The 56,493-nt window shown below is 62.6% G+C and carries 52 protein-coding genes and 1 pseudogene (2 of these 53 running past the window's edge); 25 read left to right on the top strand and 28 right to left on the bottom strand.

The window, feature by feature from the left end; all coding sequences use genetic code 11:
• Positions 1 to 363: the 3' end of an O-antigen ligase family protein gene (locus AC1D0N_RS02800; protein WP_477241156.1), read on the top strand. 915 nt of this gene lie to the left of the window's left edge; only the last 363 of its 1,278 coding nucleotides appear in the window; the start codon falls outside the window, past its left edge; its stop codon occupies positions 361 to 363.
• Between the two features lie 19 nt (positions 364 to 382).
• Here AC1D0N_RS02800 and AC1D0N_RS02805 read toward each other — a convergent pair whose 3' ends face one another.
• From AC1D0N_RS02805 to AC1D0N_RS02815, 3 genes are all read right to left on the bottom strand, one after another.
• Positions 383 to 1,471: an acyltransferase family protein gene (locus AC1D0N_RS02805; protein WP_477241158.1), complete on the bottom strand. Its 1,089-nt coding sequence runs from the start codon at positions 1,469 to 1,471 to the stop codon at positions 383 to 385.
• A 124-nt stretch (positions 1,472 to 1,595) separates the two neighbouring features.
• Positions 1,596 to 2,873 (bottom strand): polysaccharide biosynthesis/export family protein, encoded by a 1,278-nt coding sequence (locus tag AC1D0N_RS02810; protein WP_477241160.1) that lies wholly within the window; start codon positions 2,871 to 2,873, stop codon positions 1,596 to 1,598.
• Between the two features lie 86 nt (positions 2,874 to 2,959).
• On the bottom strand, positions 2,960 to 3,637 hold the full coding sequence (locus AC1D0N_RS02815) for a sugar transferase (RefSeq protein WP_477241162.1): 678 nt from the start codon (positions 3,635 to 3,637) through the stop codon (positions 2,960 to 2,962).
• 534 nt (positions 3,638 to 4,171) lie between these two features.
• Here AC1D0N_RS02815 and AC1D0N_RS02820 point away from each other — a divergent pair.
• Complete coding sequence (locus tag AC1D0N_RS02820) at positions 4,172 to 4,519, top strand: exopolysaccharide production repressor protein (protein ID WP_477241164.1); 348 nt, start codon at positions 4,172 to 4,174, stop codon at positions 4,517 to 4,519.
• Between the two features lie 26 nt (positions 4,520 to 4,545).
• Here AC1D0N_RS02820 and AC1D0N_RS02825 read toward each other — a convergent pair whose 3' ends face one another.
• From AC1D0N_RS02825 to AC1D0N_RS02850, 6 genes are all read right to left on the bottom strand, one after another.
• The gene (locus AC1D0N_RS02825) at positions 4,546 to 6,390 is read right to left on the bottom strand and encodes an ABC transporter ATP-binding protein (RefSeq protein ID WP_477241166.1); all 1,845 of its coding nucleotides are present in this window, start codon (positions 6,388 to 6,390) and stop codon (positions 4,546 to 4,548) included.
• 7 nt (positions 6,391 to 6,397) lie between these two features.
• Positions 6,398 to 7,381, bottom strand: a complete 984-nt coding sequence (locus AC1D0N_RS02830) for a phosphoenolpyruvate carboxykinase (ATP) (protein WP_477241168.1) — start codon at positions 7,379 to 7,381, stop codon at positions 6,398 to 6,400.
• Entirely contained in the window at positions 7,378 to 9,294 is a 1,917-nt protein-coding gene (locus tag AC1D0N_RS02835) for a lasso peptide isopeptide bond-forming cyclase (protein WP_477241170.1), read from the bottom strand. Before AC1D0N_RS02835 ends, AC1D0N_RS02830 begins: the two co-directional genes overlap by 4 nt.
• Before the next feature lie 3 nt (positions 9,295 to 9,297).
• Positions 9,298 to 9,714, bottom strand: a complete 417-nt coding sequence (locus tag AC1D0N_RS02840) for a lasso peptide biosynthesis B2 protein (RefSeq protein ID WP_477241172.1) — start codon at positions 9,712 to 9,714, stop codon at positions 9,298 to 9,300.
• Positions 9,698 to 9,997 (bottom strand): PqqD family protein, encoded by a 300-nt coding sequence (locus AC1D0N_RS02845; RefSeq protein ID WP_477241174.1) that lies wholly within the window; start codon positions 9,995 to 9,997, stop codon positions 9,698 to 9,700. Before AC1D0N_RS02845 ends, AC1D0N_RS02840 begins: the two co-directional genes overlap by 17 nt.
• A 131-nt stretch (positions 9,998 to 10,128) precedes the next feature.
• A complete protein-coding gene (locus tag AC1D0N_RS02850; RefSeq protein WP_477241176.1) occupies positions 10,129 to 10,281 on the bottom strand; it encodes a lasso peptide in 153 nt (50 codons plus the stop codon).
• A 533-nt stretch (positions 10,282 to 10,814) separates the two neighbouring features.
• Here AC1D0N_RS02850 and AC1D0N_RS02855 point away from each other — a divergent pair.
• The 9 genes from AC1D0N_RS02855 (at position 10,815) to AC1D0N_RS02895 (ending at position 21,379) form a co-directional block, all read left to right on the top strand.
• Positions 10,815 to 11,942, top strand: coding sequence for a nucleotidyltransferase family protein (locus tag AC1D0N_RS02855; RefSeq protein ID WP_477241178.1), 1,128 nt, complete (start codon positions 10,815 to 10,817; stop codon positions 11,940 to 11,942).
• A 41-nt stretch (positions 11,943 to 11,983) separates the two neighbouring features.
• A complete protein-coding gene (locus AC1D0N_RS02860) occupies positions 11,984 to 13,006 on the top strand; it encodes a glycosyltransferase family 2 protein (protein WP_477241180.1) in 1,023 nt (340 codons plus the stop codon).
• A 127-nt stretch (positions 13,007 to 13,133) separates the two neighbouring features.
• On the top strand, positions 13,134 to 13,535 hold the full coding sequence (locus AC1D0N_RS02865) for a hypothetical protein (RefSeq protein ID WP_477241182.1): 402 nt from the start codon (positions 13,134 to 13,136) through the stop codon (positions 13,533 to 13,535).
• A gap of 156 nt (positions 13,536 to 13,691) precedes the next feature.
• Positions 13,692 to 14,561, top strand: coding sequence for an endo-1,3-1,4-beta-glycanase ExoK (gene exoK, locus AC1D0N_RS02870; RefSeq protein ID WP_477241184.1), 870 nt, complete (start codon positions 13,692 to 13,694; stop codon positions 14,559 to 14,561).
• 60 nt (positions 14,562 to 14,621) lie between these two features.
• On the top strand, positions 14,622 to 15,953 hold the full coding sequence (locus AC1D0N_RS02875; RefSeq protein WP_477241186.1) for a UDP-glucose dehydrogenase family protein: 1,332 nt from the start codon (positions 14,622 to 14,624) through the stop codon (positions 15,951 to 15,953).
• Between the two features lie 30 nt (positions 15,954 to 15,983).
• The gene (locus tag AC1D0N_RS02880) at positions 15,984 to 17,063 is read left to right on the top strand and encodes a glycosyltransferase (protein WP_477241188.1); all 1,080 of its coding nucleotides are present in this window, start codon (positions 15,984 to 15,986) and stop codon (positions 17,061 to 17,063) included.
• Positions 17,064 to 17,287: 224 nt separating this feature from the next.
• Positions 17,288 to 18,529 carry a glycosyltransferase gene (locus tag AC1D0N_RS02885; RefSeq protein ID WP_477241190.1) on the top strand — a complete coding sequence of 414 codons (1,242 nt, stop codon included), beginning with the start codon at positions 17,288 to 17,290 and terminating at the stop codon, positions 18,527 to 18,529.
• Positions 18,530 to 18,749: 220 nt separating this feature from the next.
• Complete coding sequence (locus tag AC1D0N_RS02890; protein WP_477241866.1) at positions 18,750 to 19,919, top strand: glycosyltransferase; 1,170 nt, start codon at positions 18,750 to 18,752, stop codon at positions 19,917 to 19,919.
• Positions 19,916 to 21,379 (top strand): lipopolysaccharide biosynthesis protein, encoded by a 1,464-nt coding sequence (locus AC1D0N_RS02895; protein WP_477241192.1) that lies wholly within the window; start codon positions 19,916 to 19,918, stop codon positions 21,377 to 21,379. Before AC1D0N_RS02890 ends, AC1D0N_RS02895 begins: the two co-directional genes overlap by 4 nt.
• A gap of 225 nt (positions 21,380 to 21,604) precedes the next feature.
• Here the strand turns inward: AC1D0N_RS02895 and AC1D0N_RS02900 are convergent.
• A pseudogene (locus tag AC1D0N_RS02900) lies at positions 21,605 to 22,654 on the bottom strand (polysaccharide pyruvyl transferase family protein); the annotation flags it as partial.
• A 304-nt stretch (positions 22,655 to 22,958) separates the two neighbouring features.
• Between AC1D0N_RS02900 and AC1D0N_RS02905 the strand changes: the two are divergent.
• From AC1D0N_RS02905 to AC1D0N_RS02930, 6 genes are all read left to right on the top strand, one after another.
• Positions 22,959 to 24,131 (top strand): glycosyltransferase family protein, encoded by a 1,173-nt coding sequence (locus tag AC1D0N_RS02905; RefSeq protein ID WP_477241868.1) that lies wholly within the window; start codon positions 22,959 to 22,961, stop codon positions 24,129 to 24,131.
• 13 nt (positions 24,132 to 24,144) lie between these two features.
• Positions 24,145 to 25,125 carry a glycosyltransferase family 2 protein gene (locus tag AC1D0N_RS02910; RefSeq protein WP_477241194.1) on the top strand — a complete coding sequence of 327 codons (981 nt, stop codon included), beginning with the start codon at positions 24,145 to 24,147 and terminating at the stop codon, positions 25,123 to 25,125.
• On the top strand, positions 25,125 to 26,069 hold the full coding sequence (locus AC1D0N_RS02915) for a glycosyltransferase family 2 protein (protein WP_477241196.1): 945 nt from the start codon (positions 25,125 to 25,127) through the stop codon (positions 26,067 to 26,069). Before AC1D0N_RS02910 ends, AC1D0N_RS02915 begins: the two co-directional genes overlap by 1 nt.
• Positions 26,059 to 27,009, top strand: coding sequence for a glycosyltransferase family 2 protein (locus tag AC1D0N_RS02920; protein ID WP_477241198.1), 951 nt, complete (start codon positions 26,059 to 26,061; stop codon positions 27,007 to 27,009). The genes AC1D0N_RS02915 and AC1D0N_RS02920 overlap by 11 nt, the downstream gene beginning before the upstream one ends.
• 76 nt (positions 27,010 to 27,085) lie before the next feature.
• Positions 27,086 to 27,982 (top strand): UTP--glucose-1-phosphate uridylyltransferase, encoded by an 897-nt coding sequence (locus tag AC1D0N_RS02925; protein WP_477241200.1) that lies wholly within the window; start codon positions 27,086 to 27,088, stop codon positions 27,980 to 27,982.
• A 176-nt stretch (positions 27,983 to 28,158) separates the two neighbouring features.
• Positions 28,159 to 30,537, top strand: coding sequence for a polysaccharide biosynthesis tyrosine autokinase (locus tag AC1D0N_RS02930; RefSeq protein WP_477241202.1), 2,379 nt, complete (start codon positions 28,159 to 28,161; stop codon positions 30,535 to 30,537).
• Positions 30,538 to 30,590: 53 nt separating this feature from the next.
• Here AC1D0N_RS02930 and AC1D0N_RS02935 read toward each other — a convergent pair whose 3' ends face one another.
• A complete protein-coding gene (locus tag AC1D0N_RS02935; RefSeq protein ID WP_477241204.1) occupies positions 30,591 to 31,292 on the bottom strand; it encodes a metallophosphoesterase family protein in 702 nt (233 codons plus the stop codon).
• Between the two features lie 225 nt (positions 31,293 to 31,517).
• Positions 31,518 to 33,425, bottom strand: coding sequence for a propionyl-CoA synthetase (locus AC1D0N_RS02940; protein WP_477241206.1), 1,908 nt, complete (start codon positions 33,423 to 33,425; stop codon positions 31,518 to 31,520).
• A gap of 146 nt (positions 33,426 to 33,571) precedes the next feature.
• Between AC1D0N_RS02940 and AC1D0N_RS02945 the strand changes: the two genes are divergently transcribed.
• The 5 genes from AC1D0N_RS02945 to AC1D0N_RS02965 all read left to right on the top strand — a co-directional run bounded on the left by AC1D0N_RS02945 (position 33,572) and on the right by AC1D0N_RS02965 (position 37,555).
• Positions 33,572 to 34,387, top strand: a complete 816-nt coding sequence (locus tag AC1D0N_RS02945) for a DUF2259 domain-containing protein (protein WP_477241208.1) — start codon at positions 33,572 to 33,574, stop codon at positions 34,385 to 34,387.
• A gap of 14 nt (positions 34,388 to 34,401) precedes the next feature.
• Entirely contained in the window at positions 34,402 to 35,229 is an 828-nt protein-coding gene (locus AC1D0N_RS02950) for a DUF2259 domain-containing protein (RefSeq protein ID WP_477241210.1), read from the top strand.
• A 615-nt stretch (positions 35,230 to 35,844) separates the two neighbouring features.
• The gene (locus AC1D0N_RS02955; RefSeq protein ID WP_477241212.1) at positions 35,845 to 36,132 is read left to right on the top strand and encodes a PqqD family protein; all 288 of its coding nucleotides are present in this window, start codon (positions 35,845 to 35,847) and stop codon (positions 36,130 to 36,132) included.
• A complete protein-coding gene (locus AC1D0N_RS02960; protein ID WP_477241870.1) occupies positions 36,132 to 36,566 on the top strand; it encodes a lasso peptide biosynthesis B2 protein in 435 nt (144 codons plus the stop codon). Before AC1D0N_RS02955 ends, AC1D0N_RS02960 begins: the two co-directional genes overlap by 1 nt.
• On the top strand, positions 36,563 to 37,555 hold the full coding sequence (locus tag AC1D0N_RS02965; protein WP_477241214.1) for a serine kinase: 993 nt from the start codon (positions 36,563 to 36,565) through the stop codon (positions 37,553 to 37,555). The genes AC1D0N_RS02960 and AC1D0N_RS02965 overlap by 4 nt, the downstream gene beginning before the upstream one ends.
• 36 nt (positions 37,556 to 37,591) lie before the next feature.
• Here the strand turns inward: AC1D0N_RS02965 and AC1D0N_RS02970 are convergent, their stop codons facing one another.
• The 16 genes from AC1D0N_RS02970 to AC1D0N_RS03045 all read right to left on the bottom strand — a co-directional run bounded on the left by AC1D0N_RS02970 (position 37,592) and on the right by AC1D0N_RS03045 (position 52,573).
• The gene (locus AC1D0N_RS02970; RefSeq protein ID WP_477241216.1) at positions 37,592 to 38,539 is read right to left on the bottom strand and encodes a formyltransferase family protein; all 948 of its coding nucleotides are present in this window, start codon (positions 38,537 to 38,539) and stop codon (positions 37,592 to 37,594) included.
• Positions 38,536 to 39,558: a nucleotidyltransferase family protein gene (locus AC1D0N_RS02975; RefSeq protein WP_477241218.1), complete on the bottom strand. Its 1,023-nt coding sequence runs from the start codon at positions 39,556 to 39,558 to the stop codon at positions 38,536 to 38,538. The genes AC1D0N_RS02970 and AC1D0N_RS02975 overlap by 4 nt, the downstream gene beginning before the upstream one ends.
• A 263-nt stretch (positions 39,559 to 39,821) precedes the next feature.
• Positions 39,822 to 40,808 carry a dihydroxyacetone kinase subunit DhaK gene (dhaK, locus tag AC1D0N_RS02980; RefSeq protein WP_477241220.1) on the bottom strand — a complete coding sequence of 329 codons (987 nt, stop codon included), beginning with the start codon at positions 40,806 to 40,808 and terminating at the stop codon, positions 39,822 to 39,824.
• 33 nt (positions 40,809 to 40,841) lie between these two features.
• Positions 40,842 to 41,267 carry a hypothetical protein gene (locus AC1D0N_RS02985; RefSeq protein ID WP_477241222.1) on the bottom strand — a complete coding sequence of 142 codons (426 nt, stop codon included), beginning with the start codon at positions 41,265 to 41,267 and terminating at the stop codon, positions 40,842 to 40,844.
• A gap of 8 nt (positions 41,268 to 41,275) precedes the next feature.
• Positions 41,276 to 42,862 carry a phosphoenolpyruvate--protein phosphotransferase gene (gene ptsP / locus AC1D0N_RS02990; protein ID WP_477241224.1) on the bottom strand — a complete coding sequence of 529 codons (1,587 nt, stop codon included), beginning with the start codon at positions 42,860 to 42,862 and terminating at the stop codon, positions 41,276 to 41,278.
• On the bottom strand, positions 42,846 to 43,148 hold the full coding sequence (locus AC1D0N_RS02995) for an HPr family phosphocarrier protein (protein ID WP_477241225.1): 303 nt from the start codon (positions 43,146 to 43,148) through the stop codon (positions 42,846 to 42,848). The genes ptsP and AC1D0N_RS02995 overlap by 17 nt, the downstream gene beginning before the upstream one ends.
• Positions 43,149 to 43,169: 21 nt before the next feature.
• Positions 43,170 to 43,559: a dihydroxyacetone kinase phosphoryl donor subunit DhaM gene (gene dhaM / locus AC1D0N_RS03000; protein ID WP_477241227.1), complete on the bottom strand. Its 390-nt coding sequence runs from the start codon at positions 43,557 to 43,559 to the stop codon at positions 43,170 to 43,172.
• Positions 43,556 to 44,155, bottom strand: a complete 600-nt coding sequence (gene dhaL / locus AC1D0N_RS03005; protein ID WP_477241229.1) for a dihydroxyacetone kinase subunit DhaL — start codon at positions 44,153 to 44,155, stop codon at positions 43,556 to 43,558. The genes dhaM and dhaL overlap by 4 nt, the downstream gene beginning before the upstream one ends.
• Before the next feature lie 78 nt (positions 44,156 to 44,233).
• On the bottom strand, positions 44,234 to 45,877 hold the full coding sequence (locus tag AC1D0N_RS03010) for a dihydroxyacetone kinase subunit DhaK (protein WP_477241231.1): 1,644 nt from the start codon (positions 45,875 to 45,877) through the stop codon (positions 44,234 to 44,236).
• Positions 45,878 to 45,947: 70 nt separating this feature from the next.
• Positions 45,948 to 46,961, bottom strand: a complete 1,014-nt coding sequence (locus AC1D0N_RS03015; RefSeq protein WP_477241233.1) for an ABC transporter ATP-binding protein — start codon at positions 46,959 to 46,961, stop codon at positions 45,948 to 45,950.
• Positions 46,954 to 48,066 carry an ABC transporter ATP-binding protein gene (locus AC1D0N_RS03020; RefSeq protein WP_477241235.1) on the bottom strand — a complete coding sequence of 371 codons (1,113 nt, stop codon included), beginning with the start codon at positions 48,064 to 48,066 and terminating at the stop codon, positions 46,954 to 46,956. Before AC1D0N_RS03020 ends, AC1D0N_RS03015 begins: the two co-directional genes overlap by 8 nt.
• A 3-nt stretch (positions 48,067 to 48,069) precedes the next feature.
• A complete protein-coding gene (locus tag AC1D0N_RS03025; RefSeq protein ID WP_477241236.1) occupies positions 48,070 to 48,276 on the bottom strand; it encodes a hypothetical protein in 207 nt (68 codons plus the stop codon).
• Positions 48,273 to 49,223: a carbohydrate ABC transporter permease gene (locus tag AC1D0N_RS03030; protein WP_477241238.1), complete on the bottom strand. Its 951-nt coding sequence runs from the start codon at positions 49,221 to 49,223 to the stop codon at positions 48,273 to 48,275. The genes AC1D0N_RS03025 and AC1D0N_RS03030 overlap by 4 nt, the downstream gene beginning before the upstream one ends.
• Entirely contained in the window at positions 49,220 to 50,167 is a 948-nt protein-coding gene (locus tag AC1D0N_RS03035) for a carbohydrate ABC transporter permease (protein ID WP_477241872.1), read from the bottom strand. Before AC1D0N_RS03035 ends, AC1D0N_RS03030 begins: the two co-directional genes overlap by 4 nt.
• Positions 50,168 to 50,274: 107 nt before the next feature.
• Complete coding sequence (locus AC1D0N_RS03040) at positions 50,275 to 51,606, bottom strand: ABC transporter substrate-binding protein (protein ID WP_477241240.1); 1,332 nt, start codon at positions 51,604 to 51,606, stop codon at positions 50,275 to 50,277.
• A gap of 277 nt (positions 51,607 to 51,883) precedes the next feature.
• Positions 51,884 to 52,573, bottom strand: coding sequence for a PIG-L deacetylase family protein (locus AC1D0N_RS03045; protein ID WP_477241242.1), 690 nt, complete (start codon positions 52,571 to 52,573; stop codon positions 51,884 to 51,886).
• A 26-nt stretch (positions 52,574 to 52,599) separates the two neighbouring features.
• Here AC1D0N_RS03045 and AC1D0N_RS03050 point away from each other — a divergent pair, with 26 nt between their 5' ends.
• The 3 genes from AC1D0N_RS03050 to AC1D0N_RS03060 all read left to right on the top strand — a co-directional run.
• Positions 52,600 to 53,454 carry a DMT family transporter gene (locus AC1D0N_RS03050; protein ID WP_477241244.1) on the top strand — a complete coding sequence of 285 codons (855 nt, stop codon included), beginning with the start codon at positions 52,600 to 52,602 and terminating at the stop codon, positions 53,452 to 53,454.
• A gap of 93 nt (positions 53,455 to 53,547) precedes the next feature.
• Positions 53,548 to 56,115, top strand: a complete 2,568-nt coding sequence (gene hrpB / locus AC1D0N_RS03055) for an ATP-dependent helicase HrpB (protein ID WP_477241246.1) — start codon at positions 53,548 to 53,550, stop codon at positions 56,113 to 56,115.
• Positions 56,116 to 56,147: 32 nt separating this feature from the next.
• A protein-coding gene (locus tag AC1D0N_RS03060) for an ActS/PrrB/RegB family redox-sensitive histidine kinase (protein ID WP_477241248.1) crosses the window boundary here: on the top strand, positions 56,148 to 56,493 show its 5' portion. 980 nt of this gene lie beyond the right edge of the window; 346 of the gene's 1,326 nt are visible here — the first part of the coding sequence; it begins with the start codon at positions 56,148 to 56,150; its stop codon lies beyond the right edge, outside the window.

Below are 56,493 nucleotides of genomic sequence, written 5' to 3' on the forward strand. Positions count from 1 at the left end.
GAGTTCTACATCTCGACCCGCACCGGCTTCCACTTCCACAACACCTATATCGAGACGCTGGTCGAACTCGGTTTTGTCGGCGTGACGCTGATCGCTCTGGTCATCCTGCGGTCCTTCTATGGACACGTGTCGTCCGTAATCTTTCGCGACTGGCGGGCTGATTCAGTGGTCCTTGCCGGAGCGGCGGGCTTGATGCTGCTCCGCTCCTTCTTCGAGGTCGAAATCCTCGGCCCCTATTTCACCGCGTCATTCGTCGTCTACTACAGCCTGTTCAAGTTGCGCGAAGTGCCGGCGGTGCTGCCGCAACGGTCCTGGATTGCCATCCAGGAAGCGAAACCGAAAATGGCTGAACGCACGCAATGAGATAGGGACGGGGCAGCGCTCAGGCGATGGCGCGCGAGCGCAGCATCTGCCGCTGCAGGAACCGCCGCACCGGTTCGTCATAGAGGCGCGTAGCGATGTCGCCGATGGCGATCACGGCCAGGGCCATGACGATGCCGAACCACGGGTGGTTCGCGAACGGATCGATGGACACGGCCTTGCCGGCGCCCGCGATGATCATCAGCAGCGGCGTGTGAATGATATAGATCGGATAGGAGATCCGCCCGAGCCAGCTGTAGAGCTTTGCGGCGCGCGGATGGGTTGGTGCCAGCGCTCCAACCACGACCATGATCGGAAACAAGATCACCACGCAGGCCAGATCATAGACCGGGCGCAAGGCGCCATGCGGCGCGATGGCAAAGATCACCAGCGTCAGCGCAAGCGCGATCTCGGCGAAGTAGCCGGTTTGCAGGAAGCCCAGCCTGCCCTGATAGCGTCCGATCGATCGGCACAAAAGCACGCCGAGAAAGAACGAGAAACACACGCGCGGCAGGCCGCTGATGATGGTCTGTCCGGTCATGCCGAAGTCGAGCGTGCCGGCCACGGCCGCCGCCACGACCAGCAATGCGAGGCTGCCGGCGATGAGCGCTGTCAGCAGCCTTTTCGGCAGCACGAAGAACAGCAGGAAATAGGCGATGTTGACGATGAACTCGAAGAACAGCGACCAGGAGGCGGGGTTGAGCGGGAAGATCGTGTGATAGGCGCTGCCGACAAGCGGAATGAAAAACATGCCCGTCGTCAGCATGACGGCGATGTCCGAAAGCGGCAGGTACTCAGCAGGGATCAGCCGGTTCTTGATCAGCAGATAGAAAAAGCCCAGCAGCGTACCAGCAAGGTAAAGCGGATAGAGACGGATCAGCCGGATCAGCAGGAAAGTGCCGAACCCCATCCCGGTTTCGATCTTCCGGTCATAGGCGTGAGCGATGACAAACCCGCTCAGCAGAAAGAACAGATCGACCGCGAGATAGCTCGAGGGCAGCACCTTGCCGTCGGTGATGAACGGCGAGAAATGATAGAGCATCACGCTGATCGCCGCCACGCCGCGCAGCGCGTCGAGATTGAGGTACACGTGGCGGGGTGCCGGCTGCATTCTATGCCTTCATCAGCGGATCGCTGCGCGAGGACTACAGCTGGTCTCCTGCGCCCGGGCTGGGCGGCACTCGATGCTGCCTTCTCAATTCCTGCCGGCCGGCGTCGATGACGCCGGGCGTTGCCTACTGGCTGGCCGTCGGCGCCAGCTTGACCTTGATCACGTCGCCCGGCAGCACTGGCGTGTCCTCCTTGGCGGCGATCTCGCTCGTCTTGCCGTCGACAACGCGTACTAGCGAATAGAGGAAGGCCGGTTCTGCGCCGCTCGTGATGGCAGCCGTCGTTGCCGGATCCGATGCCGCCGCCATCAGGCTTTTTTGCATGCCCACCCTCAACGTGGCTTCGTTCAGATCCGTCTCGGTCTGCTGGCGGTCGGCGGCGAGGCTCGAACTCTGGGTGTTCTGCGCATCGATGGCATCCTGCGTCGCCTTGCTGATCGACTGCTTGGCGGTAAGGATGGCCGTTTCATAGTCCAGGACCTGGCCCTGAAGATTGGCGATCGATTGCTCCGAAGTCAGCACGCGCGTGTTGACGATCAAGCCCTTCTGCGCCAGCGGGCCGATGCTGTCGAGTTGCTGCTTGGCCAGGTCGACCTGTCGCTGCTGATTGACGATCTTCTTTTGCAGCGATTCGATTTCGGCCTGCAAAACGCCCTTCAGCTCATCGAGCGCCTGCAACTTCAGCTTCAGCTTGTTCTGGTCGGACTTCAGAATCGCCATTTCATCGGCGACGATAGCCGGCAGTCGCGGATCGTCTGCGACCTCCTTCGGCGGATCGAAGCTCAATTTGCCAGCAATGTCGGCATCGATACGCGCCCGCCTGACAAGCAGGCGAACCTGCTGGTCCTCGTAAATGTCGTAATTGCCCTTGGCGGTGACCAGGTCTTTGCCGATCTGGGGGCCGTAATCTGCATTGCGCCTTATGCCGCCGGCAACGCTGATCGCCTTGAGCACGGTCAGCTCGGGCACGTAGGGAAACTGGCCGGGTGACTGCACCTCGCCTGAAATGTAGAACGGCCGGAACTGCACCATTTCCACCGACGCTTCGGGCTTGTCCGAAAGCGCCAGCTTACGTTGCAATGCCTGGCTGATCGCGGCGGCGATCTCCGAAGTGGTCTTGCCGGCTGCCGGCAGCTCGCCCACGAACGGCACCGACAAGGTTCCGGCGGGGCCGACCGAATATTCACCGTTTACGGCCGCCCAATCGCGGAACGTGCCCTCGACCGTCTGCCATTCGGCGACACGGATATTGAGCTTGTCCTGCGAGCCGAGACGATACTCATCTGCTGCGGCCATCTGCGGGAAGGCGAGGGACAAAGCGAGGCAGGCGGCCGTGAGGCGGGCCGGCACCAAACGACCGGCAGAACTGCCGGTGCGAAAGAGGTCAAGAATATCTGTTTTCAACTGAACGTTTCCGATCCGCTTTGGCCCCATCGCCCGATGAGCTTGCTGTCGGCATCGCCACGCCGGAATGGGCGACTGCCGCCCGGTCAGTAGGATCCGCGCGACATCCACACGGCAGGCACGGTCTTGATGATGATGCGAACATCCTCGAACAACGACCAGTTCTCGACATAGTGGCGGTCGAACGCGACGCGGCTGTCATAGGAAACGTCGTTGCGTCCGCTGACCTGCCAAAGCCCGGTCAGGCCGGGGCGCGACTTCAAATAGTAGACCGCGGCACTGCCATAGATCTCAAGCTCGTCGCGCACCACGGGACGAGGTCCGACAAGGCTCATATCGCCCTGCAGGATGTTGATGATCTGCGGCAGTTCATCGAGGCTGAGCTTGCGCAGAACGGCTCCGACACGGGTGACGCGCGGGTCGTTCTTCAGCTTGCGGGTCGCCGTCCATTCCGCATTGGCGTCGGGATTGGCCGCAAGATAGGCGGCCAGCACCCTTTCGCCGTCCGGAACCATGGTGCGGAACTTGAGGCACGGGAAGATACGTCCTCCCCTGCCGATCCGCTTATGACCGTAGAAAATCGAGCCGCCGTCGGACAGCTTGACCAGAAGCGCAACCATCACAAACAGCGGGCTGAGCGCTACCAGGCCGACCAGTGAACCAACAATATCAAAACTGCGCTTGAGCAGACCGCCGATTGGTGGCGGAAAATCAATGCCGACCTGCGAAAAGCCCGCATTGGCCGACTTAGCGATATCCCTCATGCCGTAAACTCCATACGTTCAACGAATGGTTTACGGCAAGATATCAAAAAAATGCTGCAGCGCAACACACAATTTCCCATGCTGTTGAAATAGTCGCGTCATGAATTGACCAAATAATAAACTCGCTCTGCACAAAATTTCGCCTTTGTGGCACGTTTGTGACAAACCGTGAGCAAAATCAGGAAATCTAGTGTCTTTTTAAGGCCATCTTTGGGCAAATCGTTCTTTGGCATCGGCCAGGAAACATACATGTGCTCTATTTGAATGCGGAAAATAGGGATATTCGCATAAAATACTAATTAATATTGTGGCTTTTACTGGCGTTGGATTCATCTCCAGAGGTTGGCCATGATGCCTGCGTGTGCGCCGCAGCATGGCAGAGTCGATCTCTGAAGCCCATTCAAAATTAATTGCGTCTGGCCTTGCCGTCAGTTTCCCGCCTTAATAGAGTCGCAAATTATTTCTGTTAGAGTCTCGATAGGTTGGGAAAGGCCGGAAGCAACCGGCCGACAGCGGGCAAACTGATAAGCCCGCATGGCGAATGGGGAGATACTCGGGTGGGTAAGTCGTCGTTTTTGCATGCTCGGGCTGGTTGACGGGCCGCCGGTCATGTCACTGCCAAAATTCATCGTCGGAATGCTTTTCGCCCTCGCGATCGTGGTGGCATGGTCCTATGCCGACGGCGCGTCGCTTGCCACAACATTGATTCGCGTTGTCATCTGCGCGGTCATCATTCAGGTCGGCTACTTCCTGATGGTCTACGTCATGGTTGCCAGGAGCGCGCCGACGTCGGCCGACAAGGCCCGTGAAGCCGAAAGAAACCTGAGCGCGGACAAAGCCACCGAAGGCGAGAAATTCACCGCAAGGCGAAGCCTTCACTGATATTGCTCGAAGCCTGCGCAGCAACCTCAGGTCGCGTCGGCCGGCTCCCGCTCGGATTGCTCGCCTGAAAGCATCTGGGACAATCGGCTTCCGGCTTTTTCCTTCAGCCGCTGATACTGCCCGACCTCGACGATCCGGCCGTTTTCCATGGCCACGACCCAGTCGGCGAAGGCGATCATCGATGGCCGGTGCGCAATGGTCAGGATCGTCATCGAACCGCGCAGCCCATCGATCGACTTGGCGATCAACGACTGGTTCTGCCAGTCGAGTGCGCTGGTCGCTTCATCCAGGATGAGCAGAGACGGCTTGCGAAGCAGCGCCCGCGCCAGCGCTATACGCTGGCGTTCACCGCCCGAGAGCCGGACGCCACGGTCGCCGACCACCGTGTCCAGTTGGTGTTCGAGCCGTTCGATAAACTCCGCGGCATGCGCCGATCGAAGTGCTTTCCAAAGATCGTCATTGCTGGCTTGTGGCGCGGCAAGGCGCAGATTGGCGGCGATCGTTTCGTGCAGCAGGAACACATCCTGCGGCACATACGCCACCTGATCGCGCCAGCGCCGGCGATTGGCGGCACTGATCTCGATGCCGTCGGCAAGAATTCTGCCTTGCGTCGGCTCGAGCAGGCCAAGCAGCATGTCGGCGATCGTACTCTTGCCCGATCCCGAAGGGCCGATAAGCGCCGTCACCTTGCCGGCGGGAAGACCGAAGGTGATGTCGCTCACCACCGGCTTGCCGGTGCCGTCGCCATAGGCGAAGGAGACGTTGCGTATGTTCAAACCCTTGTCGAGCGACAGCTTTCCATTCGCCTGCGGCTCGGCATTCGCCGGCTCGCGCTCGGCGTCGAAACGCGTCTGCAAGTCGCGCATCGAGGTGTAGGCCGGCAAATTGATCAAAACTTGCTGGGCCTGCGTCTGCATGTCCATGAAACGCGGCGCAATGCGCATGAAAACCAGTAGCAGGACGACGATCTCGGCAAGCGAAAGGTGGAAGCGAACCAGCGCGATGTAGACGAACAGGCTCAGGCCCACAACGCTGGCCACCTGGAACAGGGCGGTGCCGATCGAGCTGTTGCGCACATAGTTGATATTGTCGGTCTTCATCCGTTCCAGCGTCGACTGGAGCTGCGCGAAATAGGTCGCCTCGACGTTCAGGCTCTTGGCCACCTTGATGCCGCCGATAAACTCCGAGACCGTGCGGTATTGCTCCTGGCGATTGGTCGTCAGGACCCGGCCGAATGCCGTGGCCCGGGCTCGAAACGGCCGTAGCGCAACAAACGTCAGCACGCCGATCACGATGGCGACCGATGTCATTATCGGCGAAATGAACAGCGAGACCATGAGGTAGCCGGCCAGAAGCACGGCGATCTGCACCAGCATCATCAGCGAGAAGGCCGCCGCCTGCACGCGGTCGATGTCGCCGGTCAGCGCATGGTCGAGGTCGGAACTTCGCATGCGCGCGAATATCCCCCAGCGCGCCTTGCCGATGCTCTCGAACAGGTTCATGCGCAGGCGGTTGATGAAATCGAGCAGAAGGCCGGCCATGTAAACGGATCTGAAGCGGTTGAAAGCCGCTTGCAGCGTGACCAGCCCGACGAGCATGCAAAGCACCGTCGTCAATTGCAGCGTCCCATCCGGCACCAGCCAGCGCACCATGTCGTTGTCAGGCAGCTTGATCGCGAAATTCTGATCGGGCCGCCCCACCAGATGCAGCAGAGGAACAAGAAGCAGGATCGAGATGCCTTCGGTCAGGCTTCCCAGGATCAGGAAGATCAATGCCGTCCAGGCCCTCCGCCCGCCGATCCGAGCGACTACGGAGCCGAACCCGGCGACTTCCCGCAACAGCGACAGGCGAAAGGGTGAGGATCCAGCCATGCTTGGCTCACCGCCGCCGATTGTCGGCCGCCAGATCCTTCTCGATCAGATCGACGGCTTCGCCGATGCGATCGAGGCCGGTCGGCACTTCAAGGCGACACACGCCGACATGGTCGGCCAACTGGGCGCATTGACGAAGATGCGTTGCGGCGAAGTCGCCGACCAGGGCCGGGCGGCCGAAGCGTGTCACGTAGGAAAACTTGATGATTGCCGGCAAGGCACCGAGGCCCGGCAGTGGCGATATCGCGGCCTTCTCGCCGCGCTCAAGGATATAGATCCGCGTCACCGGTATCGTGTCGCTCGAAAATCCGCCATGCAGCCGATGCTGGGTCTTGTCGATGGCAGGATGCACTTGCGGGCGCACTTCCGCCTGCCGGATCTGGATGGCGGCGGCGGCATCGGCGGCCAGTTTGAGCTGCGGAAAGCCCGGAACGATCATCGGCTCGGCGGCCAGATCGAGCGCCACGACATCGTCGGTGAGCAATCCATGCCCGGCACGGATCATCGCGCTCGCTGTCGTTGATTTGCCGGCGCCCTTGTCGCCCATGAAGATCGCGCTTTTGCCGCCGACGGCAATGGCGCTGGCGTGAAGGACGAGCAGGCCGCGCTGATGCAGCAGCAGCGCCAGCACCGGCCCCAGCAGCGGAAACGCGATCAATTGGTCGTCGATCCCCGGCGCCGGATCCACGTCGATCCGGCAGGCATCGCTGATCAGAAATGCGCCGACCGCCGGCCATGCCAGATATTGCCAGTCTGGCTCGAACCGAAAAGCGGTCCCGGCCTTGAGCGAAGGCGCTGGCAAGTCGATCGGACCCACCGCGATCACGATGTCGGCCGCAGCCGGCTCGGCCGGCTCCAGCTCGGGCAACGCCACGTCCGAACTGATCGTCAGGCCGTAGGCCTTGTAGAAGCGACGTTGTCTCACTGCTTGGCCTTGCGGATGGACCTGGTCATGTAGGTCAGCGGCGAGCAATGTGTTGCGAGGCATCATGCGGGACTCCCACCGTGCTGGAGTTGACGCAGCCAGAGCGACAGCGACGCCGAGCGCCAGACATATTGGACATCCAGCGGCGCTGCCTGGTCCGGCTGGCGCAGCAGCCGCGCATAGGCGGCGGTCACCACTGGCAGGTTGACATAGGGCGCGATGCGCCTGGCATCGGAGACGAGCACCTGCTCCAGGAGATCGCGGTGGTTGCCGAGCATGCCGTTGACGAGATTGGCGGTGAAATCGATCTTGTCGCGCCGCCACTGAACCGCAGCCGGCAACACGCCCTCCATGGCGCGGCGCAGCACATAGCGGCCAAAGCCGCGATTCAGCTTTTCCTCACCCGGCAATGCCAGGCAGAACTCGACCAGCGGCTTGTCCCAGAACGGATAGCGTGGCTCGACGCCGAAATTGGCTCCGGCCTTGTCGAGAACCTCGAACGCATGCGGCACATATCCGTTTGAAAGGATCCAGCGATGCGTCAAGGACTCGCTGGCACTGACGCTTGGCGGCATATAGCCCGCCCTGTGAAATCTTTCGACAAGGTCGGTTCGCCTGGCCAGGTCCGGATTGATCAGATCGCGCCAGCTTCCACCGCGTGGCGTAGGCGCGCGCATCCTGTTGAGGATGCGGTTTGCCGCATGTCTGAGCTTGGCGATGCGCCATGCCGGCCCGTAAATGGTCAGGAACTGGAAATACATGCCGAGCATGCCGTCGCCATAGGTGTCGGCGGCGCCGCGCATCTCCCGCCACAGCTCCATCCATTTGCCGGCATTGGCAAGTTCGTGCAGATGGCCATGGCCTTGCGAAACGACCTCGTCGCCGCCATGGCCGTCCAGCAGCACCTTGATGCCCTTCGCCCCGGCAGTCCTGTAGATGCTACGGGTCAGCGACAGGCCCGGCGCCAGGAAGGTTCCTTCCTGCTCTTCCAGGATGCGGTCGAACTCCGCGAACGGCGCGTAGTTGCCGACGGCGATCAGCGTCCCGTCGACCTTTTTCTGCTCCAGCACGGCATCGATGAAGGGACGTTCATCCATCGAGGAGCCCTTCTCGAAGATCAACGAGAAGGTGGGCAGTCGCGGCCTTCGCTCAGCGGCATTCTGCAGGCCGGCGACGCAGGCGATCGAGGAAGAATCGAGGCCGCCGCTCAGCATCGCGCCGACCGCCGAGGTTCCCCGCATCCGGTTGCGGACCGACTGTGAAAACAGATGGCGAAATTCCTCGGCGGCATCCGATCGCATCGGCCTTTGCGACGGCTCGATCTGCCAGTACCGGCGCAGCACCACCTGGCTGCCCGTGACCGTCAGACTGTGGCGGGCCGGCAAGCGGAAGATTTCGCTGTAGTGGGTGGACTGCGGATCGTCCGGAAGTCCGGCCAGAAACCCTGATATCTGATGGTCGCTGACGCGCGCACTGACCCCGTCGACGCCGAGGATCGGCCCGATCTCCGAGGCAAAGACGAAACGCCGGTCACTCGAATGATAGTAAAAGGGTTTGACCCCGAAATGATCGCGGGCGCAAAACAGCGTCTGGCGTTCGCTGTCCCAGATGGCGAAGGCGAAGTCGCCTTGCAGATGCACGGGACAGGCCTCGCCCCAGCGCAGATAGGCACGCATCAGCAATGTGGCGTCGGCAACAGAGCTGTCCCTGATGCCCAGCCTCGCCAGCAACTCGTCGCGATTGTCCAGGCGGCAGTCGGCGGTGATCACCAGTTTGCCGCCGCCCATGGTCAGTGGGCCGGGGCCGGCTTCGTCCGTCGTGTTGAGCCATGCGTGGCCAAGAGCGACGCATGGGTCGGTCCACCACGAACTGCCGTCACGAGCCCGGTGATGCATGCGTGCAAGCATCTGCTGGATGTCGGCCGCGGCTGCTGCCGGCGCGTGCCCCTGCCTGAGCAGAATTCCGGCGACGCCGCTCATCGGCTACTGACCATGGTCGACGAGATGGGCGAACCTGTCGATCGAGCCGCCGAGCACGATCTGGTCGCCGCTCATCAGCCAGGCATGCGCTTTCAGTTGCGTGCCGGTATCACGCTCGATGCCGATGCGTATTTTGGAAGCGTTGCCCTGGCGGGCAAGAAGATATTGCCCGGAAAGCGCCTGGGTGAGACAGCTGGCATAGGGGACAAGGCGAGCCGCTGCGGCCACGCCCCAGGCGACGCGCCGCAGATCGCCGATGCCGGCCGGCTGCTGCGCATCCAGCCGCGTCACCATGCGGCGAATCTGATTGTAGGAAAGCAGTGTCAGCCCCAGCCGTACTGCCGCGACCACCAGAAGGCAGCGGGCGAGAAACAGCATTTCCGAACCACTGAGGGAGAGAACCCTAGGCAAGTTCCTCATGGTGGAGCCTCGCAAGTCCTGAATCGGCCAGGCCCTTCAGCAATCCGTCGACATCGGCCTTGCAGCGCGCGGGGTCGACATTGTAGCGCGCGAGCACGGCGCTACGGATTTCAGAGATTGGCCTTGGCTCCTGGATCAGCTCCCAGATATAGGCTCCGACGCTGTTCAGGCTGTAATAGATATTGGACTTCAGGTCGAGGATCGCCAGCCCGGTGCCGAATTCGCAGGCCACGGCATCCTCGGTCGCGCTTACGCAATCGTCGTCCGATGGATTCCAGCTCATCCTAAAACCTCGTTTACAATACGCTTCGGGAGTTCCAGGGGAGGGAGAGGGCCGGGTGATCTTGTCCCCCGGCCCTCCATTATCACTCGCGTCCAGAGCCCCAACGTCGTCACTCTGAGACGAAAGTAAGTTCAAGAGAACGTGAGTTGGCTGATCGGCGTGTGCGCGGGGAATGCCGCGTCAATCGCCGTATTGCCGCCGCCGCCCTGGGTGATGGTTTCAATAGAACCATGAACCGTCAGGCTTGGCGTTTCGTACTCTTGCTTTTCAACATTCTGTTCCATGTTACTCTCCAATAAGGACTGGAAACGGCCTGTCGAGTGCCGGCAGCGCGTTCTATGCTGCATTGCAATAGCTGCATGTGCGTTGTGTATGAGTCAAGCCTGATTTACCAACGGTTAATCAATTGTTGGTTGCGCTTGCCTCCAACAGTGATCAAACCGTTGGCAGTCACATCCTAGTCTCGCCTCACAAACGAATTCAACGGCGCATCCGTGCCATCTAAATAAGCATATGATTTAATTACGATAAATGTTTCCTCCGAAAGTGACTGCTTTTTAAGCAACTCGAAATATGCGCCAAAATAGTGCAAATCCCGGCCGATTTGCGGTTGCATCTCCCAACAGCGCTCGGGATTTTGGCCGCGCTTTCCGCCCGTTTGCGAGGTTGCGCCTGTAAACGCTCTGGTTGCAAGAAAATCCGGCCCGAAGGAAAAACTGGACGCCGGGAACGATTTTCGCGATGCTTTCCTTCGCACTTGCAATATAACACGGCGTGAGAACACGGCGTCCGAATTTTTCCGGAGACTTTGCGTAAAATGGCCTTGCAGGAAGGTTCCTACGAAAGACTGCGTGCCGCCGACTGCGCCGATGAAGTCGCCTATGTGCAAGCGTGCCTGAGGCTTTATTTCGCTTCGGGGTCGGGCGCCGGCACAACGTCTGTGCCGGCCATCTCCGCTGCCAGCATCGCCGACATCGCCAGGCTGAACAAGGTCGCGACCTTCGTTCTGAAGGCATTGTCGCGCACGCCGGCAGCCCAAGCGCCGCCCGGACTGCTTGAATGGCTCGACACCTATCGCAGGCGCACGGTTTCGATGAACTCGTCCTGCATCATGGACTCGATGGCGATCGACAAGGTGCTGCGCGACAAGCATATCGATTTCGTCTTCCTGAAGGGTCCGTTTCAGCAGCATTTGCTCTATGGCGACCATTTCATGAAGCCTTCCGGGGATGTCGACATCCTGGTGTCGCCGACCGGTTTTTTCAAAGCCCGTGAAGCGCTCCGCTCGATTGGCTACGAGGTCGCCGGCAAGTCCCGTTCCGTCTGGTGGGTTCGCTTTCTGGGCGAGCAGCATATGGTGCGCGAGAGCGGGCCAAAGCCCTCCACCGTCGATCTCCACTACCGGCTCCAGCAGCCCGGTTCGCCGAGTCCGCGCGATACCGATGGCTTTCTGCGGCGCAAGCGCTCTGTCGCCATCGCCGGCGCCAGCATGCCTTTCATCTCGGCTTCCGACACCTTGCTGCTTTCCTGCATCAGCGTCGCCAAGGCGCTTTTCAATCGCGAACCCTGTGCAGGCTATGTCTGCGATATCAGGGCCAGCGCCAGCCGCCTGAGCGAAGCCGAGCAGCAAAATGTGCTCGACTACGCCGCGGAGCAGGGGCTGGCCGACACGCTGCTGCTCGGCCTGCGCGCCGCCGACGTACTGCTTGGCGGCACCGGCACGCTTCTGTCGGAGCGGGCCACCCGCATTCTGTCGCGCATTGGCAATGAAGATCTGTTCCACATGGTCATTGCGCCCTGGCTGTGGTCCTTGCGATGGCCCCAGCGGCGCACGGTGCTGTGGGAACTGTGCGGTCGCGAACCCGTTCGCTATCTGACCGAGGCCGGCTGGGCCGCGTCCGCCGATCTCAGCCGGCGTCTTTTCGAGCGGCCGCAACGTCAATGAGCATGGGGGTACGGAACGACTTGCAATCGAAAGGTGAATCTATGTCCCCGACAGAACCCCAGGTCTGCGTGATCATCGCCGCCCGCAATGCCGCCCGGACAATTCCGGCCGCCATCGCCTCGGCGCTGCGCGAGCCGGAGGTGGCGGAAGTCGTCGTCGTCGACGACGCCTCCACCGATGACACCGCCAAAGTGGCCCGCGCCGCCGACGATGGCAGCGGCAGGCTTTCGGTCATGCGTCTCGACATCAATCGAGGCCCCTCCTTTGCCCGCAACGCCGCGATCGCCGGGTCGAAGTCGCCGTTCATCAGCATTCTGGACGCCGATGATTTCTTCCTCGAGGGCAGGTTTCACAACCTGTTTGCCAGCGCCGACTGGGATTTCGCCGCCGACAACATCATGTTGATCAGGGACGATGCGGCCACCGATGTCTCGAAGATCGTCGCCCCGTCTTTTTCGGCCGATCCGGAGTTCCTCGACTTCGAACAGTTTATCGAAGGCAACATCTCCAGCCGGCGTGTGCAGCGCGGCGAACTGGGTTTCCTCAAGCCGGTCATCTCCAGGGCCTTCCTGGACCGGCATGGGCTGCGCTACGACGAAAACCTGCGCCTGGGCGAAGACTACGAGCTCTATGCGCGGGCGGTCGCCCGCGGCGCGCGTTTCAAGGTCATCCGCTCCTGCGGTTATGGCGCCATCGTGCGCGCTGATTCGCTGAGTGGCCGGCACAAGACGCAGGATTTGAAGCGTCTGGCCGATGCGGACTTGGCGCTGCTTGAGATCGGCAGTTTGCCGGAAGGCTCGAAGGCTGTGCTGAGACGCCACGAGCGGCATGTGCGCGACAAATACCGGCTGCGCAACTTCCTCGACGTCAAGGCCGAGCGCGGTCTGGCGTCGGCCGCGGCCTATGCCTTCGCCAGTCAATCAAACCTCATTCCCATCGTTCGCGGCGTGGCCTCCGACAAGTTGGACGCGCTGTTTCGTCGCGCCGGTTTTGCCACGACGCAGAAACAGGTGCAGCCCATGCGCTTCCTCATGGCCGGGACCAGCGCGCCTGCGGAAAAGTAGCCTCACTGTTGCCAGCGACAGTGGCCGCAACGTCGAAAAAATTGCCTTTCCGAAACTGGGAGGTTGCCTACTTGTCCTGGGGATGGCACTGTATGTTGCGGTGCAGCAATTTTGAAAGGCCAACCGGATGGCTTCGATATTTGGCTTCAGGTCAAGAGACCCGGCCCGGGACCGGCAGACCGATCTCTCGCGCTTCGATCGCCTGGCAAGGCTGTTCGATCAGATTGCCGCCGAGATCGCTGCGGAGAAGACCGGGCTTGAGAATCGCTATCGCTCAAAGGCCACCAACGCGGCCTTTCTGGTCGAGGCGATGGAGAATGGCTCGGCGTCCTCCTCAAGGGCGTCCGAGGTCAGCGAACTGACGAACTCGATCCTGAATTGCGAACGGCGCATCGCCGCACTGGCGCATCAGAACAGCTTGATGAGGGAGCTGCGTCATTCGCTGGATGCGATGGTCGTCGAGAACGAACCGCAAGGTTCAACGGCGGAAGCCGAATTCGGCAAGCGTACCGGTGCCGGCGCGGCTTGACGGTGTAGGTCCTGTGTCGGCGTCCGCTCCGGACGCCAAAATCTGGCACGGAAACACAAGGAGTTTGGGGCACGGAGGATCAAGGGAGGCCCGCTTTGCAAGCGGGTCAACTGGAGACTTTGGGTTGGGGGCACACAACGCAAAGGTGAGTTTGGTATGAACGCAGATCCGAAGAAGACCTCGATCACCATGGCCGATGGTATGCCGGCCTGGCGGCAGATCCAGCAGGGCCCCCTGCGGCGACTGTGCTCGGGTGCAGCGTTTCTGCTGGTCGCTCTCGCAAGCCTGGTTGCAGGCCCTATCCCGTCTCGCGCTCAGGATATGCCGAGCTCGCCATCATTCGTCGATGATTTCACCAGTTTCGATCGCGAGCGGTGGTACGTTTCCGACGGCTGGACGAACGGCGCTCATCAGAACTGCACCTGGTCGAAAAGCCTGGTCAGCCTATCCGACGGCATGGTGGTGCTTGGTTTCGAGAAGCGGAAGCTGAAGGATCGCGAGTTTGCCTGCGGCGAGATCCAGACCAAGAAGCGCTACGGCTACGGGGTCTATGAGGCGCGCTTGAAGACTGACACCGGCTCCGGCCTCAACGCCGCCTTCTTTTCCTACATCGGCCCCGCCGACAAGCAGCCCTGGGATGAAATCGACTTCGAGGTGCTGACCAAGGACACATCAAAGGTTCAAGTGAACAGCTACATTCTGGGCAAGCCGAAAAACGAGAAGCTTGCCGAGGTCGAGGGCGGCACCGACAAGGCCTTCAACGACTATGGCTTCGTCTGGGAAAAGGACCGGCTGCGCTGGTACGTCAATGGCAAGCTTGTCCAGGAAGTGACGAACCCCGCGGAACTGCCGACCCATCCGCAAAAGATTTTCTTCAGTCTCTGGGGCAGTGATACGCTAACCAGTTGGATGGGTCCTTTTTCGGATCCGGGCCGCAAGGTTACGATGCAAGTCGATCGCGTCGCGTTCACGGCGTTGGGTGAGCCCTGTCAGTTCCCGGAATCGCTGGCATGCAGCATAAAATGAAAGAGCATCTGAACCGGTCGACCAGACACGGTTCAAGGTTATGAACAGGAACCAAACCGAATGAATTTGACCGTCTTTGGAATAGGCTATGTCGGCCTCGTGCAGGCCGCGGTGCTGGCGGAAGTCGGACACCAGGTGGTGTGTGTCGATATCGATGCGGGCAAGGTCGAGCGGCTCAACCAGGGCCTCGTGCCGATTTTCGAACCCGGGCTCGAAAACCTGGTGAGGGAGAACCACGCCGCCGGCCGCATCAAGTTCACCACCGATGCCGCGGCTGCGGTCAAGCATGGCGAGATCCAGATGATCGCGGTCGGCACGCCACCCGGCGAGGATGGCTCGGCCGATCTCAAATATGTGCTGGCGGTCGCCGAGACCATCGGCCGGGAAATGGACAAGCCCAAGATCGTCGTCGGCAAGTCGACCGTGCCGGTCGGCACCTGCGAAAAGGTAAAGGCCAAGATCGCCGAGACGCTGAAGGCGCGCGGGCGCGAGGATCTGGCGTTCGATGTGGCTTCCAATCCGGAGTTCCTCAAGGAAGGTTCCGCGGTGGCCGATTGCATGAAGCCCGACCGCATCATCGTCGGTACCGAGAGCGAAGACACCGAGGCGGTGATGCGCGAGCTCTACGCTCCGTTCAACCGCAACCACGAAAAGATGATCGTGATGGATGTGCGCAGCGCCGAATTCACCAAATATGCCGCCAATTGCATGCTGGCGACCAAGATCAGTTTCATGAACGAGATGGCCAATCTGGCCGAGCAACTGGGCGCCGACATCGAGGAGGTGCGTAAGGGCATCGGCAGCGATCCGCGCATCGGCTACCACTTCATCTACCCCGGTCTTGGCTATGGCGGCTCGTGCTTTCCCAAGGACGTGCGCGCGCTGATCAAGACCGCCGAAGGCGTCAAGTTCGACGCCAAGCTGCTGCGCGCCGTCGAGGAGCGCAACAACGAGCAGAAGTCCGTGCTGTTCGACAAGGTGAACCGCTATTTCAAGGGCAATCTCAAAGGCAAGACCTTCGCGTTGTGGGGTCTCGCCTTCAAGCCCAACACCGACGACATGCGCGAGGCGCCGGCGCGCGTCCTGATGGAAGCGCTGTGGAAGGCCGGCGCCCATGTGCAGGCCTTCGACCCCGAGGCGATGCAGGAATGCCAGGCCATCTATGGGCTGCGCGACGACCTGCTTTTGTGCGGGACCAAGGAGGCGGCACTGCGCGGCGCCGATGCGCTGCTGATCGCCACCGAATGGAAGAGCTTCCGCGCGCCGTCCTTCGACGCGCTGAAGGATGCGCTGACCACGCCGATCATCTTCGACGGTCGCAATTTGTACGACCCCAAGGTCATCGCCCGCCACGGCATAGAGTACCACTCGATCGGCAGGGTTGCGGCCTGACGGCAGGGGGCACAACGAGGAGCCAGGTTCATGAAAGTTCTGTTTGCAGGCGGCGCCGGCTACACGCCGCAATTCAGCGGTGGCGTTCAGTCGAGCACCCACCATCTGGTCGAACAATTGCGCGAGAATGGTCACGAGGCTTCCGTTCTGGCAGCATTGTTCGGCGAAGGCATGTTCGGCTTCAGGGCGCGCGCCAAGATGAAGCTGCTGCGTCAGCGCGCGGTCATCGACAATTTTCCGGGCTATCCGGTGGTGCGGGCTTGGTTTCCCTGGGAAGCCGCCGGCTTCGCGGTTGAAAAGCTGAGGCCGGATGTCGCCGTGGTGCAATGCCACAACTCGGTTCCGATCGGCAAAGCGCTGCAGGCCGAAGGCGTGCCTGTCGTCGTCTATCTGAGGAATGTCGAATTCCACGAACTGGCCGGTGACCTGCGCGAACTGCAATCGGCGCTCTATATCGCCAATTCCGAGTTCACCGCGCGCACCTACAAGGCAAGGTTCGACATCGATTCGACGGTCATTCCGCCGACCATCAATCCCGCGTTCTACAGCACACCGACGACCGGTGAGTTTGTCACGCTCATCAACCCCTATGAGGAAAAAGGCTTCGACCTTGCAGTGCGCATTGCCGCCGCCTGTCCCGAGATCCCATTCCTGTTCGTCGAAAGCTGGAAGCTCGACGACGATCATCGGGCCCGGATCGAAGCAACAATCTCTCCCCTACAAAACGTCAAGCTGGAAGGCCGCACCAGCGACATGAAGACGGTCTACGGCCGCACCAAGATCCTGCTGGCGCCCAGCAAATGGGAAGAGGCCTGGGGCAGGGTGGCCTCGGAAGCGCATTGCAGCGGCATTCCCGTGGTCGGCTCGCGGCGCGGCGGTCTGCCGGAAGCGATCGGCTCTGGCGGCGTGATCCTGGACTACGACGCCCCGCTCGCCGACTGGGTCGCAGCGGTCAGGCGGTTGTGGAGCGACGAGGCCGAGTACAAGCGGCTGTCGGTGGCGGCGCTTGAGTTTTCGGAGCGGTCGCAAATGAACCCAGGCCGTCAGTTTGCTACGTTCATGGACGTTCTCGACAGCGCCAGGCGTGTCGGCCTGGAGCGCGCCGCCTAAACGTGTCGCGTTGAAATTCAGCTGACGCCGCCGGGCGACAGCAAGTCTCGCCAAGCCCCTGAGCCGGTTGCAGGTGTTGCCGGGTCCGGATCACTTTTGATTGCTGCGGTGCAACATTTTTGTGGCAACGCAGCAATCAACGTGTATTCTGCCCGTCTACATTAGGGCTTGTGCGATGTGGACCGCTTGGGGGTCCAGCCAAGCCCCAACCTTTTGGGCGGGTCATGCGCGTTGGCTTTGTCGTGGGCGAATTTCCTCTCCTTTCGGAAACCTTTGTCGTGGACCAGATGGCTGGGCTGCTGGCGCGGGGCTTCGAGGTGGAGGTCGTGTGCGACAGGACGAAAGGTGACGACCGGATCGACCGGCAAAGCGAGCCGATGGCGACGCTGGTCGCCAGAACCCAGCATTGGTGGCGATGGGCCGGTGGACTGAGCGCCTTTGTACGCCGGTTGCCGCCGCGCCTGCGATACAAGGCTTCGACCGTTCTCGACATCGTCTTTGCACGCCGCCTGAACCGCTGTGACGTGATTGTCGCCCACTTCGGACAGAACGGCGAAAGAGCAGCCGCACTGAAGAAATGGAAGTCCCTCAAGCCGCCGATCATTACCATCTTTCACGGCGCAGACGTCGCGATCCCGTCGCGACAGGCAGTGCTGGCAACGCAATATGCCGGGCTCATCAAGCACGGCAGCTTGAACCTGCCGGTCAATGGTTTCTTCCGCAGGATGTTGCTCGAAGCCGGTGCGTCCCAGGCCAACACCACGGTCCACCACATGGGAATTGATTCGCGCGAAGTCAGCTATCGCTGGGAATCGTGGGAAGGCAGCCAGCTGATCGTGACGACGGTTTGCCGCCTGGTGGAGAAGAAAGGCGTCGAGTTCGCCTTGCGCGCCTTGGCCTCCCTGACGGCGTCCCATCCACAGCTGGACTGGCGCTACGACATTGTCGGCGACGGTCCGTTGCGGACGGATCTGGAGACGCTGGCCGCAGGGCTGGGCTTGACCGCTCGCGTAACATTCCTTGGCAGCCTCCCCCACATGGAGGTGAAAAGACGGCTTCGCATGGCGCATCTCTTTTTGCTGCCAAGCGTCACTGCCAGCGACGGCGACATGGAAGGCATTCCGGTTGCGCTCATGGAGGCCATGGCCGCCGGGTTGATTGCGGTCAGCACGCATCACTCGGGAATCCCTGAGCTCATCGAGGATGGGGAGACAGGGTTGCTTGCGCCCGAGCGAGACGTTTCAGTGCTTGCCGGCAAGCTTGCCTGGGCAGCCGAACATCCGCAGGAATGCGAACGCATCGCGCTTGCCGCACGCCGCAAGGTCGAGGACGACTTCAACGCAGATGTTCTGAATGAACGTTTTGCGCAGATCGTTACCCAACTGGCCGCGCCAAGCCTTGCACCTCAGCCTGCAAGGCCTCTAGGCGTTGCCGAGGGCCTGGTGGATCCTTCATCTGCCGGCTGACACTGCGCCTCGGGACTGATCGGCATCCTCGCTGCGTCGAGGGAAATCTTGCCACGCTGCAGCAAAAATGTTGCAGTGCAGCAAGGCCTGTACTAATGTCCCTGCGGGTGGGCCAACAGCGGTAGAGTTTCATGCTGCATGTCTTGTGCCTCGGGCACGATGTTTCCCGCCCGGCTTTTGTCAGGGGCACGCCGGATCGCCGCACGAGCGCATCTTGCCGATGAAGATCTGCTTCGTAGTCGACAAGTTTCCCTCACTGTCCGAGACTTTCGTCCTTGACCAGATAGCCGGCTGCCTTGAGCGCGGCATGGAAGTCGGCGTTGTCTGCAACGAGACGTCCTTTGGCAAGGACAGCAATATCGACGATGCGCGCTGGCAGGCGCTGCCTGGAAAGGTGGTGTGCTGGTGGGGTGGCCTCGGTCGCTATCGCCCGCTGCTCAGGAGGTGGTCCGGCAGGTTCTGGGATAAACTCTCGACCGCCATCGACATCGCTTATGCGCGTAAATTGCAGAACGCCGACGTGATCGTTGCCCATTTTGGCAACAACGGCATGCGCGTCGCCCGCGCCATCAAGCGCGGCAGGATTTCCGCCCCTCTGCTGACGATATTTCACGGCCGCGATGTCGGCGAGCCGCTGCATGACAACACGCTGGCGCGCTACAGGATTGTCTTCGAAAAGGGCGCTCTTCAACTGCCGGTGAACGCATTTTTCCGCGAGGCCTTGATCGAGGTTGGGGCACCGCCGGCGCAAATTATGGTTCACCATATGGGCGTGCGGCCGAGCGAGATCGACTATCGGTGGCGGTCATGGGAGCAAGGCACGCTGTCATTCATCTCGGTCTGCCGCCTGACCGAAAAGAAGGGCATCGAATATGCGCTTCGCGCGCTTGCCGGCCTGCCGCGCCGCGACTGGGTCTATTCGGTGATCGGCGGCGGAGAACTTCTTGAGGAGTTGGAGGGGCTCGCCGCAAATCTCGGCATCGCCGACAGAGTGACCTTCCTCGGGCCCCGGCCGCACAGCGAAGTCAAGCAGCGCCTGCGCGATGCCCATGTGTTCCTGCTGCCCAGCGTCGCCGCGCGCGATGGCGATCTGGAGGGCATTCCGGTTTCGCTGATGGAGGCGATGGCCACCGGCCTGACAGTGGTCAGCACCTATCACTCGGGGATTCCCGAACTGATCGAGGATCAAAAGACAGGCTTTCTCGCGCCCGAGCGAGACAGTGCAGCGCTGGCCGGCAAACTTTCCTGGATCGCCGAGAATCCTGAGGCCTGCGAGCAGATCGCCGTTGCCGCGCGCAAGAAGATCGAGGCGGATTTCAACGCAGATGTGCTGAACGAACGTTTCGCACAGATCGCCATGCAGCTTGGCGAAACGAGGTTCAATTCATGAATGCCAACCCGCCCCCCCAGTTCGGTCGTGTCGCCCTGCGCGGCGGGCTGGTCACCATCGGCGCGCAAGGCTTCAAGATGGTGATCCAGTTCCTCTCCGTCATCTTGCTCGCCCGTCTGCTAGTTCCCGAGGATTTCGGCCTGGTGGCTTCCGTCGGGCCGATCGTGGCCTTTGTCGGGTTGCTGCAGAACCTGGGCCTCCAGCAGGCTGTGGTTCAGCGCAAGGACATCAGCGAGCAGCAGCTGAACCAGGTGTTCTGGATCAGTGCGCTGGTCGGGCTGGGCAGTGCCGTGGTGGTGGCCGGCCTGGCGCCCGCCATCGCCGCGTTCTACGGCGATCAGCGCATGTCCGGCATCACCCTTGGCTCCGCCTTGCCGCTGCTCTTCGGCAGTCTTGCCGCGGTGCCGCTGGCATTGATGAACCGCCACCTGCAATTCGGCCAGCTCGCAATGAACGATGTGATAAGTGCTGCCGCTGGACTTCTGGCTGCTACGGTTGCGGCCTATGCCGGGCTTGGCTACTGGTCGCTGGTCATCGGCCCGGCTGTTTCGGCAATTGTCGCGCTGGCCGCCGCCTGGCAGGTGGCGCGGTGGACGCCGCAACGGCCGGATCTGAAAGTCGATGCCGACATATTGTCGTTCGGCGCCAATCTGACCGGCTTCAATCTCGCCAATTTCTTCTCGCGCAATCTCGACAACATTCTCATCGGAAAATATTCCGGCGCCATCGAACTCGGCTATTACGACCGTGCCTACAAGCTGCTGCTGTTCCCGTTGCAGAACATCAACCAGCCGCTGACACGCGTGATGGTGCCGCTGCTCAGCCGCATCCATGAGGACAAGGCTCGATTTCGCGACATCTATGTGCGGACCAACTGGATGCTGGCGGCCGTTACCATGCCCGGCATCGCGGCGCTGACGCTGACCTCCGATCAGGTGGTGGGGCTTCTCTTCGGCCCGGGTTGGGCGCCGGTGGCGCCGATTTTCGCCTGGCTGGGCATCGCCAGCCTGATCCAGTCCGTCTCAAGCACCACAGGCTGGATATTCATCTGTCAGGGCAAGACGAAGACCATGTTCCATTGGGGCATTTATTCGTCACTGACGACCGTCGCCGCCTTCATCGTCGGCTTGCACTGGGGCGCCGTCGGCGTTGCCGCGGCCTATGCCATCAGCGGCTACGTGCTGCGCGTTCCGGTGCTTGCCGTGCTGGTCCACCGCGTCGGTCCGGTGACGGCCGCCGACTTCCTGGTCATGCAGGGGCTTTTCATTGCCTCGTCCCTGCTCGCCTGGCTCACCTACCACTGGCTGCCGGCGTCGCTGACCGGCCAGTCAGACCTGCTCGCGGTCTTTCTGGCGGTTGGCCTCAATTACGGGATCGGTCTCATTCTCATGCTTGCCCTTCCCCAGTCGCGCCGCGCGTTGTTCACCACCCTGTCCAACGCCGCGCGCAACATCCGCTGAGCGGCCGTCGATCAGCGGCGCCAGCAGGTTTGTGGCTGACATTGCCGAGGCATGTTCTTCGAGCACGGCCTGCAGGCTGGTCTTGCGGTAGCGGTCGAGGTTTTCCGCGAATCTGCCGAGCTTTTCGCTCGCTTCCGCAACCGTCACCGTGTCGATGTCGAGCAGCACGTCGGCGACACCGATTCGCTTGGCCACTTCCTTGGTCTTGAACTCATAGGCTATCGGCAGCACCGGCGTGCCGACGCAAAGCGACATGATCATCATATGCATGCGCGTGGCGACCACGAAGTCGAAGCCTTTGACCAGCGCCATCAACTGCTCAGGCGTGTGAAACGCAGCGTCCACGGTCACATGCCTGGCGATCTCCGGAGCGAGCTCGGCGACGATCGCCCGTGCGGTCTTGGAATCGTCATGGGCGTATTCCGGCACGCCCTGGCAGGTGGAGACGAAGGTCACCTCCTTGCCATGGTCCCTGACGAGTATAGTCGCGATCTCGCGGATCGAATCGAGATAGCGGCGCATGCCGCCTTCGCCATCGCTGACATAGTTCCAGTGGCGGACGGAAATGGCGACGCGGCCCGTCGGCGCCGGCGGCTGGCTGGCGGCCAGAATTCTTTCGATCCTGTCAGTCTCGGCCAGGGCAAAGACGGCATCGGCCACCACATGGCACTTGCCGAGGTCCTTCACCAGATCCTGGATATGGTTTTTGGATCGTTCGTCACGCAGCAGGATGAGCGGGCTGCGGTCAAAGATCGGGCTCAATTCCTGGCGGTTGTAACTTTTATTGAACGGGCCGAGGGATTGCGTGAAGAAGACCGGATCCTTGCCAAGCACGGCATCAAGCCGGAACTGGTTGAGGCGTCTTTCGAGATTGTAGTTCTCAACGAGATAGGTCCCGCCTGTCGTGACCACGAGATCGGCGCCGGTGTAGATATCGAGGCTGCGACGGTCGCTCGCGCTGAAAAATGTGCCAAGTGCGCTGCTGCCAAACCAACGCAGGGCCCGAAGAACAATCTTGTTGTAGATCGGCTTGATCCGGTTCTTCAGCCCATCGCCATTCTTGTACCTGAAAAGCGACTCCGACAGCAGCTTGTGAAATTCGAGGTCCGGGTATGACTTCTTCGGGTAGAGCCTCGCCGCGACCTCAGGCTGGCTGTCGAAGATGGAGAATTGCAGGTCGCTGCCGGCGACAGTCTTGAGAATGTGGCGGATCGCCAGCAGAATCGCCGCATCCCCGGTATTCAGGCAGACTGTGTTTTCGACGACGATCTTCATGGAATTACCTCATTTCGTCAGCAGATTCCGCGGCCAGGCCGGCGGTGCTCAAGACGGGAATAGTGACCGAAAATGCTGCACGCCAGGACGATCCCGATGCGGTCCGCGTCACGATTTAGGGCATTGCACCGGGCTGGTGGCCAACGCTCGGCCCGAGCGGTACTCAAGCAAGGCCGAGATTAACGCATCAATTTTGCAGCGCAACAAAAAACGTGGATTTTTGCTACGCTGCACCAAAAATGTTGCGATGCAGCAAGACCTGTACTACCATTCCTCTGGGTGGGCCAACAGCGAACGAGTTTTAATGCTGCATGTCTTGTACCTTGTGCACGATGTCTCCGACCCGGCGGTACGCCGACGTATCATAATGCTCAGGGCAGGTGGCGCCCGGGTCACACTGGCCGGCTTCCGTCGAACCGCAAACCCGATTGTCGACGTCGAGGGCTTGCAGCCGATCGATCTTGGCGCGACGCGCGACGGCCGATTCGCCCAGCGCCTGGCGGCGGTCGCCAAGGCGGCGGTCTCGATCGGCGCGAAACTCGCAACAATGCAAAGGCCGGACCTGATCATCGCGCGCAATCTCGAAATGCTGGCGCTTGCCCGGCGCGCCAAGGCGGCGTTCCAGGCAAGCGTGCCGATCGTCTACGAATGTCTCGATATTCATCGCCTGGTGCTGCGCAACGACATCTTGGGCAAGGCGATGCGCGGCGCCGAGCGCTATCTGGCCCGGGATGTGAAGCTTCTCGTCACCAGTTCGCCGGCCTTCATCGCCAACTATTTCAAGCCTTTTGGCCAGGTCGCGGCACCTGTGGAGCTGATCGAAAACAAATATTTCGAAAGCGCACCGGCCTTGGTGGATGATCGGTTCAAGGTGGAAAATCCTGTCGCGCCGCCCTGGCGGATCGGCTGGTTCGGCGCGTTGCGCTGCCGCCGCTCGCTGGCGCTGCTGGCCGAATTCACCCGCCGGCTCAACGGACGTTTCGAGATCGTCCTTAGGGGGCGCCCGGCACTGTCCGAATTTCCGGATTTCCACGCTTTCGTCGAATCCGAACCCTGGCTCTCGTTTCGCGGCCCCTACCGCAACCCAGAGGATATGGCGGCGATCTACAACGAGGTGCATTTTTCCTGGGCGATCGACTTCTTCGAGGAAGGCCAGAACTCCGAATGGCTGCTTCCCAACCGCCTTTATGAGGGCTGCCGCTTCGGCGCCGTGCCGATCTCGATGGGCAACACCGAGACCGGGCGGTTCCTCAACCAGCAGGACATCGGCATCCTTCTCCCGCAGGCAACGCCCGAAGCGCTCGTGGCAGTGCTTGGCAAAATGGAAGAGGAACGTTTCGGCAAATTGAAGGCGCGCGTTCTTGCCCGCAACCCCAGGACATGGAGCTACGATCGCAGCGATTGCCGGGCCTTCGTCGACAAGCTCCGCGGACTGGCCGCCGTGCCGAACTCATTTGCTGCCGAGGCGTTGGCATAGGATGGCGAAGGATATGCTCCCCTCAAACCTGATCGTCATACCGTGCCTGAACGAGGCAGCGCATATCGGTGCGCTGCTCGATCAACTCCGGCCTGCGGCCGGAAGGCTCGGCGCCCGCATCGTCGTCGCCGATGGTGGCAGCACCGACGGCACCTTGGCCATCGTCGAGGCAGTTGCCGCGAAAGATCCGCAGGTCGCGCTTCTCCACAACCCCAGGCGCATCCAGAGCGCGGCGATCAATCTCGCCGTCGCCACTTTCGGCAACGGTGCCGACTACCTCATCCGCATCGATGCGCATGGCGGCTATCCCGAGGATTTCTGCGACCGCCTGGTCGAGGAGGCGCTGGCCACCGGTGCCGATTCGGTCGTCGTCTCGATGCGGACCAGCGGCAGTGGCGCGGTGCAGAAAGCGGTTGCGGCGGCGCAGAACTCCAAGCTCGGCACCGGCGGCTCCAAGCACCGCCATTTGTCTGCGGGAGAATGGGTCGACCACGGCCACCACGCGCTGATCCGGATATCGGCCTTCACCGCGGTGGGCGGCTATGACGAGACGTTCAGCCACAATGAGGATGCCGAGCTCGATTACCGGCTGCGTCAGGCCGGCCACCGGATCTGGATGAGCGGCAAGACGCAGATGATCTACTATCCGCGCGCGTCGCTGAAGGGCCTCTATTTCCAGTATCTCGGCTATGGCCGCGGCCGCGCCAAGAATGTGCTCAAGCACCGCATGGTGCCGAAGGTGCGGCAGATGATACCGCTGCTGGTGTTTCCCGTCGTCCTGCTCGCGGCCTTGTCCTTCATCCACTGGCTGGCGGCGGTGCCGTTTCTGCTTTGGGCGGCGGTTTGCCTCGGCTATGGCGCTGTTACGGCCATCCGCCAGCGCAATCCTGGCTTCGCTTTGGTCGGCGTCTCGGCGATGGTCATGCATTTCGGCTGGTCCGTAGGCTTCTGGCTGCAGCTTCTCCGCGCCAGATTGCAACGCGGGGTGGCATGATGGCCGCGAAGAACCGCTCGATCGACATCTGCGTCTGCACGTTTCGGCGACCGGAGCTTGCCGACACGCTGCGTTCGATCGCTGCCATGGACATGCCTTCGGGGTTCGATGTCGGCGTCATTGTCGCCGACAATGACGATACGCCGACGGCGCAGACGCTGGTGACGACGCTGGCTGCGCAATTGAAGTTGCCGATCCGCTATCGGCACGCTCCGGCGCGCAACATCTCGATCGCACGCAACGCCTGCCTTGAGGCCAGTGCATCGGATTTTGTCGCCTTCATCGACGACGACGAAACCGCATCGTCGCGATGGCTCGCCGAACTGGTCGCGACGGCCGAAGTGGACGACGCTACCGCCGTGCTCGGCCCGGTGCGGGCGCTTTATGGGCCCGATGCGCCGGACTGGATGCGCAACGGCGATTTCCATTCGACGCTGCCGGTCTGGGTGCAGGGCGAGATCCGCACCGGCTACACCTGCAACGTCCTGCTCAGGATGGGCGACGACAGCCTTGCCGGCCGACGCTTTAGCCTGGCGCGTGGCCAGACAGGCGGCGAGGACACCGAGTTTTTCGATCACATGGTCAAGGCCGGCGGCACGATCGCGTTTGCCCCGGAGGCCTGGGTCGAGGAGGTGGTGCCGCGCGCCAGGGCCGCCTTCGACTGGCTCAGCCGCCGCCGCTTCCGCTTCGGGCAGACGCATGGCCATTTGTTGGGAAGCAATGCGCACGGCATCCGGCGGGTTGGGCAAGTCGGACTTGCATCGGCCAAGGCGGCTTTCTGCTTCGCAGCGGCAATCGTGACCGCCGTCAGTCCGGTGCGCCGGAACCGCAGCGTGCTGCGCGGCATCATGCATGTCGGCGTCGTCAGCGGCCTCGTCGGCGTCCGCGAAATTCGCCAGTACGGCCTGTCCTCGCCACAGCAAGGGGGCAAGCGTGCAGCCTGACGTCAGCTTTGTCATCGCCGCCTACAACGCCGAGGCAACACTCGGCCGGGCAATCGACAGCGCCATCGCGCAGAAGGATGTCTCTGTCGAAATCATCGTCGTCGACGACCAGTCGCGCGACAGAACGCTCGATGTGGCTCGGTCCTATCCGCAAGATGTCGTGCGGGTCGTGGCGCTTCGCGCAAATCGTGGTCCCGGCGGCGCCAGGAATGCCGGCCTCGAGCTTGCCAGCGGCAGGTGGGTCGCGGTTCTCGATTCCGACGATGCCGTCTATCCCGGGCGGATTTCCGCCATGATCGCGCGTGCGGAGAAGGCGGGCGCCGAGATCGCCGTCGACAACCTTCAGGTCGTGCGCGAGGACGGTGTCGCCGAAGACACCATGTTTCCGGCCGACTATCTCAGAGGCTTGCGCGAAATCTCGCTCGCCGACTTCATCGGCGGCAATGTGGTTTTCGAATCGAAATTCAATTTCGGCTATCTCAAGCCGATCTTCCAGCGCCGGTTTCTGAACGAAAACGGGCTCCGCTATGATGAAAATTTGATCATCGGCGAAGATTACATCCTGCTTGCCAACGCTCTGGCCAAGGGCGGCACATGCGTGGTCGAGCCGACGACCGGCTATGTCTACCATATCCGCACCGGCTCCATTTCACGCGTGCTCGAGCTTCACCACGTTGAGGCGATGCGCAAGGCCGATGCCGTCTTCGCGCAAACCTATTCCATGGACCCGGAGGCGCAAGCCGCCTTCGCCAGGCGCAGCCGCAGCTTGCGCAAGGCGGCATCGTTTCTGTCGCTGGTCCAGCACATCAAGGCGCGGTCGCCGCTCAAGGCGATTCGGACCGCGCTCAGTGATCCGGCGGCGGTCAGGCATATGAGCATGCCGATCGCTGTCCGGCTGAAGAGGGTAGCGGCACAGTTCGCCGTGGGCATGGGGAGGTGAAGAATGCGGGCAGGTGAAGAAATGGTTTTTCATAGCCAGCGATAGTTGAAGTCGATCCTCTCAAAAGGAATATGCGATGCAGAAAGTCAGGAAGGCAGTCATACCGGTGGCGGGGCTTGGAACACGGTTCCTGCCGGCGACCAAATCGATGCCGAAGGAGATGCTGCCGGTCGTCGACAGGCCTGTGGTCCAGTATGCGGTGGACGAAGCGTTCGAAGCCGGCATCGAGCACATCGTGTTCGTCACCGGCCGCAACAAGGCTGTCATCGAAGACTATTTCGACCTGCACCCTGAACTGATCGGAACGCTGGAACAGACCGGCAAGAAAGCGCAGCTGCAGTCGCTTGAAAGCCTGCTTCCCGTGGCCGGCGCCACCAGCTTCATCCGGCAGCAGTCGCCGCAAGGTCTCGGCCATGCGGTGTGGTGCGCGCGCGAGGTCATCGGCAACGAGCCCTTCGCCTTGCTGCTCCCGGACATGGTGTCCTTTGGCGGTCGCGGCTGCCTCGCCGAAACTGTCGATCTCTACCAGCAGACCGGCGGCAACGTCATAGCCGTCGAGCGTTGCGAGCCGAGCGAGACCAGCAAATACGGCATCGTCGGCCGTGGCGCCGAGGTCGGCACGGGCTTCGAGGTGACGGCCATGGTCGAAAAGCCGGCGCCCGCCAACGCACCGTCGAACTATTACATCAATGGCCGCTACATCCTGCAGCCCGAGATTTTCTCGCTGCTGAGCAACCAGCAGCGCGGCGCCGGCAATGAAATCCAGCTCACCGACGCCATGGTTCGCCTGGCGCAGAGCCAGTCCTTCTTCGCCCAGCCTTTCCTAGGCCGCATGTTCGATTGCGGTTCGAAGGAAGGCTTCATCGAGGCCAATATCGCCTTCGCGCTGGCGCGCAACGACATGAAGGGTCCGATCTTCGAAATGCTGCAGCAGTTCGTGCGGTCGCATGAGCGCCAGGAAGAAGCCGCATAATGCCCATCTTTTGGGAGCATAGCGTGTCGACGCTACACATGCTGCCGCGCTTGGCCGGCACTCTATCTGGCATGAAGTTTGCGTCGCATGCTTTGCCCCCGATCTTCGAGGCCTCGGAGCCGATGGGGCGCGACCCCATCTTGCTCTAGCGCCTGCAACCTAGAATTGGACCGAAGATGAACTATGCCAACTTTCCTCTCGACAAGAGGATGCCATTGCCGAACTCAGATACGGGAAACGGCGAGGACTTCATCGACATCGAGCGCCTGCTTGGCATGGCTATGCGGCAGGCCAAGGTGGTGGCGGTGTGTGCGGTCATCGGTCTTTGTCTAGGCGTGCTCTATCTGCAGACCACCCCCAAAACCTACGTGTCGGTTGCCAGCGTTCTGATCGACGAGGGACTGAACAAGGTCGTTGATGAAGTCTCTGCCGCGTCTGTCAGCATGCAGACCGACGCCGCCCTGCTCAGCCAGATCGAGATCATCAACTCGGCAAGGCTGGCGGCGGTGGTCGTCGACAAGCTGAAGCTTGACCAGAACGACGCGTTCATGAACCCGCCAGTGTCGGCGCTGGCGAAGGGCATCGGCTTTGCGCGCGGGTTGGTTGGCTATTTCCGAAGCAGTTCTGGCCCGGATATCCCCGGTCTCGAAAATGTCGACGCTGCGACGCGTGAGGCCATGATGGTCACGGCACGCCGCGACTACGCAATCCTCAAGCTGCAGAGCGAAATACTGGCGCAGCGCAACGGCCGCAGCTACGTGATTGACCTTGGCTATCAGTCGACGGACCCTGCGCTCGCGACCGCAATCACCAAGGCCTATTCCGAGGCTTATCTCGCCGACCAGCTCAATGCGAGCTTTGACGCCACCGAACGGGCGGCGGTCTGGCTGCAGGGCCGGCTCACCGAGCTCCGCGAAAGCTCGCAGGCAGCATCACTGGCGGTCGAGAAATTCAAGGCCGAGCATGGATTGTCTGCCGGCAGCGATGGCCAGTTGATCAGCGACAAGCAATTGTCTGACCTGAACGCCCAGCTCATCGTTGCGCAGGCCGATACCGCTCGTGCCGGCGCCCGTTACCAGCAGTACAAGACGATCGTGGAAAGCGGCTCCGAAAACGCCTTCAACGACTCCGCAATATCGAGCGACCAGCCGGCCAGTTCGGTGATTGCAACGCTCAAGACCCGCTATCTCACCGTCGCCAAGCGACTTCAGGATGTCACGGCCAATTTTGGTGCCGAACATCCCCAGGCCGTTGCGCTGGCCAAGGAGAAGGCCGACCTGTCGACGCAGATCTTCGGCGAACTGCGGCAGCTGACCGAAAGTTACCGCAACGAATATGAGGTTGCTCTCTCGCGCGAGACGGCGCTCCGGCAAAAGATCGCCGATGCGGCCGGCAAGAGTTCCATCGATAACCAGTCGCAGGTCAAATTGCGCGATCTGGATCAGCAGGCGACGGCGCTCACCACGCTCTACCAGACGTTCCTCAGCCGCTATGAGGAAGCCTCGCAGCAGCAGTCTTTCCCGGTCGGCAAGGTCCGCATCATCTCCGATGCGACAACGCCGATGTCGGCGGCGGGCCCGCGCACATCCAAGGTGCTGGCGCTTACGCTCGTGCTCGGCCTCCTGCTCGGCGCCGGCTTCGGCGGCCTGAACGAATTCAACGAACGGTTCTTCAGAACCGGCGAGGATGTTCGCGATCGCGTCGGCCTCAAATTCCTCGGCTACCTGCCAACGATCGGCGGCAAGGTCGGAAAGGAAACCGACGACGCTCAGGCGGATGTCAAAGGCACCAACACGCTGTCAGCCGCCGAAAGGCGGGCACGCATGCGGGTGAGCGTCGACGCGCCGGCATCGATGTTCTCCGAAACGCTCCGCAACGCCAAGATCGCCTTCGATGTGGTGATGGAAGGGCAAGGCAGCCGGGTGATCGGCGTGATCTCGCTGCTGCCTGGCGAAGGCAAGTCGACGATCGCCGCAAATCTGGCGGGATTGCTTGCCGCCAATGGCGCGAAAACCTTGCTGATCGACGGCGATTTGCGCAATCCCGGCCTCAGCCGCAACCTTGGCATGGAAACAGAGCAAGGGCTGATGGAAGCGGTGGTCAACGGCCAGACCTGGCAATCGGTCGGCAAGATCGACCGGCAGACAAAACTGGCGATCATCCCGGCCGTGCTGCGTGGCCAATTCTCGCATACGAGCGAACTTCTCTCTTCGGCTGGAATGCGGCGTTTCATCGAGAACGCCAAGGAGACGTTCGAATATATCGTCGTCGATCTGCCGCCGCTGGGTCCCGTGGTCGATGCCAAGGCCTTCGCGCCGCTGGCCGATGGTTTCGTGCTGGTGACCGAGTGGGGGCGCACGCCGCGCGCCATGGTGCGGTCGATGCTGGAACAGGAACCCTATGTTGCCAACAAGATCGTCGGCGTCGTCCTCAACAAGGTCGATCTGAAGAAGCTGGCAAAATACGGATCGCTCGGCGGCTCTGAAAAATTCTTCGACAAATATTCGAGCTATTATCTGGAGAAATCGGAAGTGCGGACGAGGGCTGCGGCCTAGCCCTGCGCGAGCTCAAAATGGCTTGCAGCGCCGCGGCGCTGTAAGCCAGAGACCTAAGAAAATATCAGCTTGCCATGCTTGCCGGCGATCCTGACGGCCGTCAGCCTTCCACTTTGGAAGGCGCCGGTGTCGATGTCGAGCCGGCGCCCTTCGAGCCTTGGAGTGTCTACCACTGTGTGCCCATGCACCACCCAGCGGTCGAGAAGATGCGCGGCCTCAAAGAACTCCGAGCGGATGGTGAGCAGGTCGTCCTCGTCCTGCTCGGCGAGATCGATGCCCGGCCTGATTCCGGCGTGAACGAAGACGAATTTCCTTGAGCAGATCAGGACCGGCAGCGTGCGCATGAAATTGACATGGCCGGCGGGAATGGCCTCCCTTATGCGCTGGTCGACCTCTTCGCTCGAACCATAGAGATCGACCAGTCGCGCCGGGTCGAGACCGTAGGAGAACAGGGTTTCGAGGCCGCCAGCCGCCAGCCACAGTTCCCTTGAAAGATGGCCGTCGAGGTAGTTCAGCATCGCAACTTCATGGTTTCCTGCAAGGCAGGCGCGCAGGAACCCCCTCGGCGGCGGCGCGATCAGATGATCGAGCACGCGCGCCGACTGAATGCCGCGATCGATATAATCGCCAAGCATGATGATGATCTTGCGCCCGCGGAAGGGCAGCGCATCGAGCAGGATCTTCTGTTCCAGCGCCAGGAGTTCCTTGTAGCAGCCATGCACGTCGCCGATCGCGTAGACGACCGTATCCTGCATATCCATTTCCAGGCGCTCGCGCGCCGCGGTTCTGGGTTTTCTCGATCGCTGAAACAAGGCCACGGATTGGGGCTCGATACCTGCTGAAATGGATCTCGGTGTTGAAGCGCGCTGCCACCCCACGCTTGCGAAACGTCGATACCATGCCTGGCGTTGGAAATTCCATAACAGCGACAGGCCGCCATCGAAAGCCGGCGTGTCATGGCATGGCGGCCGGGCGGTTTCCTACAGCCCTATGCCACGTCCCTTCAGCGCCGCGCCGATCTCGTCGAGGATGGCGGGGTCGTCGATGGTCGCCGGCATGGTCCATGCTTCCTTGTCGGCGATCTTCTGCATGGTGCCACGCAGTATCTTGCCGGAGCGCGTCTTGGGCAGGCGCTTGATCGTCACCACCGTCTTGAACGCGGCGACCGGACCGATCCGTTCGCGCACCAGGGCGACCACCTCGCTCTCGATGGCGCCGGCATCGCGGTCGACGCCGGCATTGAGCACGACGAAGCCGAGCGGGATCTGGCCCTTCATCGCATCGGCGATGCCGATGACGGCGCATTCGGCAACATCGGGATGCGCCGAGAGCACCTCTTCCATGGCCCCGGTCGACAACCGGTGGCCGGCGACATTGATGATGTCGTCGGTGCGCGCCATGACATAGAGATAGCCGTCAGCATCAACCATGCCGGCATCGGCCGTCTTGTAGAAGCCGGGGAATTCGTCGAGATAGGCTTGGCGAAACCGGTCATCGGCGTTCCACAGCGTCGGCAGGCAGCCTGCCGGCAGCGGCAGCTTCACCACCACATTGCCGAGCGTGCCGCGCGGCACCTCATGGCCGGCATCGTCGAGCACGCGGATGTCGTAGCCGGGCATCGGCACGCCGGGCGAGCCGTATTTCACCGGCAAAAGGCCGAGGCCGGCAGGGTTGATGGTCATCGGCGAACCGGTCTCGGTCTGCCACCAATGGTCGATCACCGGCACGTTCAGTTTCTGCTCCGCCCATTTGATGGTTTCCGGGTCGGCACGCTCACCGGCCAGGAACAGGGTGCGGAATTTCGACAGGTCGTATTTCGGCACGAATTCGCCCTTGGGGTCCTGACCCTTGATGGCGCGAAAGGCGGTCGGCGCGGTGAACAGCGCCACCACGCCGTGCTCTGATATCACCCGCCAATAGGTGCCGGCATCGGGTGTGCCGACCGGCTTCCCTTCGAACAGGATGCTTGTCGCGCCATGCAGCAGCGGCCCGTAGACGATGTAGGAGTGACCGACCACCCAGCCGACGTCGGACGCCGCCCAGAACACCTCGCCCGGCTTGACGCCGAACTCGTTTTCCATCGTCCATTTCAGCGCGACCATGTGGCCGCCATTGTCGCGCACGATTCCCTTTGGCTGACCGGTCGTGCCGGATGTGTAGATGATGTAGAGCGGATCGGTGGCCAGCACCGGAACGCAATCGACATTGGCGCCGGCCGCCCGCTCGCGGGCAACGGCGTCGGCAAAGTCGATGTCGTAGTGCTCCTTCAGTTCGCAGCGCAGCTGGTCGCGCTGCAGGATCAGGCAGCCATCGGGCTTGTGCCGCGCCAGCGCGATGGCCGTGTCGAGCAGCGGCTTGTAGGCAACGACGCGTCCCGGCTCCAGGCCGCAGGAGGCTGAGATGATCAGCTTCGGCTTGGCGTCGTCGATGCGGGTGGCAAGCTCGTGCGAGGCAAAGCCTCCGAAGACCACCGAATGCACGGCGCCGATGCGGGCGCAGGCCAGCATGGCGAAGGCCGCTTCCGCCACCATCGGCATGTAGATGATGACGCGGTCGCCTTTGCGAATGCCGCGGTTCTTCAGCACCGAGGTCAGCGCCACCACCTCGCGTTTCAGCTCGGCATAAGTGAATTTCTTGACCGTTCCGGTGATGGCGCTGTCATGGATCAGCGCGACCTGGTCGGCACGGCCGCCGGCCACATGACGGTCGATGGCGTTGTAGCAGGTATTGCAGGTGGCGCCATTGAACCAGCGGCCATAGACGCCAGCGCTGGCATCGAACACGCTGTCGGGGGGCGAATACCAGTCGATGGCTTTGGCCGCGTCAGCCCAGAACTTTTCCGGGTCGCGTTGCCAGCCGTCATAGACCTCGTGATAGCGTGACGCCATCCAACTTCCTTCCGCGAACGATTTGCCGTCTTTGGAAAGAGCCTAGCTGTTTTTCCCCGCCATGTGCAATTTCGTCTTTCGCCGACCTCGCCTTGGCCGCAAATGCAAGGCAGCATGGTCCGGGGTTGGAATGGGGGTGGAACCCAATGATTTTGCGATGCGGGATCGGGCGGGCTGCGTTCGCGGCGCTGTTTTCGGTGATGGCGTCCTCCGCCCAAGCGGGCGATGGCGCCGCCGTCGATCCGCTCGGCTTTTCCAGTGACGGCCGCTACTTCGCCTTCGAGCAATACGGCACGGAAAGCGTCGCCGGCATGGATTACTCGGAAACCTACGTGATTGACTCCACGAGCAGGCCCGTCGACGGCACGCCGCTGGTCGCCGACACCACCACGGTCGACGACAGTCTTTTGCAGGACCCGAACCAGGATCCGCTCGCTATCGTCCGGCTTGAAGCGAAGAAACAGGCGGCGCCCTTGCTCGCCCGGTTCGGCATCGACACTGCCGGCATCGAGCTTGGCAGCGTCGCCGCCAGCCGCTCGCGCGAGACCACGCTTGCCATCGCCGACGAGACCGACGGGCGGCAATCGCCGGTGGTCAAAGCATTGCAGCAAGCGGCGGTCGCGACAACGCCGCTCGATGCCTCGGCATTCGGGGTCGGCGCGCATGTGGATCTGCACGAATTTGCCGTCGATACGGCCGCAGGCACGTGCGCCGACTATGGCTACAGCGGCAAAGGCTTCAGCCTGACGCTGGAGCGCGTCGGCAAGCAGCCGCTGGCGCTTGGCGCCAGCCCGTCTCCGCGGGCGAGTGACGGCTGCCCGCTCGGCTTCGGCCTGGCGGAAGTGCATGCCTTGCGTCTCGCCGACAGTTCGATCGCGCTTGCGGTGCTCGTGCAACGCTTCGAATATGTCATGGAAGACCCAGACCGCCGCTTCATGGCGGTGACCGCCCTGGTGAAATGAAGGAGCCGGAGGACATGCTTCGTCGACGAATCATCGCATGGCCGCTGCTCGTGGCGGCTCTTGGTGCGGGTTTGGCATTGTCTGCCGGAACCGCTCAGGCCGGCGATGCCGCGGCACGGCGTATCATCGGCTTTTCGCCCGACGGCAACTACTTCGCCTTCGAACAATACGGCACGCTCGACGCCGGAGCCTCGGATTCAGGGTATTCGGAAATCGACATCATCGACACAAGCACCGATCAGTTCGTCGGCGGCAAGCCCATTCTTGTCGTTGACGAGTCGGAGGAGTCGACACTAACCCTGGAGCAGGCGCGGGCGCAGGCCGCGGCGCAAGCGGCGCCGATCCTCGCCAAATACGCCATCGCGGCGCGCGGCGAACGCACGGCTTCCGACAAGTTCACTTTTCCCGACGATATGGTCGACTACAACGACATCGCCCGCCTCGAACAGGTCTCGCAGAAATGGCTCTCGCCGCTCTATGACGAACTTGAGATCTCAACCATCCAGCTCGAGCAGATCCTGGCCGACAGCAAAACGGATTGCTCGGCAAGTTTCGACGAGATGCAGCAAGGCGGCTCAGCACTTCAAGGCGACAAAACCGGCAAGGCGCTCGGTTTCCGCCTGACGCTGGAAGGGCAGGATGGCAAGCCGTTCAAGCTGCTGCACGAGGACAAGACCCTACCGGGGTCGCGCAATTGCCCGACCTCCTACAGCCTGTCGGAATCCTATGAATTCACCCCGGATGGCAAGCCGGCTGTGATTGCCGTGCTGGTGCAGCGCTTCAGTCAGGGGTTTGAGGGGCGCGATCGCCGCTTCATTGCGGTGACCGGGCAAGCGCGCTGAAAAAGCGTCGTCCTGCGCGCAGGCATCCGCGCGCGATTAGGCCGCTCCTGAACGGAGCGGCATCCATGCTGGTCAATGATTCCCGGTCGCCCTAAAGCGGCAATGCCGCGAGCATGAGGCCAACACCACCGGCGATCAGTATGGCCGCAGCCAAGGCTTTCCTGTGACGCTCGAACCCTGTTGGGGCCCGATCCCAATTGTAACGCATACTCTGTCTCCCAAACACCCGGCCGACTCCATAGCTTACTCTGGGTAAGGAAGGCAATACTGCGTCCGAATCTGCCTCGCCTGCTTGACAATGCGCCGTGCCGGCTGGCACGTGCAGTTCACCGACGATTTCAGGGGGGTCTTGTGAAGAAAACTTATGAAAAGCCTGTGTTGAGCAAGCGCGAGAAGCTGTCTCAGATAGTTGGGTCTCCGAGTTCACACTGATCTCTAGTGCCATTCCAGAAGCCCGCTTCATGGATCGAGGCGCGCTTTTGCTTTGCTGGTTCAAACGGATCTGAATCTGGCGAAACTGTCGGTGCTCGTGCTACGATGCCGCTGGACAATGGACAGTGCGGCGTTGCCGCGCTAATTGCTCTCCAGCAAAACTTGCCTCTTTGGAGCGGGTCCGTGGTCGAAATTGCATCTGAGACGGTTCTGCGGCTGGTGGACGACGCCTCGGTCCAGCATGTCGGCGACGGCGCCGTGGTGCTTCTGGCGCGCAGCGGCCAGCTCTACACCTGTAACAGCACGACCGAGGCCTTCCTCGACAAGGTGGACGGCGACCGCAGCCTCGACCAGATAGTCGCCCTGCTCGCCGACGAGTTCGAGATCGACAAGGGCACACTCGATCAGGACATGGCAGAACTGGCGGCCGAGCTTGTCTCGGAAGGTATCCTTGCCGACCCGGGCGCATGATGGCGCACGGTCCTTTGTTGCGCGCGCTGTTTCGCGGTCATTTGTGGGCAAGCGCCCGGCTGATGCCGGTCCTGATCGGCCACCGCAATTTCGAAGCCGTGCTCAAATGGGCGCCGCTCTCCTCGTCGACACCCTATCGCGGTCTGCCGTCCGCCTACATCGTCGCCAGCGTCAACCGTACGGTCCGGCATCCATGGCTGATGCGCGACCGCCGGTGCCTGCGGGAAGGCTTGCTGGCGCATCGCTTCCTGCGCTTTGCCGGCTTCGATCCGGATTTGCGCTTCGGCGTTGATCCGAAGTCGATGCATGCACCGCGCATTGCGGCGCATTGCTGGGTCTGCCTCGACGGCCGGCCGGTGGTCAGCGACAGCCTTCCCGGCATGGTGGAAATCTATCGCCACCATGCCGACGCCGGAAAGGCGCACGCCGCTTGACCAGACCCGCCGCCTCAGGCCGCTATGCCCTCAACGGACAGGTCATCGGCATCACCGCCGAAAGCCCCGATCTTTGGCGGGATTTCGACAAAATGGTTGCCAGCCTGCGCGTCAGCGAATCGGCCGAGCCGAGCTTTCGCATCGATATCGTCGAGACAGAATCCTTGCCGGAATCGCCGGATGGCTCGCTCGCTTTCGATGGCGAGGTGCCCGAGGACGGCCATTGCCGGATGATCGACAATGGCGCCGTCATCCATCTGATTTTCCCCGGCAGCCAGACATGCTCGATCCATGCCGGCGAAGGCTGGGCCAGGATCCACGTCCGCCCGGATACGAAGATCGTCTGGACGCTGTGGATGCTGGTGCTCGATGCCGCACTCGATGCCGGCGGCCAGCATATGCTGCACACCGCAGGGCTGACGCTGCCAGGCAGCGATGCTCTTGTGCTGATCCATGCGCCGAGCGGCACCGGCAAAAGCACGACGTCGCTGGCACTGGCCTCGCAAGGGTTCGGCCTCTGTTCGGACGATGCCATGGTCCTCAGCCTCGCTTCGGGCAAGGCTCTCGCCTGGGGCCTGCCGCGGGCTGCCAAGATCCATCGCAAAACCGCCGAGATGATCCCGCTCGTCCAGCCATGTCTCGGCCTCTCCTGGGATCGCAATGGCGAGCAGGCCGTCTCGCTCGAACGCCTGCGCGAGATCATACGCGTCGAGGACACGGGACCCAGGCCGGTCGCGGCACTCTTCCATCTCGCCCGCTCGGCCGATGGCCAGAACCGGCTGGTCGCCATGGCCAAAACCGACGCAATGGTGGCGCTGGCCGCAGACAATGTCAGGACTGGCATGACCGGCCTGTTGCCGCTGCAGAAGCGCCGGATGGCGACGATCACCAAATTGGTTCTGGCCGTTCCAACCTTTACGCTGCAAGTGGGGGCCATGCCGGCCGACGCCGCGCCGCTGATCCGCGCGGCGTTGGCGGCACAGGGCTGAGCTCTCCTCTCCCAGCAAGGCTCCGAAGGGTCAGCGTCAGGTGCGAAGCCGGCTCACTATGCGCTGCGATTGCACCAGCAATTTGGAGAAACCATTGTAGACAAGGTGGACAAAGCGACCGTCGGCGCAATCGAATTCGACCCATCCCCAGTGTCTGACCGGCGCCTCGCCTGTCGCCGGCCCAAGCCGACGGATCGGCTGCGCCAGCCGCACCAGCCTGCCATTCACCAGCACGTGGATGGCAACATTGCGTCCGGCAACACGCCACACGCGCGCGACATGGTCACTCGACCATTTGTTGTCGATGACGAGCGGCGCGCGGGCGAGTTGCGCCCAGGTGAAATCCCCCGTCGGCTGCGGCTTGCCGATCAGCGCGCCGGTGCAATGTTCGGGCGCGAACTCCGTCACCAGCGTCTTCATTGCGCTCGCCAGTGCCCGCGAGACAGTTGCCGCGGAACTCCAATCCTCGCTGGAAAAGGCAATCTGGGCCAGGATGTCGCCTTCGTCGAAGCCTGACGTCATCTTGTGCAGCGTCACGCCACCATGGGTTTCATGCTGCCCGTCGATGATGAGCCGGTGGATCGGATGCGGCCCCTTGTAATGCGGCAGCAGCGCCGGATGCAGGTTCAGTCCGCCCTTGGAAAACAGGTTCAGCACAGTATCCGGGATGAGGGCGCTGAAGCCGAAGCAGACAAGAACGTCGGCCCCGACACCGGCAAGTTGCCGGGCAAGCGCGTCCCAGTCATGCGGCCGGCCGAACTCGATCAACTGGACTTGTGTGCCGCCGAGATTGCTCCTGAGCGCAAGTTTGCGCCTCAGGCGCCGCCGCCAGGTGCCAACGCTGAAGCGCTTGTTCCGGCGCGGCGCAGGCACAATGATGGCGGCGATGCGATGGCCTTTCTCCACCCAACCGGCCAGCATTGGTCCGGTGACGGCTGTGATTTCGAGAATGAAAACCGCCGAAATCGGCTTGTCCGGGCTCATGCAAAGTGCGGCTTGGCTTTGGCAAGTCTCTGGATCCAGCGAAAGGCGTCGCGGCGCAGGCGCGAGCGCATCTTGTCCCTGGAATTGACGCCAAGCAGCGTATCCCGGGTGATCAGCCGCCTGGCGAGCCGGATACCCAGATCGGGCTTGATCCGATCGGCAATGTCGAGTGCACGTCTTTCATCGAACAGCCGGCCGGTGACGTTGAGCACGGTTGCCAGTTCGAGCTCGATGCCGGTCATCCGCGCTGCCTCGAGCAGGCTCGCTTCCGCGTCCGGCGATCGCAGGGCACGCACGCCCTGCAGCACGTCGACGCACAGCTGCAGCCGGTGGAATTTGTGCCCGCCGGCGGCATGGACGATGGCGATGGTCAGCATGGCGGCCGGCGTGTCGGTTGCCTCGCCGTCGATCACGCGCAATTCCTTGAAACCCAGCGACAATCGCCGCCGCATGCCGGAATCATGCACCAGATTGCCATGCAGCTCGATCATCAGGCTCGGATTCTCCTTCTCGAGCCATTTGAACTCCTGCAGGTCGTTGGATTCTGCTTCGTCGCTGCCAAGCTCGAAACCGCATGCCGCAATCACCCGGTTGGCGTCGGGCAGATGCGCCGGGTCGACGAGGATGTCGATGTCGGTGAAGGGCCTGTCGGCGACGTGCCTGTACAGCGTCCGTGCAAAGACCGGGCCCTTGACGATGCGTGCCGCAATGCCACCTGCGGCGAGCGCCTTCATGATGCGGTCGCCATGGTATTGCAGCAGCATCGACTGGCCGGTGACCAGCGTCGACTTCCGGCGCAGGTCGGACAGCGTCTCCATCAATCCGGCGTCCTGAGGCAGATGGGCGTCGCCACGCTCCTGCAGCTTGCGCAGCATGATCGGCAGGATGCCGTGGAATTCGGCATTGGCCAGCAGGGCCGACAGGGTTTTTGCCGCGAGGTCGCCTCCGGCCAACGGCGCCTCGGGGTCCGCATAGTTCAGCAGCAGCTTTTCTTCGGCAGGCGTAAGTGGTGGCAGCATGAACCCGGGCAGCGGTACGGATTAAAGGGATTATCGAAAGATGGTCGCAGAAAAGCACGGCGGAAGCCAGTGCGCCTGAATTGACTTTAACAGGCCCATTCTTACACTCCCCGTTGCAAAACAAGGGGCATTGATATGAGCAAGAAGAAATATGAGGCGCCTGTCCTGCGCAAAGCCGGAAAATTGTCCGGCGTTACAGCGGGTGGGGGTCCATCAGGCCCCGCAGGCTGACCGACGATAGTCGGTCGGCGCTAGCCTCCCGGTTACATGCCCCAGCGCAGCGCTGCCGTATGCACGGGCGCATCCCACAGGGCCGTCGTTTCCGCGTCGAGCATGGTCAGCGTGATCGAGCAGCCGGCCATGTCTAGCGACGTCACATAGGACCCGACCAGTGAGCGGGTGACCTTCACCCCGTGCGTCTCGAAGATTTTGCGGGCGCTGTTGTACATCAGGTAAAGTTCCATCAGCGGTGTGCCGCCGAAGCCGTTGACGAACAGCAGCGCCGGGCCTTTCGCGGCATTGCCGAGATCGCCCAGGATCGCAGCACAGATTTCTTCGGCAATGGCATCAGCGCTCTTCAATGTGTCGCGCCGGCGGCCCGGCTCGCCATGAATGCCGACGCCGAATTCCATTTCGCCGTCGCCGATGGCGAAGGTCGGCTTGCCCGCCGCAGGCACCGTGCAACTGGTCAGCGCCACGCCCATCGAGCGCGTCGCGTTGTTGACGCGCTCGCCCAGCGCCTTCAAGGGCTCCAGTGCCATGCCTTGCTCGGCCGCGGCGCCGACGATCTTCTCGACCACCAGCGTGCCGGCGACGCCGCGCCGGCCGGTGGTATAGGACGAGTTCTCGACCGCGACATCGTCATTGGTGACGATTTGCAGAATGCCCTCCGACATTTCGGCGGCCATCTCGAAATTCATCACATCGCCTTCGTAGTTCTTGACGATGAACAGGCAGCCGGCGCCGGTGTTGACGGCCTCTGCCGCCGCCAGCATCTGGTCCGGCGTCGGCGAGGTGAACACCTGGCCGGGGCAGGCGGCGTCCAGCATGCCGTACCCGACCAGACCGCCATGCAGCGGCTCATGGCCGGAGCCGCCGCCCGAGATCAGCGCCACCTTGCCCGGCTTCAGATCCGTGCGGCGGACGAATTTGTGCTCGTCGCCAAGCACGAGAATATCGGCGTGGGCGGCGACGAAGCCATCGAGGCTTTCGGTCAGCACCGTCTCCACCGAATTCAGGAATTTCTTCATGGTGTCCTCCCGACACAAATGCGCATGAGACGATCAGCCGCCACCTTTGCCGGTGATGCTGGTGATCTTCTGGATGAAATCATTGACCGCCCGGTCGAGCGCGGCATTCTGCTTGTCGTCGCCGAAGTCGGGAACGATCAGCGAGACATGCCGCGTCTTTCGCAAGCCTGATGCCACCGACATCTTTCCCGGATGCGCCTGATGATAGGCGGCGAGGAAATGATCGCGCTCGGCTGGGCTGAAATGGCAGACCGAAAAGATAGCCGGCAAATGTTTGGACGGGATTGGCACCGAATAGGTCGGGCTGGAAATTTGGGTGACGAAGCTGCGGTGTTTTCCCAGCGCATCGGCAAGGCGCTGGCGCATGCCGGACGGGCGTTGGTCGATGACCTGCGACAGGATCGTCTTGTAGGCGCGGATCGCCGCTTCGGAACCGGGTTCGGGGATTTTTTCGACCATGCCGGCGCCTAGATCGCGGCGTCCGCGATGGCCGCCTTGGCCATGGCGAGCTGTGCGGGCACGACGGAGAGATCACGCAGGCCGGCTTCGAGCAGCACCGGTATCGACGCCGGATCGCCGCCGGCATCACCGCACAGGCTGACCGGAACTCCGTGCGAGCTCCCGAACGCGGCGACTGAAGCGATCAGCCGAAGCACGGCCGGATGCCGGACCGAATTCAGATGCGCGACCGCGGCATTGTCGCGGGCAGCCGCCATCACATATTGGGTCAAGTCGTTGGAGCCGATCGAGAAGAAGGCAACATCGGCAAACGCCTCCGGCGCGATAGCCACCGACGGCACTTCCACCATGATGCCGAGTGGCGGCATCTTTTGCGCGATACCGCGCGCGGCGAGCCCGGCCTGCTCTTCCGCGAAAAGCGCGGCGGCACGCGCATATTCGTCAGCAATGGTGATCATCGGGAACATCACCTTCAGATTGCCGTGGACGGCGGCGCGCAGCAATGCCCGGATCTGCACCCGAAAGATCTCCGGCCGCGCCAGCGACAGCCTGATGCCGCGCAAACCGAGGAACGGATTGGTCTCCTCCACCGTGAAACCGGGCACCGGCTTGTCACCGCCGGCATCGACGGTGCGGATGGTCGCTGGCTTGTCGCCGGCCCATTCCAGCACTTTGCGATAGGCGCGATATTGCGTTTCCTCGTCCGGCAGCGTTTTGCCGAACAGGAATTCGGTGCGCATCAGCCCGACACCGTCGCAGGTCGAAATATCGATGCCGTCGACATCGGATGGATCGGCGATGTTGACCTGCACCCGCACCGCTGTCCCGGCTTTCGTCACCGCCGGCTTTGCCAGATAGGTCTCCGCTCGGTCGCGGCGCGCCGCGAAGGACGATGACGAGCGGCGGAACGCCTCGATCTCGGCCTTGGACGGCGAAAGCATGATGCCGCCATGCTCGGCATCGAGCAGGGCTATCCCGGCAAGATGAGCCGGCGAAGCACCGAGTCCCACAACCATCGGCACGCCGCGCGAGCGTGCCAGCATGGCGACATGGCTGGCCGTGCTGCCGGCCTTCAATGCGATGCCGCCGCCTGAACTCCAGTCGGTTTCCAGAAAGCGCGTCGGCGCGATGTCGTCGCCGTAGAAGATGGCGCCGGCCGGCACGGCAATATCGCCGTCCTCGGTCAGCGCGCGCAGCACCTGGTCCCTGATGTCGCGCATGTCGGCCGCGCGGGCCCGGAAATAGTCCTGGTCCGACGTTTCATAGCCGGCAATCTCGGCGTCGAGCGCCTGCCGCCACGCCATATCCGCTGGCATACCGGACAAGATCGCAGCAAAAGCCGGGCCGATCAGCGCATCGTCCTCCAGCATGGCGAGCTGGAATTCGAGAATGTCGGCGGCATCGCCTTCGCTTGCTTCGATCAAGGCGGCAAGCCGACCCGTCGCAACGCCGATCGCGGTCTCGAGCGCGGCCTTTTCTTCCGCCGCGGTCGCCTTGCCGGCGTATGGCGCGGTGGCCCGGTCGAGATCGAACAAAGGCCCTTCGGCATAGCCGGCCGAGGCCGAGATGCCTTGCAGCCTAAGCGGTTCGGACATGGTCCGCGTCCTCGTCGAAGTCGCGCCGCACCAGTTCGACCAGCGCACCGACCGCCTCGCCGGCGCCGACGCCCTTGGCCCTGATGTGTAGCAGCGTACCTTTCGGCGCCTTGGCCGCCATCACCTTGACGATGCTCTTGGCGTCGAACCACGGCCCGTTGGCGGCGAGCGCCACTTCGACCTCGGCCGAAAACGTCTTGGCGAGCTTGGTGAACTTCACCGAAGGGCGCGCGTGCAGACCCACCTCGTGGGTGATCAGGACAGTGGCTTCGGCAGATGCGGACATGCTGTCAAAATTCCTGTTCATTCACGACGGCGACAATTCGTGCGCCGTCGCCACCACTTCCCTGAGCGAGGCGCCGCCGGAGGACTCCGTCGCCGCCATCACCGCGCCCTCGACGATCGGCGCATTGCAGACGATGATCTTCTGCGCGCGCGGCTCGCCGATCATCTCGACCGCCATCTCCGAGTTGGTCTCGGCGCCGCCGAGATCGACGAGGATGGCCACCCCTGCCTCCGACCAGGCCTTGTCGATGGCGCCCATGATCGCTTCGACACTTGTCCCCAGCCCGCCATGGCCGTTTCCGCCGCACCATGCAAGCGGCACTTCGTCGCCGACCATCTGGCGCACCATGTCCGCCGTGCCTTCGGCGACCAGCGGTGAATGCGATACGATGACGATGCCGACATTGCTCATGCTTGGCCCTCAATGCTTTCCGCGACCGCCCGCACCAGCAGCGCTGTCGAACGTCCGCCAGCATCCATATGACCGATCGAGCGGTCGCCGAGGAACGAGGCGCGCCCGCGCAGGGCCTTCATCGGCACGGTGGCCTCGGCGGCTCGATCGGCGACATCGACGATCTCCGCCGCCGTCTCTCCCTGCAGCAGCGCCTCATGCACCGGCTGCAACACGTCGAGCATGGTCTTTTGCCCGACCTGCGATTTGCCCCTGGCCGCCACCGCTTCGATCGCCTTGCCGAAGGCGGCTGTCAGGTTGGCGCGATCCGGCTCTGCCGAAATCTCCTTGCCGAGCGCCATGAACAGCGTGCCGAACAAGGGCCCCGAGGCGCCGCCGACGGTCATCACCAGCCTGGTGCCGATCGCCTTCAGCGCTTCCGGCAATGGTTTTGCCGCGAACGCGTCGGCCTCGGCCCGCAGCGCCTCGAAGCCGCGCTTCATGTTCAGCCCGTGGTCGCCATCGCCGATCGCCTGGTCGAGCGCGGTCAGTTCGTCGGCATGCGCCGCGATCGTGTCCGCCGCGGCGACAACCAGCCTGGAAAGATCCAATGTCATGTCACCTGTACTCTTGGTTCCTGCGCTTTCGGCAGGGTGGGAAGGTGCCATTTCCAACGATCCAAGCATAGTCCCCCGTCAGGCCGCTTCGTACAATGCGGAGACGGCCGCGAAGACTTCGGCCACGGCACAGGCGCCGGGGTCGACAACACCATAAAGCTGGCTGCCGATATAGGCGGACCGCCCGGCCTTTGCCTTGCGCATGGCGGCCGTGGCCTCGGCGCCCTGGCGAGCCGCCGCGGCAGCCTCTTCCAGGCCACCGGCGTCGAGCGCTTTCAGGGCAGGCTCCAGCGCGTCGATCATGGTGCGGTCGCCAAGCTTTGCGCCACCGTAGAAGGACATCCGCCCGAGCCCGGCGAGCAGCGCCTTGGGAAGGCTTGCGCCAAAACCCAAGGTCTGCGCCGCCGCCGTGAAGAAGATCGACAGCAGCACCCCGCTGGAGCCGCCCATGGAGGCGCTCAAGATGTCGCCCAGCGCGGCGAGCGTGGCGGCAGGGTCGGCCAGCGGCAGCGTGTCGAGCTTCTCAAGGACGCTGCGCGCGCCGGTCGCCACCGTCGAGCCGGTGTCGCCGTCTCCAGCCTTGGCATCCAATGCGTTCAGCGACTCTTCGAGCGAGATCAGCCTTTCGCAGATCGTAACGACAAGGCGTCTTGTGCGGGCATCCACACTGGCCGTTTTTGCCCCGGCTTGAGCGGCCGGTTTCGCCGCCGGCACCACCATCAGCGGAAGAACAGGCTTTGCCGGCATCCAGGCATGCGGACCGACGGGCGCGCGCAAGGCGGCTTCGCGCGCCGCATCGAGCCGGATCAGGGACAAAGAGAAGCCGTTCATGTTAAGCGCCGTCATCAGCGGCCCCGGTCCGATCGTCAGCGTCACGGTCCTGGCCAGCGGCGACACCAGCACCGCGTTGGCGAGCAACGACATTTCCAGCGGCGGCACGGCACCGAGATTGTTGATCAGCAAGGCATAGTCGCTGGCCGGATCAAGGCGCGCGGCGAGGCGCTCCAGCATGATGGCGACCAGCCTGTCGGCGCTTTGCACGGCGATCCGCTCAACCCCCGGTTCGCCATGAATGCCGAGGCCGAGCTCACCGTCATTGTCGCCAAATCTCTCTTCGTGCGGCTGACCGGGGATCGAGCAGGACGACAGCGAAAGGCCGAGGGAAACGATGTCCGCCGCGGCAGCGCGTGCCGCTGCGGCAATCGCCGCGAGGTCTTGGCCGGTCTCCGACAGATAACCGGCGATCTTGTGCACGAACAAGGTACCGGCGACGCCGCGCGGCTGGGCAATGTCGGGCAAGGCGATGTCGTCGGCGACGATCACCATTTCGACGCGAAGGCCTTCAGCGCGCGCTTTCTCGGCCGCCAGTCCGAAGTTCAGGCGATCTCCGGTATAGTTCTTGACGATCAGCAGGCATCCGGCGGGACCGGTGACTGCGCGAATGGCCTCCAGCACCGCTTTCACGCTCGGCGAGGCAAAGATTTCGCCGGAAACCGCCGCCGTCAGCATGCCCTTGCCGACGAAGCCGGCGTGTGACGGTTCGTGCCCGGCGCCGCCGCCGGAAACGACGCTGACTTTTGACTTGTCCCAGTCGGCGCGCAGCACGACCTTGACTTCGGGATAGCCGTGCAGGCGGGCAAGGTCACCGGCGCCGATCGTGCCGAGAAAGCCATCCAGCGCCTCGGTGACGATCGTTTCCTTGCGATTGAAAAAATGCTTCATCGAATTCGTCCAGTCCCGCAATCGTCAGTCAGAATCCGGCATTGCCCATGCGACAACACCCGCAAACCACTCACATCAGCCGTTGCCCATCCGCACCGAAATACAGCGGCGAGCGGTAGCGGATCATCACCTTGTCGCCTTGCGCCAGATCCGTATCGGGATCGGTCAGCGTCACCAGTTTCTTGCTCCCCACCGTCACATGCAGGTGGTTCTGGTCGCCCAGATGCTCGACCCAGTCGACGACGCCATCGGAATGGCCATTCGCTGCCTTCTCAATCGACAGATGTTCGGTGCGCGCGCCAATGGTCTTGGTTCCGGCCGGCGTGCCGCCATCGGGCAGCAGGCCGGTGGGCAGGAGATTGATCGCCGGTTGGCCGAGCCGTGCTGCGACATGAAGGTTTGCCGGCTCCGAATAGATGTTTCGCGGTGTGCCGATCTGCACCAGCACGCCATCATTGAGAATGCCGATGCGGTCGGCCATCGTCATCGCTTCGATCTGGTCGTGCGTGACATAGAGCATGGTGGCGCCAAGCTCGGTCTGGATGCGCTTCAGCTCGAGCCTGAGATCGGCGCGCAGCTTGGCGTCGAGCGACGACAGCGGCTCGTCCATCAGATAGATCGACGGCTTGCGCACCAGCGCACGGCCGATGGCGACGCGCTGCATCTCGCCGCCCGAGAGTTTCGTCGAGCGGTTGTTCAGCTTGTGGTGGATGCGCACCATCTTGGCGACATCCTCGACACGGCGGCGGATCTGTTCCTCCGGCATTTTTCGCGCCGGCGAGCGCAGCGGAAAGGCGAGGTTGTCGAACACCGAGAGGTGCGGATAGAGCGAATATTGCTGGAACACGAAGGCGGTGTCGCGCTCGGCCGGTGACAGCGTCGTCGCATTGTGGCCACCGATGTGGATGGTGCCGCTGTCCGGCCGTTCCAACCCGGCGATCAGCCGCAGCGTCGTCGTCTTGCCCGCGCCGGTCGGGCCGAGCAGCACGACGAATTCGCCATCGGCGATGTGCAGATCGAGATTGTCCACGGCGACCTGCTCGCCGAAGCTTTTGCTCACGCTTCTGATATGCACGTCAGCCATGTTGCGCTCTCCCTTGAGAGGCCGAATCATGGATCGCGGTGCGCACCGCGCGGCCGGATCCTTTCTCGAACAGTGACAGCCGCGCGCTGCTCAGCGTCAGGCCGACATGATCGCCCGCGGCGAGCCGGATTTCGGCCGGCACCCGTGCCTTGATGATGCCGTCTGCCGTTTCCACCGCGACGATCTGCGTGGTGCCGAGATATTCGGTGCCGTAGATGGCGCCGCGCAGTTTCGAGGCGTCGTCGAAGCGGATGTGTTCGGGCCTGATGCCAAGCGCCATGTCGCTAGGTGCGATATCCTCGCGCACCTCTGGCACCGCCACTTTGGCGCCCTGGACGACGACCTCCGTGGCGCCCTTGGCCAATCCGCCGCCGAAGCCCAAAAAATTCATCGGCGGCGAGCCGATGAAGTCGGCGACGAACATGGTTGCGGGACGGTCGTAGATCTCACGCGGCGTGCCGAACTGCTCGATGACGCCGTGGTTCATCACCGCGATCTTGTCGGCCATCGACATCGCTTCCATCTGGTCATGGGTGACGTAGACCGTGGTGGCGTGGATGCGATTGTGCAGCTCGCGCAGCTCATGCACCATCAAATCGCGGAATTCGGTGTCGAGCGTGCCGAGCGGCTCGTCCATCAGGAAGCATTTTGGCCGCCGCACGATGGCTCGTCCGAGCGCCACGCGCTGGCGATCGCCACCGGCAAGGCCGGAGACGGACTTGTTGAGCAGATGGTCGATGCGCAACAGTTTTGCTGTCTCCTCGACCCGTTGGCGGATTTCGGCCGACGGCATGCCTTGCGCCAGCAGCGGAAAGCCGATGTTCTTGCGCACATTCATGTGCGGATAGAGCGCAAACAGCTGGAACACGAAGGCGATGTCGCGCTCGCGGGCCCGCAGCATGGTGACGTCGTCGCCGCCAAGCAGGATCTCGCCGCCGGTCGGCAGTTCGAGCCCGGCGATCATCCTGAGCGTCGTCGTCTTGCCGCAGCCCGACGGCCCCAGCATGACAAAGAACTCGCCATCCTCGACGACGAAGTTGGAGTCCTGCACGGCGACGAAATCGCCGAAGGCTTTTCTCAGATGCTGAACCCTGATCTCAGCCATCGTCTACTCCGGGAACTTCGATACGATGATGAACATCACGGTGCCGGCGAGCATGGTGATGAAGGAATAGGTGTAGAGCGACAGCGCGAAGGGCTGGAACAGCATCAGGAAACCGATGGCGATCAGCGCCGTCGCAATGTTTTCCATGAGGCCGCGCCTGGCCCACACCGGCCAGCGCGATTTGCGTTTTACGGGCTTGATCATTGTCATTTGCGCACCGCGCCGAAGGTGATGCCGCGCAGCAGCTGTTTGCGCAACAGGATGGTGAAGACCAGGATCGGCACCAGGAAGATCGTCGTACCGGCCGCCACCGCCGGCCAGTCCTGGCCGCCTTCGCCGATGATGGTCGGGATGAAGGGCGGCGCTGTCTGTGCGGTGCCGGAGGTGAGCAGCGCGGCGAAGGCATATTCGTTCCAGGCAAAGATCAGGCAGAAGATGGCGGTTGCGGCAATGCCGGTTGTCGCCTGCGGCAAAACGGTGCGCCAGAAGGCCTGCAGCCGCGTGTAGCCGTCGATCATCGCCGCCTCTTCATATTCGCGCGGGATTTCGTCGATGAAGCCTTTCAGCAGCCACACCGCCAGCGACACGTTGACCGCCGTGTAGAGCAGGATCATGCCGAGTGCCGTGTCCGACAGGCCGAGCTCGCGGTACATCAGATAGATCGGGATGGCGACCGCGATCGGCGGCATGAAGCGCGTCGACAGGATGAAGAACAGAAGGTCATCGGCCAGCGGCACCTTGAAGCGCGAGAAGCCATAGGCCGACAGCGTGCCGAGAAAGACTGCGCAGAAGGTCGAGCCGAAAGCGATGATCAACGAGTTGAGGAAGCGCGGCAGGAAGTTGGACGGACCAGCGATCACCATGTTGCGCTTGCGCGTGGTCTCGTCGCAGAAACCGGTCGCCGGTCCGAGCGAGTTGATGTATTCCGGCGTCTGCCGCGTCCGCGTCGTGAACAGGTTGCAGTAGCCTTCGAGACTCGGCTGAAACAGGATTTTTGGCGGATAGGCGATCGAATCCGGCGGCGTCTTGAAGCTGGTGGCAAAGATCCACAGAAGCGGCACGATCGAGATCAGCGCGTAGGCGACGATGATTGCGCCGGCGATCCGCTTCGAATTTGCGCTAGGCGCGACGACCGAATGGGCTGATGTCAGGCTCATCTCTGCTTCACCTTGTTGAGCGCCTTGACGTAGATGTTGGCGAGGCCGAACACCGCCACGAACAGGATGATGGCGAAGGCCGAGGAATAGCCGGTACGCCAGCTCTCGAAGGCCTGCCGCTTCAGCGTGATCGAGGCGACCTCGGTGGTCGAGCCCGGGCCGCCGCCGGTGAGCAGGTTGACCATGTCGAACATCTTGAAATTCTCGATGCCGCGAAACAGCACCGCCAGCATGATGAAGGGCAGCGCCATCGGCAGCGTGATCGACCAGAACTGCCGCCAGTTGGAGGCGCGGTCGACCTCGGCCGCCTCATAGATGTATTCGGGGATGGAGCGTAGGCCCGCGAGGCAGATCAGCATCACGTAGGGCGTCCACATCCAGGTGTCGACGATGACGATCGACCACGGCGCCAGCGATACGTTGGAGAGCATGCTGATCTCTGTCGGCGGAATGCCTGATACAAACGAAACGGCGTAGGCGAACAGGCCGATCTGCGGCTCGTAGAGGAAGCGCCAGAAATTACCGACCACCGCCGGGGACAGCATCATCGGCACCAGGATGATGGTGGTCCAGAAGGCGTGGCCGCGGAACTTGCGGTCGATCAGCCAGGCCAGTGTGAAGCCGATTACCGTCTGCAGCAGGATGGTCCAGAAGACGAAATGCGCCGTCGTCTGCATGGCGATCCAGATGTCCTTGTCGCCAAGGATGCGCTGATAGTTGGCAAAGCCGAGGTTTTTCACCACCTCGTTGGGGCGGTTGGCGCGATAGTTGGTGAAGGACAGATAGATCGCCCAGAACAGCGGGAAGATGTTGATGGCCAGAAGCAAAAGCATCGTCGGCGAGATGAACAGCCAGGCGAGGCCCTTGTCGCTGATGCCGCGGACCTTGCGCGCCAACGGCTCCGGGGTCGCCCGGGCAACGCTGTCCGCAGTCCGATTGAGCATGGTGAGTCCTGCTTCGGTCACGTCAAGTCTCGACAATGGAATTTATCTGAACTGCGTCCCGTGCCAAGGGTGGCACGGGACGCTCGGGTCAAGCTCGGGAGGAGCCGTTACATCTTGCCGTCGTCCTGGAACACTTGCGTCCAGTCCTTGACCAGGCCGTCAAGCGCATCCTTGGCCGAACCTTGGCCGGCAACGACATAGTCGTGGAAGCGCTTCTGTGACGCTTGCAGCAGCGGCGCGTAGCTAGGCTCGGCCCAGAAGTCCTTCACGATGGCCATCGAGTCGAGGAAGGTCTGCGCGTAGGGCTGGCTGGCCGGGAAGGCCGGGTCCTTGACGACCGCGTTGAGGCAGGAATAGCCACCCAGCGACCACCACTTGGCCTGCACGTCCTTGTTGGCGAACCACTTGATGTATTTGAGCGCCGATTCCTGCTTGTCGGAATAGGACACCACCGAGATGCCCTGGCCGCCGAGCTGGGCGAACTGGTCGCCATCGGGACCCTTGGGATTGACGAAATAGCCGATCTTGTCGCCGCCGACATTCTCGTCCTTCTGCAGGCCCGGCCAGGTGAACGCAAAGTTCATGTGCATCGCCACCTGGCCGGATTTGAAGGCATCGACGCCTTCGCCCATGTAGCTGTTCGAGGCGCCGGGAGGGGTGCAGCAGTCATAAAGCGCCTTGTAGAATTCCAGGCCCTTGACCGATTTGTCGGAGTTGACGAAGCCTTCCATCTCGTAGGGCTTGTCGGGGTTCTCGTATTTGAAACCGAAGCTGTAGAGCACGTCCATGGCGCCCATGGTGATGCCTTCGGAGCCGCGCTCGGTATAGATCGAGGCGCCATAGACGGTCTTGCCGTCGATCTCGCGCTTCTGGAAGAATTCGGCGATCTGCTTCAACTGGTCGAAAGTGGTCGGCGGGCCGAGATCCCAGCCAAACTTTTCCTTGAATTCCTTCTGCAGTTCCGGCTTGGAGAACCAGTCCTTGCGGTAGGTCCAGCCGACGACGTCGCCCATGGCCGGCAGCGCCCAGTAGTTCGGCGTGTTCTTCGGCCATTCCGAATAGCCGACGACGGTGGCCGGCACGAAGTCGTCCATGCTGATCTTCTCCTTGTCGAAGAAGTCGTTCAGCTTGACGTAGTGGCCGTTCTCGGCCGAGCCGCCGATCCACTGGCTGTCGCCGATGATCAGGTCGCACAATTTGCCGTGCGAATTCAGCTCATTGAGGAAGCGGTCGGCATAATTGGTCCACGGCACGAATTCGAACTTCATGCCGATGCCGGTTTCCTTGGTAAAGTCCTTGGACAGTTCCACAAGTGCGTTTGCCGGATCCCAGGCGGCCCAGCAAAGCGTCAGATCTTCCGCATGCGCGGCGTTCGAAAAGCCCGCCGAGGCAGACATCGCCGAGGCCAGTCCCAACGCCAGTTTCAAAGTCGATTTCATGCCTTCCTCCCATTTGCGAAACGCGTCCGGATGACGGTTTCAAGAGCCTTCAACCCCTCTCCTCCGGGGCCCAAACATGCGGCGAAGCGGCGCGGCAGATGTTTAGTAATTTGTTTAGTGATGCAATTTTTACTAAACAACGCAAGCGAATTCGTCGCTGCACCGCAACATGATACGGCGAGGCCGGCTGCCGACCGGAAAAAGCCTAAGTTTTACAAGGCAGGGTTCGATGAGAATCGAAGGGTCGGTCAGAGGTCTCGGCGCGCTTGCGAACCGATCACGTGACCGTTCTGGTACTCACCATCACAGTCCGGATCGGCGGCGCCGGCGGCAACAGGGCGCGGATGTCGGCGAAGGGGAACACCGGTTCGAAGCGAAAAGCTTCCGCAAAAGAGCCGGCCGCGCCATTGCACTGGCCGGCGCGAAAGGCGTTCTGCGTGCGTGCCGCGTCGACGAAGCGCTCGGGATCCTGCGACTGGTGCGCACGGATCGCCTCCGCCTTGAGATCGAAATGCGTTGAGATATCGACATAGTGCGTTGGCGAAAAACCGGTGCCGCCAAGCGTGTCGACATGCAGCACCGGCACCGCGAAAGACGTCGCGATGCGCACGCCGTCCGACAACGCGCGATGGTCGCCATGATAGTCGTTCGGCGAATGCGTGATCGCCAGGTTTGGCTGCACCGCGCCGATCAGCGTCTTGAGAGCGCCGATCAATGCCGAATCGGCAACCAGTTCGCCATCCGGAAAATCGAGAAAGTGCGGCGTCACGCTAAGCAAGGCTGCCGCCGCAATCGCCTCTTCACGGCGCGCACGAACGAGAGAGCCGGGATCACCCTTGCCGCCCTTGGCGCCGTCCGTGGCTATGGCGAAAATCAGTTCTGCGCCTTGCGTGGCATAGGCGGCCATCGTACCGAACATGAAAATCTCGATGTCGTCAGGATGCGCACCGAGCGCCAGCACCTTCACTCTGCTCTCCCCGGAAATGGAAAAACGTGACGAACGGTATCCTGCTCGCCCTCATCGCCTATGCAAGCTATTCGTGCAACGACGCCGTTGTCAAAAGCCTGGGCGGGCAGTTCACGGTGTTCGAGATCGGCTTCTTCTCGACGCTGTTTTCCGGCTGTTTCCTGCTCTTCACCCGGCCGAACGGCGAACGCTGGCGCGATTTCTGGCGCACCAAACGGCCCTGGGCGGTGCAGGCGCGCGCCTGGGCGGGCATCGCGTCCGGCGTGCTCAGCGTCTATGCCTTCACCACCATCCCGCTGGCCGAAGTCTATGCGCTAGTCTTTCTGGCGCCACTCTGCGTCACCATTCTCTCGACTGTGGTTCTCAAGGAGAAGGTCGGCCCCTGGCGATGGCTGGCGGTGGTCGCCGGCTTTGCCGGCGTCATGCTGGTGGTGCGGCCGGGTTTTCGCGAATTGCATCTCGGTCATCTCGCCGCCTTCGGTATTGCCTTCCTCGCCGCCGCCAGCATCATCTTGATGCGCTCGCTTGCACAGCAGGAAAAGCGCACGACCATGCTCGGCGTGCTGATCGGCTACGGCCTGTTCTTCAACGGCATCGGCGCCGCTGCTACCTCGTTCACGCTGCCGGATGGCACCTCGTGCGGACAGCTGCTACAGTTGCTGGCGATGAAATACGCGCCCGCCAACCGGGTCGCGCCGACGCATTATTCGCAGATCGTCTGGGCGGTCGTCCTCGGCGCGCTGTTCTTCCAGGAATATCCCGATTGGCTGTCGCTGGTCGGTCTCGCTGTCGTCGGCGGTTCCGGCCTGCTGACCATGGTGCGCGAGGAGGCGAGGCTGGGCACGGTGCGCTGGAACCCGTTTTCGCGGACCCGGCTTTGATCCAGCCAGCTCGATCAGTTGCGCGGCAGCCATCGCCGCTGATATGCGGACGCTGCTTATGTGCCGCGATTGGATGAACACGTCCATGGGACGATGACCAGAAAACCTCTGCCAGAACTTCCGGTTTCCGCCGTGCTACCGGCGTTGAGCGAAGCGCTTGGTCGCGGCAACAGCGCAGTGCTGGTGGCGCCGCCGGGTGCTGGCAAGACGACGCTGGTGCCGCTGGCGCTGCTCGACGCGCCTTGGCTTGGCACCGGCAAGATCATCCTGCTCGAGCCGCGCCGGCTTGCCGCCCGCGCTGCGGCGCGGCGCATGGCCGAACTGCTCGGCGAGGAGCCCGGCGACACGGTCGGCTACGCCATGCGTATGGAAAATCGCACTTCGGCATGGACGAAAATCCTCGTCGTCACAGAGGGCGTGCTGGCGCGGATGATCCTCGACGATCCCGAACTGCCCGGCGTCTCGGCGGTGTTCTTCGACGAGTTTCACGAGCGCTCGCTCGACGGCGATTTCGGCCTGGCGCTGGCGCTCGATGTGCAAGGCGCGTTGCGGCCCGATCTGCGCTTGCTGGTCATGTCGGCGACGCTTGACGGTGCGCGTGTCGGCAAACTGCTTTCCGGCGCACCGGTGATCGAAAGCGAGGGCCGCGCCTATCCGGTCGACATCCGCTACAACGAACGCCCGGCCGGCACTACCATCGAAGACGCCATGGCCAAGGCGATCCGTTCGGCGCTGGCTGACGAGAGCGGCAGCGTGCTCGCCTTCCTGCCCGGCCAGCGCGAGATCGAGCGCACCGCCGAGCGTTTGCTCGGCCGCATTAGTGCCGACACCGACATCGTGCCGGTCTACGGCATGCTCGACGGCAAGGCGCAGGATGCGGCGATCAAGCCGGCGCCGCCCGGCCGTCGCAAGGTGGTGCTGGCGACCTCGATCGCCGAGACCTCGATCACCATCGACGGCGTGCGCGTCGTCATCGATTCCGGCCTGTCGCGGCTGCCGCGTTATGAGCCGGCCAGCGGCCTGACGCGGCTGGAGACGGTGCGGGTCAGCAGAGCCTCCGCCGACCAGCGCGCCGGCCGCGCCGGGCGCACCCAGCCGGGCGTAGCCGTCCGCCTGTGGCGGGCCGAGCAGACGGCGGCACTGCCCGCCTTCACGCCGCCGGAAATCCTCGAGGCCGACCTTTCCGGGCTGGTGCTCGATTGCGCCGCCTTTGGCGTCGCCGATCCGGCCAGCCTTGCCTTCCTCGACCCGCCGCCAACTCCGGCACTCAACGAGGCAGTCGCGCTGCTTCGTGCGCTTGACGCGGTCGACGGAGCGGGGCGCCTGACCGAGCAAGGCGCTGCGATGCGCAGACTGGCACTGCCGGTGCGGCTGGCACATATGGTCGCCGAAGCGGCAAAGGCCGGACATGCCTTCGAGGCGGCCATGCTCGCCGTGCTGCTCACCGAGCGTGGTCTGGGCGGCGACGGCGCCGACCTCGAACGGCGGCTGATGCGGTTTCGCTCCGAGAGGTCGCCGCGCGCCACGGCCGCGCGCCAGCTAGCCGAGCGGCTGGCGAAACAGACTTTACCCTCCCCCTCGAGGGGAGGGTCGATCCGCGAAGCGGATCGGGGTGGGGTCGGTTCGGGCACGCCACCGGCGACCCCACCCCGTCGCCTTGCCGTGCAAGGCTCGCTCGCCGACCCTCCCGGGGAGGGTGGAGCCGGCGCGCTTCTCATCCATGCCTGGCCGGATCGCGTCGCCAAAGCGCGTGGCGAGCGCGGCCGTTTCGTGCTGGCCAACGGTTCGGGCGCCATGCTCGACGCCGCCGATCCGCTGGCCGGCGAGACCTGGCTCGTCGTCGCCGACCTGCAAGGCAAGGCGCAGAATGCGCGCATCACCGCGGCCGCTCCGGTCGATGAGACCGACATTCGCGCCGCGCTCGCGGACAAGATCGAGACCCGCCGCGAAGCAAGTTTCGACCGCGAAAAGCGTGTGGTGCGTGTGCGCGAAACCGTTCGGCTCGGCGCCATCGCGCTGTCCGAACGCATGCTGCCGGCGCCCACCGGCGCCGATGCCGATCGAGCCATCCTCGACGCCTTGCGCCAACATGGGCTATCGCTGCTGGAATGGGGCAAGGAGGCGCAGACGCTGCGCCAGCGGCTCGCCTGGCTGCATCGCGGCCTCGGCGCCCCCTGGCCCGATGTTTCGGATACGGCACTTGTGGAACGTCTTGACGACTGGCTGTTGCCGTTTCTCTCCGGCGCGGCGTCGTTCTCGACGATCAATTTGGGCACACTCTCCTCGGGCCTTATGGCATTGGTGCCGCACGACTTGCAGCGCAAGATCGACACGCTAGCGCCGACCCATTTCGACGCACCTTCGGGCAGCCATGTGCCGATCCGCTATGATGGCGAATGGCCGGTTCTGGCGGTTCGCGTCCAGGAGCTGTTCGGCCTCGACCGGCATCCGTCCATCGCGAACGGCACCGTGCCGATGACGCTCGAACTGCTGTCGCCGGCGCACCGGCCGATCCAGACGACACGCGACCTGCCCGGCTTCTGGCGCGGCTCCTGGGCCGATGTGCGGGCCGACATGCGCGGCCGCTACCCCAGGCATGTCTGGCCGGAGAATCCGCTGCTCGCCACCGCCACCGCCCGCGCCAAGCCGCGTGGGACCTAGCCTTTGTCCTTTCCCGGCTATAATCCTTTGCCATGATCAAGATCCTGCGCACACCCGACTTCCAGCAAAGCCAGCGGCTGCGCCTCAACACGCTGATCCGGCTGCGCTGGCTGGCCATCGTCGGTCAGAGCCTGGCGGTGCTTGTCGTCGCCTATGGGCTGAAATTCCCGCTGCCGGTCAGCATCTGCTTTGCGCTGATCGCCTGCTCAGCGTGGATGAACCTGCTGCTGACCTTTCGCTATCCGGCGGCACATCGGCTGACCCCGCTTTCGGCCTTTGCCATCCTGACCTTCGACAGCCTGCAGCTTGCCGGCCTGCTCTACATGACCGGCGGCCTGACCAATCCGTTTTCGGTGCTGCTGACCGTGCCCGTCGTCA

The organism is Mesorhizobium sp. P2_E10 (assembly GCF_056404235.1).

Excerpts from the sequence above, each read along its gene's own strand:
- AC1D0N_RS02855 (WP_477241178.1), top strand. The coding sequence starts at position 10,815 with ATGGCCTTGCAGGAAGGTTCCTACGAAAGACTGCGTGCCGCCGACTGC.
- AC1D0N_RS02830 (WP_477241168.1), bottom strand. The coding sequence starts at position 7,381 with ATGATGCCTCGCAACACATTGCTCGCCGCTGACCTACATGACCAGGTC.
- AC1D0N_RS02915 (WP_477241196.1), top strand. The coding sequence starts at position 25,125 with ATGGCCGCGAAGAACCGCTCGATCGACATCTGCGTCTGCACGTTTCGG.
- dhaK (WP_477241220.1), bottom strand. The coding sequence starts at position 40,808 with ATGAAGAAATTCCTGAATTCGGTGGAGACGGTGCTGACCGAAAGCCTC.
- AC1D0N_RS02960 (WP_477241870.1), top strand. The coding sequence starts at position 36,132 with ATGGCGCACGGTCCTTTGTTGCGCGCGCTGTTTCGCGGTCATTTGTGG.
- AC1D0N_RS02875 (WP_477241186.1), top strand. The coding sequence starts at position 14,622 with ATGAATTTGACCGTCTTTGGAATAGGCTATGTCGGCCTCGTGCAGGCC.
- exoK (WP_477241184.1), top strand. The coding sequence starts at position 13,692 with ATGAACGCAGATCCGAAGAAGACCTCGATCACCATGGCCGATGGTATG.
- AC1D0N_RS02970 (WP_477241216.1), bottom strand. The coding sequence starts at position 38,539 with ATGAGCCCGGACAAGCCGATTTCGGCGGTTTTCATTCTCGAAATCACA.
- AC1D0N_RS02860 (WP_477241180.1), top strand. The coding sequence starts at position 11,984 with ATGTCCCCGACAGAACCCCAGGTCTGCGTGATCATCGCCGCCCGCAAT.
- AC1D0N_RS02840 (WP_477241172.1), bottom strand. The coding sequence starts at position 9,714 with ATGAGGAACTTGCCTAGGGTTCTCTCCCTCAGTGGTTCGGAAATGCTG.
- AC1D0N_RS02975 (WP_477241218.1), bottom strand. The coding sequence starts at position 39,558 with ATGCTGCCACCACTTACGCCTGCCGAAGAAAAGCTGCTGCTGAACTAT.
- AC1D0N_RS03010 (WP_477241231.1), bottom strand. The coding sequence starts at position 45,877 with ATGAAGCATTTTTTCAATCGCAAGGAAACGATCGTCACCGAGGCGCTG.
- AC1D0N_RS02815 (WP_477241162.1), bottom strand. The coding sequence starts at position 3,637 with ATGAGGGATATCGCTAAGTCGGCCAATGCGGGCTTTTCGCAGGTCGGC.
- hrpB (WP_477241246.1), top strand. The coding sequence starts at position 53,548 with ATGACCAGAAAACCTCTGCCAGAACTTCCGGTTTCCGCCGTGCTACCG.
- ptsP (WP_477241224.1), bottom strand. The coding sequence starts at position 42,862 with ATGTCCGAACCGCTTAGGCTGCAAGGCATCTCGGCCTCGGCCGGCTAT.
- AC1D0N_RS02995 (WP_477241225.1), bottom strand. The coding sequence starts at position 43,148 with ATGTCCGCATCTGCCGAAGCCACTGTCCTGATCACCCACGAGGTGGGT.
- AC1D0N_RS03020 (WP_477241235.1), bottom strand. The coding sequence starts at position 48,066 with ATGGCTGAGATCAGGGTTCAGCATCTGAGAAAAGCCTTCGGCGATTTC.
- AC1D0N_RS02850 (WP_477241176.1), bottom strand. The coding sequence starts at position 10,281 with ATGGAACAGAATGTTGAAAAGCAAGAGTACGAAACGCCAAGCCTGACG.
- AC1D0N_RS02940 (WP_477241206.1), bottom strand. The coding sequence starts at position 33,425 with ATGGCGTCACGCTATCACGAGGTCTATGACGGCTGGCAACGCGACCCG.
- AC1D0N_RS03030 (WP_477241238.1), bottom strand. The coding sequence starts at position 49,223 with ATGAGCCTGACATCAGCCCATTCGGTCGTCGCGCCTAGCGCAAATTCG.
- AC1D0N_RS02845 (WP_477241174.1), bottom strand. The coding sequence starts at position 9,997 with ATGAGCTGGAATCCATCGGACGACGATTGCGTAAGCGCGACCGAGGAT.
- AC1D0N_RS02945 (WP_477241208.1), top strand. The coding sequence starts at position 33,572 with ATGATTTTGCGATGCGGGATCGGGCGGGCTGCGTTCGCGGCGCTGTTT.
- AC1D0N_RS02935 (WP_477241204.1), bottom strand. The coding sequence starts at position 31,292 with ATGCAGGATACGGTCGTCTACGCGATCGGCGACGTGCATGGCTGCTAC.
- AC1D0N_RS02825 (WP_477241166.1), bottom strand. The coding sequence starts at position 6,390 with ATGGCTGGATCCTCACCCTTTCGCCTGTCGCTGTTGCGGGAAGTCGCC.
- AC1D0N_RS02835 (WP_477241170.1), bottom strand. The coding sequence starts at position 9,294 with ATGAGCGGCGTCGCCGGAATTCTGCTCAGGCAGGGGCACGCGCCGGCA.
- AC1D0N_RS02910 (WP_477241194.1), top strand. The coding sequence starts at position 24,145 with ATGCTCCCCTCAAACCTGATCGTCATACCGTGCCTGAACGAGGCAGCG.
- AC1D0N_RS02905 (WP_477241868.1), top strand. The coding sequence starts at position 22,959 with ATGCTGCATGTCTTGTACCTTGTGCACGATGTCTCCGACCCGGCGGTA.
- AC1D0N_RS02865 (WP_477241182.1), top strand. The coding sequence starts at position 13,134 with ATGGCTTCGATATTTGGCTTCAGGTCAAGAGACCCGGCCCGGGACCGG.
- AC1D0N_RS02895 (WP_477241192.1), top strand. The coding sequence starts at position 19,916 with ATGAATGCCAACCCGCCCCCCCAGTTCGGTCGTGTCGCCCTGCGCGGC.
- AC1D0N_RS03015 (WP_477241233.1), bottom strand. The coding sequence starts at position 46,961 with ATGGCTGACGTGCATATCAGAAGCGTGAGCAAAAGCTTCGGCGAGCAG.
- AC1D0N_RS02985 (WP_477241222.1), bottom strand. The coding sequence starts at position 41,267 with ATGGTCGAAAAAATCCCCGAACCCGGTTCCGAAGCGGCGATCCGCGCC.
- AC1D0N_RS02890 (WP_477241866.1), top strand. The coding sequence starts at position 18,750 with ATGAAGATCTGCTTCGTAGTCGACAAGTTTCCCTCACTGTCCGAGACT.
- AC1D0N_RS02820 (WP_477241164.1), top strand. The coding sequence starts at position 4,172 with ATGGCGAATGGGGAGATACTCGGGTGGGTAAGTCGTCGTTTTTGCATG.
- AC1D0N_RS02950 (WP_477241210.1), top strand. The coding sequence starts at position 34,402 with ATGCTTCGTCGACGAATCATCGCATGGCCGCTGCTCGTGGCGGCTCTT.
- AC1D0N_RS03040 (WP_477241240.1), bottom strand. The coding sequence starts at position 51,606 with ATGAAATCGACTTTGAAACTGGCGTTGGGACTGGCCTCGGCGATGTCT.
- AC1D0N_RS03025 (WP_477241236.1), bottom strand. The coding sequence starts at position 48,276 with ATGACAATGATCAAGCCCGTAAAACGCAAATCGCGCTGGCCGGTGTGG.
- AC1D0N_RS02805 (WP_477241158.1), bottom strand. The coding sequence starts at position 1,471 with ATGCAGCCGGCACCCCGCCACGTGTACCTCAATCTCGACGCGCTGCGC.
- dhaM (WP_477241227.1), bottom strand. The coding sequence starts at position 43,559 with ATGAGCAATGTCGGCATCGTCATCGTATCGCATTCACCGCTGGTCGCC.
- AC1D0N_RS02925 (WP_477241200.1), top strand. The coding sequence starts at position 27,086 with ATGCAGAAAGTCAGGAAGGCAGTCATACCGGTGGCGGGGCTTGGAACA.
- AC1D0N_RS02930 (WP_477241202.1), top strand. The coding sequence starts at position 28,159 with ATGAACTATGCCAACTTTCCTCTCGACAAGAGGATGCCATTGCCGAAC.
- AC1D0N_RS02885 (WP_477241190.1), top strand. The coding sequence starts at position 17,288 with ATGCGCGTTGGCTTTGTCGTGGGCGAATTTCCTCTCCTTTCGGAAACC.
- AC1D0N_RS03035 (WP_477241872.1), bottom strand. The coding sequence starts at position 50,167 with ATGCTCAATCGGACTGCGGACAGCGTTGCCCGGGCGACCCCGGAGCCG.
- dhaL (WP_477241229.1), bottom strand. The coding sequence starts at position 44,155 with ATGACATTGGATCTTTCCAGGCTGGTTGTCGCCGCGGCGGACACGATC.
- AC1D0N_RS02880 (WP_477241188.1), top strand. The coding sequence starts at position 15,984 with ATGAAAGTTCTGTTTGCAGGCGGCGCCGGCTACACGCCGCAATTCAGC.